52 protein-coding genes (2 of these 52 cut by a window edge) are annotated in these 57,671 nt (G+C 43.8%); 14 read left to right on the top strand and 38 right to left on the bottom strand.

Going from position 1 to position 57,671, the window contains the following annotated elements:
• Positions 1–2,818 carry the 5' portion of an ATP-dependent DNA helicase gene (locus V4467_04200; protein MES2088162.1) on the bottom strand. The gene continues 101 nt to the left of window position 1, outside the view, so only the first 2,818 of its 2,919 coding nucleotides appear in the window; its start codon is at positions 2,816–2,818; its stop codon lies off the left edge, out of view.
• A gap of 76 nt (positions 2,819–2,894) precedes the next feature.
• On the opposite strand from V4467_04200, the gene V4467_04195 reads away from it, so the two are divergent.
• Complete coding sequence (locus tag V4467_04195; protein MES2088161.1) at positions 2,895–3,164, top strand: hypothetical protein; 270 nt, start codon at positions 2,895–2,897, stop codon at positions 3,162–3,164.
• 193 nt (positions 3,165–3,357) lie between these two features.
• On the top strand, positions 3,358–4,770 hold the full coding sequence (locus V4467_04190) for a hypothetical protein (protein MES2088160.1): 1,413 nt from the start codon (positions 3,358–3,360) through the stop codon (positions 4,768–4,770).
• Between the two features lie 107 nt (positions 4,771–4,877).
• On the opposite strand, the gene V4467_04185 is transcribed toward V4467_04190, so the two are convergent.
• The 6 genes from V4467_04185 to V4467_04160 all read right to left on the bottom strand — a co-directional run bounded on the left by V4467_04185 (position 4,878) and on the right by V4467_04160 (position 15,560).
• The gene (locus tag V4467_04185) at positions 4,878–6,101 is read right to left on the bottom strand and encodes a sigma-70 family RNA polymerase sigma factor (protein ID MES2088159.1); all 1,224 of its coding nucleotides are present in this window, start codon (positions 6,099–6,101) and stop codon (positions 4,878–4,880) included.
• 77 nt (positions 6,102–6,178) lie between these two features.
• The gene (gene dnaG / locus V4467_04180; GenBank protein ID MES2088158.1) at positions 6,179–7,945 is read right to left on the bottom strand and encodes a DNA primase; all 1,767 of its coding nucleotides are present in this window, start codon (positions 7,943–7,945) and stop codon (positions 6,179–6,181) included.
• Positions 7,946–7,947: 2 nt separating this feature from the next.
• The gene (gene mazF / locus V4467_04175) at positions 7,948–8,289 is read right to left on the bottom strand and encodes an endoribonuclease MazF (GenBank protein ID MES2088157.1); all 342 of its coding nucleotides are present in this window, start codon (positions 8,287–8,289) and stop codon (positions 7,948–7,950) included.
• Positions 8,283–8,525: an AbrB/MazE/SpoVT family DNA-binding domain-containing protein gene (locus V4467_04170; GenBank protein ID MES2088156.1), complete on the bottom strand. Its 243-nt coding sequence runs from the start codon at positions 8,523–8,525 to the stop codon at positions 8,283–8,285. The genes mazF and V4467_04170 overlap by 7 nt, the downstream gene beginning before the upstream one ends.
• A gap of 69 nt (positions 8,526–8,594) precedes the next feature.
• Positions 8,595–12,254, bottom strand: coding sequence for a DNA-directed RNA polymerase subunit beta' (gene rpoC, locus V4467_04165; GenBank protein ID MES2088155.1), 3,660 nt, complete (start codon positions 12,252–12,254; stop codon positions 8,595–8,597).
• A 36-nt stretch (positions 12,255–12,290) separates the two neighbouring features.
• Complete coding sequence (locus V4467_04160) at positions 12,291–15,560, bottom strand: DNA-directed RNA polymerase subunit beta (protein ID MES2088154.1); 3,270 nt, start codon at positions 15,558–15,560, stop codon at positions 12,291–12,293.
• A 377-nt stretch (positions 15,561–15,937) separates the two neighbouring features.
• Between V4467_04160 and V4467_04155 the strand changes: the two genes are divergently transcribed.
• Positions 15,938–16,255 (top strand): hypothetical protein, encoded by a 318-nt coding sequence (locus tag V4467_04155; GenBank protein ID MES2088153.1) that lies wholly within the window; start codon positions 15,938–15,940, stop codon positions 16,253–16,255.
• A gap of 42 nt (positions 16,256–16,297) precedes the next feature.
• On the opposite strand, the gene V4467_04150 is transcribed toward V4467_04155, so the two are convergent.
• Positions 16,298–17,026: a peptidylprolyl isomerase gene (locus V4467_04150; GenBank protein MES2088152.1), complete on the bottom strand. Its 729-nt coding sequence runs from the start codon at positions 17,024–17,026 to the stop codon at positions 16,298–16,300.
• Between the two features lie 115 nt (positions 17,027–17,141).
• Between V4467_04150 and V4467_04145 the strand changes: the two genes are divergently transcribed.
• Entirely contained in the window at positions 17,142–18,146 is a 1,005-nt protein-coding gene (locus tag V4467_04145) for a phosphoribosylaminoimidazolesuccinocarboxamide synthase (protein ID MES2088151.1), read from the top strand.
• A 149-nt stretch (positions 18,147–18,295) separates the two neighbouring features.
• Positions 18,296–18,805 (top strand): hypothetical protein, encoded by a 510-nt coding sequence (locus V4467_04140; protein MES2088150.1) that lies wholly within the window; start codon positions 18,296–18,298, stop codon positions 18,803–18,805.
• A gap of 119 nt (positions 18,806–18,924) precedes the next feature.
• On the opposite strand, the gene metK is transcribed toward V4467_04140, so the two are convergent.
• Positions 18,925–19,983, bottom strand: coding sequence for a methionine adenosyltransferase (gene metK, locus V4467_04135; protein ID MES2088149.1), 1,059 nt, complete (start codon positions 19,981–19,983; stop codon positions 18,925–18,927).
• Between the two features lie 638 nt (positions 19,984–20,621).
• On the opposite strand from metK, the gene V4467_04130 reads away from it, so the two are divergent.
• Positions 20,622–21,308: an HAD-IB family hydrolase gene (locus tag V4467_04130; protein MES2088148.1), complete on the top strand. Its 687-nt coding sequence runs from the start codon at positions 20,622–20,624 to the stop codon at positions 21,306–21,308.
• Between the two features lie 82 nt (positions 21,309–21,390).
• Here V4467_04130 and V4467_04125 read toward each other — a convergent pair whose 3' ends face one another.
• The 6 genes from V4467_04125 to rpsP all read right to left on the bottom strand — a co-directional run bounded on the left by V4467_04125 (position 21,391) and on the right by rpsP (position 24,697).
• Positions 21,391–21,660 (bottom strand): helix-turn-helix transcriptional regulator, encoded by a 270-nt coding sequence (locus V4467_04125; protein MES2088147.1) that lies wholly within the window; start codon positions 21,658–21,660, stop codon positions 21,391–21,393.
• A gap of 84 nt (positions 21,661–21,744) precedes the next feature.
• On the bottom strand, positions 21,745–22,473 hold the full coding sequence (gene trmD, locus V4467_04120) for a tRNA (guanosine(37)-N1)-methyltransferase TrmD (protein MES2088146.1): 729 nt from the start codon (positions 22,471–22,473) through the stop codon (positions 21,745–21,747).
• A gap of 56 nt (positions 22,474–22,529) precedes the next feature.
• Complete coding sequence (locus tag V4467_04115; GenBank protein ID MES2088145.1) at positions 22,530–22,841, bottom strand: hypothetical protein; 312 nt, start codon at positions 22,839–22,841, stop codon at positions 22,530–22,532.
• Between the two features lie 94 nt (positions 22,842–22,935).
• Positions 22,936–23,685 (bottom strand): 4-hydroxy-tetrahydrodipicolinate reductase, encoded by a 750-nt coding sequence (gene dapB / locus V4467_04110; protein ID MES2088144.1) that lies wholly within the window; start codon positions 23,683–23,685, stop codon positions 22,936–22,938.
• A 129-nt stretch (positions 23,686–23,814) separates the two neighbouring features.
• Entirely contained in the window at positions 23,815–24,132 is a 318-nt protein-coding gene (locus V4467_04105) for a KH domain-containing protein (protein ID MES2088143.1), read from the bottom strand.
• A 184-nt stretch (positions 24,133–24,316) separates the two neighbouring features.
• Positions 24,317–24,697, bottom strand: coding sequence for a 30S ribosomal protein S16 (gene rpsP / locus V4467_04100; GenBank protein MES2088142.1), 381 nt, complete (start codon positions 24,695–24,697; stop codon positions 24,317–24,319).
• Positions 24,698–24,884: 187 nt separating this feature from the next.
• On the opposite strand from rpsP, the gene rnr reads away from it, so the two are divergent.
• The gene (gene rnr / locus V4467_04095) at positions 24,885–26,858 is read left to right on the top strand and encodes a ribonuclease R (protein ID MES2088141.1); all 1,974 of its coding nucleotides are present in this window, start codon (positions 24,885–24,887) and stop codon (positions 26,856–26,858) included.
• A gap of 84 nt (positions 26,859–26,942) precedes the next feature.
• Here the strand turns inward: rnr and V4467_04090 are convergent, their stop codons facing one another.
• Both V4467_04090 and V4467_04085 read right to left on the bottom strand, forming a co-directional pair.
• Entirely contained in the window at positions 26,943–27,122 is a 180-nt protein-coding gene (locus V4467_04090; GenBank protein MES2088140.1) for a hypothetical protein, read from the bottom strand.
• A gap of 69 nt (positions 27,123–27,191) precedes the next feature.
• Entirely contained in the window at positions 27,192–29,483 is a 2,292-nt protein-coding gene (locus tag V4467_04085; GenBank protein MES2088139.1) for an AAA family ATPase, read from the bottom strand.
• Between the two features lie 100 nt (positions 29,484–29,583).
• Between V4467_04085 and V4467_04080 the strand changes: the two genes are divergently transcribed.
• Positions 29,584–30,096, top strand: coding sequence for a hypothetical protein (locus tag V4467_04080; protein MES2088138.1), 513 nt, complete (start codon positions 29,584–29,586; stop codon positions 30,094–30,096).
• A gap of 59 nt (positions 30,097–30,155) precedes the next feature.
• On the opposite strand, the gene rnc is transcribed toward V4467_04080, so the two are convergent.
• The 5 genes from rnc to V4467_04055 form a co-directional block, all read right to left on the bottom strand.
• On the bottom strand, positions 30,156–30,845 hold the full coding sequence (gene rnc, locus V4467_04075; protein ID MES2088137.1) for a ribonuclease III: 690 nt from the start codon (positions 30,843–30,845) through the stop codon (positions 30,156–30,158).
• Between the two features lie 81 nt (positions 30,846–30,926).
• Positions 30,927–31,829, bottom strand: coding sequence for a transcription antitermination factor NusB (nusB, locus tag V4467_04070; protein ID MES2088136.1), 903 nt, complete (start codon positions 31,827–31,829; stop codon positions 30,927–30,929).
• A 112-nt stretch (positions 31,830–31,941) separates the two neighbouring features.
• Positions 31,942–32,166 (bottom strand): 50S ribosomal protein L32, encoded by a 225-nt coding sequence (rpmF, locus tag V4467_04065; GenBank protein ID MES2088135.1) that lies wholly within the window; start codon positions 32,164–32,166, stop codon positions 31,942–31,944.
• A 130-nt stretch (positions 32,167–32,296) separates the two neighbouring features.
• Complete coding sequence (locus V4467_04060; protein ID MES2088134.1) at positions 32,297–32,974, bottom strand: hypothetical protein; 678 nt, start codon at positions 32,972–32,974, stop codon at positions 32,297–32,299.
• A gap of 154 nt (positions 32,975–33,128) precedes the next feature.
• Positions 33,129–33,755 (bottom strand): ribonuclease HII, encoded by a 627-nt coding sequence (locus tag V4467_04055; GenBank protein ID MES2088133.1) that lies wholly within the window; start codon positions 33,753–33,755, stop codon positions 33,129–33,131.
• Between the two features lie 18 nt (positions 33,756–33,773).
• Between V4467_04055 and dnaE the strand changes: the two genes are divergently transcribed.
• On the top strand, positions 33,774–36,989 hold the full coding sequence (gene dnaE / locus V4467_04050; protein ID MES2088132.1) for a DNA polymerase III subunit alpha: 3,216 nt from the start codon (positions 33,774–33,776) through the stop codon (positions 36,987–36,989).
• 264 nt (positions 36,990–37,253) lie between these two features.
• Here the strand turns inward: dnaE and purD are convergent, their stop codons facing one another.
• From purD to V4467_04035, 3 genes are all read right to left on the bottom strand, one after another.
• Positions 37,254–38,615, bottom strand: a complete 1,362-nt coding sequence (purD, locus tag V4467_04045; GenBank protein ID MES2088131.1) for a phosphoribosylamine--glycine ligase — start codon at positions 38,613–38,615, stop codon at positions 37,254–37,256.
• 234 nt (positions 38,616–38,849) lie between these two features.
• Complete coding sequence (locus tag V4467_04040; GenBank protein ID MES2088130.1) at positions 38,850–39,695, bottom strand: PD-(D/E)XK nuclease family protein; 846 nt, start codon at positions 39,693–39,695, stop codon at positions 38,850–38,852.
• Positions 39,685–40,077: a hypothetical protein gene (locus V4467_04035; protein ID MES2088129.1), complete on the bottom strand. Its 393-nt coding sequence runs from the start codon at positions 40,075–40,077 to the stop codon at positions 39,685–39,687. The genes V4467_04040 and V4467_04035 overlap by 11 nt, the downstream gene beginning before the upstream one ends.
• A gap of 147 nt (positions 40,078–40,224) precedes the next feature.
• On the opposite strand from V4467_04035, the gene V4467_04030 reads away from it, so the two are divergent.
• A complete protein-coding gene (locus V4467_04030) occupies positions 40,225–41,724 on the top strand; it encodes a lyase family protein (protein ID MES2088128.1) in 1,500 nt (499 codons plus the stop codon).
• A 187-nt stretch (positions 41,725–41,911) separates the two neighbouring features.
• Positions 41,912–43,270: a TIM barrel protein gene (locus V4467_04025; GenBank protein ID MES2088127.1), complete on the top strand. Its 1,359-nt coding sequence runs from the start codon at positions 41,912–41,914 to the stop codon at positions 43,268–43,270.
• A gap of 40 nt (positions 43,271–43,310) precedes the next feature.
• Here the strand turns inward: V4467_04025 and rlmB are convergent, their stop codons facing one another.
• Positions 43,311–44,078, bottom strand: coding sequence for a 23S rRNA (guanosine(2251)-2'-O)-methyltransferase RlmB (rlmB, locus tag V4467_04020; protein MES2088126.1), 768 nt, complete (start codon positions 44,076–44,078; stop codon positions 43,311–43,313).
• Positions 44,079–44,145: 67 nt separating this feature from the next.
• On the opposite strand from rlmB, the gene V4467_04015 reads away from it, so the two are divergent.
• Entirely contained in the window at positions 44,146–44,859 is a 714-nt protein-coding gene (locus tag V4467_04015) for a class I SAM-dependent methyltransferase (protein ID MES2088125.1), read from the top strand.
• A gap of 69 nt (positions 44,860–44,928) precedes the next feature.
• On the top strand, positions 44,929–45,378 hold the full coding sequence (locus V4467_04010; protein MES2088124.1) for a hypothetical protein: 450 nt from the start codon (positions 44,929–44,931) through the stop codon (positions 45,376–45,378).
• A gap of 95 nt (positions 45,379–45,473) precedes the next feature.
• Here V4467_04010 and V4467_04005 read toward each other — a convergent pair whose 3' ends face one another.
• The 5 genes from V4467_04005 to V4467_03985 form a co-directional block, all read right to left on the bottom strand.
• Complete coding sequence (locus V4467_04005; protein MES2088123.1) at positions 45,474–46,466, bottom strand: matrixin family metalloprotease; 993 nt, start codon at positions 46,464–46,466, stop codon at positions 45,474–45,476.
• Positions 46,467–46,492: 26 nt separating this feature from the next.
• Positions 46,493–47,344 carry a carboxypeptidase-like regulatory domain-containing protein gene (locus V4467_04000; GenBank protein ID MES2088122.1) on the bottom strand — a complete coding sequence of 284 codons (852 nt, stop codon included), beginning with the start codon at positions 47,342–47,344 and terminating at the stop codon, positions 46,493–46,495.
• 110 nt (positions 47,345–47,454) lie between these two features.
• Positions 47,455–47,778: an RNA-binding protein gene (locus V4467_03995; GenBank protein ID MES2088121.1), complete on the bottom strand. Its 324-nt coding sequence runs from the start codon at positions 47,776–47,778 to the stop codon at positions 47,455–47,457.
• A gap of 165 nt (positions 47,779–47,943) precedes the next feature.
• Entirely contained in the window at positions 47,944–49,263 is a 1,320-nt protein-coding gene (locus V4467_03990) for a hypothetical protein (GenBank protein ID MES2088120.1), read from the bottom strand.
• Between the two features lie 73 nt (positions 49,264–49,336).
• Positions 49,337–50,539, bottom strand: a complete 1,203-nt coding sequence (locus tag V4467_03985) for a hypothetical protein (protein MES2088119.1) — start codon at positions 50,537–50,539, stop codon at positions 49,337–49,339.
• Positions 50,540–50,685: 146 nt separating this feature from the next.
• On the opposite strand from V4467_03985, the gene V4467_03980 reads away from it, so the two are divergent.
• On the top strand, positions 50,686–50,937 hold the full coding sequence (locus V4467_03980; protein MES2088118.1) for a hypothetical protein: 252 nt from the start codon (positions 50,686–50,688) through the stop codon (positions 50,935–50,937).
• Positions 50,938–51,099: 162 nt separating this feature from the next.
• On the opposite strand, the gene V4467_03975 is transcribed toward V4467_03980, so the two are convergent.
• The 7 genes from V4467_03975 to V4467_03945 form a co-directional block, all read right to left on the bottom strand.
• A complete protein-coding gene (locus V4467_03975) occupies positions 51,100–52,914 on the bottom strand; it encodes an alanine--tRNA ligase (GenBank protein MES2088117.1) in 1,815 nt (604 codons plus the stop codon).
• Positions 52,915–52,963: 49 nt separating this feature from the next.
• The gene (locus V4467_03970; protein MES2088116.1) at positions 52,964–53,893 is read right to left on the bottom strand and encodes a hypothetical protein; all 930 of its coding nucleotides are present in this window, start codon (positions 53,891–53,893) and stop codon (positions 52,964–52,966) included.
• A gap of 292 nt (positions 53,894–54,185) precedes the next feature.
• Positions 54,186–55,481 (bottom strand): hypothetical protein, encoded by a 1,296-nt coding sequence (locus tag V4467_03965; GenBank protein MES2088115.1) that lies wholly within the window; start codon positions 55,479–55,481, stop codon positions 54,186–54,188.
• A gap of 145 nt (positions 55,482–55,626) precedes the next feature.
• The gene (locus tag V4467_03960; GenBank protein MES2088114.1) at positions 55,627–56,058 is read right to left on the bottom strand and encodes a hypothetical protein; all 432 of its coding nucleotides are present in this window, start codon (positions 56,056–56,058) and stop codon (positions 55,627–55,629) included.
• A gap of 4 nt (positions 56,059–56,062) precedes the next feature.
• The gene (locus V4467_03955; GenBank protein ID MES2088113.1) at positions 56,063–56,452 is read right to left on the bottom strand and encodes a nucleotide pyrophosphohydrolase; all 390 of its coding nucleotides are present in this window, start codon (positions 56,450–56,452) and stop codon (positions 56,063–56,065) included.
• Positions 56,449–56,718 carry an MGMT family protein gene (locus V4467_03950; GenBank protein MES2088112.1) on the bottom strand — a complete coding sequence of 90 codons (270 nt, stop codon included), beginning with the start codon at positions 56,716–56,718 and terminating at the stop codon, positions 56,449–56,451. The genes V4467_03955 and V4467_03950 overlap by 4 nt, the downstream gene beginning before the upstream one ends.
• A protein-coding gene (locus V4467_03945; protein MES2088111.1) for a hypothetical protein crosses the window boundary here: on the bottom strand, positions 56,715–57,671 show its 3' portion. 561 nt of this gene lie beyond the right edge of the window; only the last 957 of its 1,518 coding nucleotides appear in the window; its start codon lies off the right edge, out of view — the gene reads right to left on this strand; its stop codon occupies positions 56,715–56,717. Before V4467_03945 ends, V4467_03950 begins: the two co-directional genes overlap by 4 nt.

Genomic DNA, 57,671 nt, shown 5'->3' with positions numbered 1-57,671 from the left:
GAATTTCAGCTTTTATTTTTTCGAGATCAGTTTTTTCAACAGCTAAGGTAATTGTTGGACATCTGCCCTTGTCATCTGGAACGGCAAAGACAAGCGATGGTGTGATTAAGCGGCCTGTAAAACGAGAATCATGCTCAAGGAGCAGTCTGTAAAATACTAATTGGCGGAAATAATCCCCGTTGCTATTTTTGGTATTACCGCGAATCTCGTTTTCAGACATGGCTTTCTTAGTCTTGTAGTCAAACACTTTTGCTTCCTTCCCTGAATCGACAATGGCGTCGATTTTGCCGTGAACGGGAATCACGACTTCTTGTTTTTGGTGTTTACCTTTGAACTCTGACTCACTCCATGTTTCGGAAAATATTTTTCCTTCTTGAGCAAAATGAAATTCAAGTTCGCGAGCAACAATAGGAATATCTCGCAGTAATTCTTTTTTCACTGCTTCTTTTTCAAATAATGGCAAAAGCGATTCCGAAAAATAATATTCGGTAGTATCGGTGAGAATTTTTTCAATATTTTTCTTGCTCTTATCCACTGATCCCCAAACTTTTGAGAAAGCGAGATGCATGGCGTTACCCTTTTCGGCTGTTGCCGCAGGTGCTTGAGGAAGTTTTAGAATACTTTGATAGAGAAAAGCACTCGGGCACTCAAGAAAGTGATTAAGCGCGGTGACCGATAATCCTGAGGTTTGCAAAAGATGTTTAGCATACTCGAGAGTTTTTTTGCTGTGATCGCTGAGCGAGCGTACTTTAGTTTCTGACACTTTTTTCACAGAGCCAGCCGGCAAGGATATGCGCGAGGTGTGCGCTGGGTCAAGCTCGTCGATAAATCGCAACGGCAAAAGTCCATCGCCGTGCTCCTCCTCTCCAAAAAGAATCGTGACATGTTTGCGAGCACGTGTAAGTGCGACGTAAAACAGTCGTCTGACATCAGGTACCTCATTGGCAGTTCTGGTTTTTGGCAGAACAAAATAATAGCCCCAATTTCTTCCGATCCACGACTCTTCAGTGGCGTATGGAATGTACACGTAATCAAATTCAAGACCCTTACTTCCGTGGGCAGTCATTGCTCGGATCGAGGTATCTGGTGTTCCAACACTAATTTTAATACTACGGTTTTCAGCCGAGGTTTTGTAAGCTATAAGTCGTTTCAGTAGTTCTCGTGGATCAGTGAGATCGGCTTCGCGGATTAAATTTTCCGCCAATGTGGTAATGCCACGCCAAACTTCGACATACTCCGGCTCGCGAGCAGTTATGGCTGCGTAGCCACTTTTCTCTGCTAGAAGAATTATAAAATTAAAGGCACCGTTACTTGTAATTTCTTTTTGTAATATTTTAAGTTCAGGAAATTTTGAAAAATCGATTTTTTTACCTGCTTTAATTAGTTTCAATAATTCAACTGAATTTTCAAAGGTGACTCCCCACAGGCCAGCGATAAGGGTTTTAGCAAATAATTCTAGTTGAGACGGGTCATATAAAAACTCAGCAAGATCGAAAAATAAAGAACCGATAGGATGGCTAAAAATATCGACACTTCGTTCAGATGAAACAGGCACGTTGTTTGTCTCACACAATCGAAGTACTCGCTCAAGGTCACGGTTGGTTTTGGTGATAAGAGCTACTGAGGCTTTGGGCTCTTTTTTTAGAATAGTTCTTAGTTCTGATATCAAATATTCTTCAATTGTTTCGGTGTTTTTTCCGCTGACAATATCCACAGGACGGGACTCTTCTTCGCCACTAGCTTGAAGTTTAATTCGTAAATTTTCATGTTCACCGTTTGCATAGTTGTTCTCTATCATGGAAAAACTGGCATCCAAGATTTTTTGGTGAGAACGGTAGTTGGCTTCAAGGTTAATGATTTTTAGATCTTTCCACAAGCTTTGAAACTTCAAAAAATTTTCAACTGACGCTCCTTGAAATCGATAGATTGATTGCTTCTCGTCTCCTACTATGAAAATGTTTGGCACATCAAAAAAGTTTGCCAAAAGTTTAATAATCTCGTTTTGGGAGTTGTTGGTATCCTGATGTTCGTCTACCAATAAATAAAGAAATTTTTCCTGTAGCATTCTCAACAATAGTTCGTCTTTTCTGAGCGCTAAAAGGAGTTCAATAATCAAGTCATCAAAATCCATCTTCCTGTCCTCTCGTTTTTTATTTTCGTACGCTTCGTATAGATCAGCGAAAACCAGTGTACGCTCGCCTTTCTCGATCTCTTTTTTGGCCTCGGCTTTCAACTCCCCCTTTGAACTCCCGCGCGTTGAAACAGATTCCTCATCATTCTCAATTCTCTTTTTTTCATCCGCCACAAAAGCCCGTATCATCTCAGGTGTGTAGGCCTCGCGCTTGGAATCGCTAATAGCACTAATAATTTTTTGAATATAAAAATCAGGATTACCAAACGGTCGTAGGTCACGAAATTTTCCTGTTTCTAAAAGTTCACGGATTAGACTTTCAGCTTCGATATCACTAAGTTGGGTCGTTCGATCTAAATGCACAAAATGATCTCTAAATTCTCCGATAACGGACGAGGCAAAATTATGAAAGGTGTGAATTCGCACTTCATCCGCTCTCGAGCCAATAATTTGTCGCAACTTTTGTCGCATGGCCTTGACTCCCGCTTCAGTGTAGGTAATTGCCAAAATTCCAGAAGCAGGGGTGTCAGTTTTACGGAGAATTTGAGCAATACGCAAGGTAAGAATGGTTGTTTTACCAGTTCCAGGCCCAGCAATGACCATGATCGGCCCTTCAATGGCGTCTACTGCTTCCTTTTGCTTTAAATTTAGGTTTTTATAAGCCCTGGTAAATTCCTGTGAATCCATGCCAAAAAGTATAGCATGACTAATTGCACAAAATTAATACGTGGGGTAAGCTTTGAAAAGCTATTGTTCTAATGTTATGGGAAGAAAAAATTCAAGGCTGGCGAAATTGGGAGCCATGTCAATCGGCCAGTTTTCCGTTCACGCTGGGTTCAAAATCAGGCGTCCGACATTCCGGTTTATGCTGAAGCACCGAATTGATAGCGTCAACCAGCTTCTTTCAATCAGCCTTCCCAGTGGTAGCAAAAAGAAGGACCAAGTTTGGGCTGGACTTGCCGACCTTCGCGATGCGCTCAAGGAAAGCGGTTTCAATCCAGACAAATACCCCTTCTTGGTCTCTCCAATTTGATTAAATCACCCTCATCTTTAGACGCTTTTCAGGCGTCTTTTTAATTGTTGACAAAGTAGGTATAAATGTATTATAATGCGTCGAGGTTTCCTTCAGTCTACTGAACGCCGCTGTGGTGTTTAGTATCTCTGAAGGAAACGGATAGGTCCTTTGAAAGATTCTGACTGACTGTCCAACTGACTGAAAGGTAACAATGCAAACTGCTGGAAAATACACTGGCCGGGTAGTGAGTGTCCCGGGTAATGACGGATACGCGTTCATCGGTATCAGGACCGTGGCAATGAGCCATGGTGGGCCACACAACATCGAAACCATCGCGGACATCTTCCTGCATAAGGATGACTGCTCCTCTCCACCTCGCGTGGGTATGGTGGTTTCGTTTAATGTGGCCAATGATCCGAAACGTGGAACGGGGTACTACCGTGCCATCGGGGCTGTTGAAACCATTGAGATTGAGCTCATCCCCGCCGGCACGCAAGCGATCCCGGGCTTTGTTGCTCTGGCGCCATTCGCTGGAGGAGCACTCGCTACAAATGAGGTACAACCGACGGCTCGGCAGAAAGCCATGGGCGTGAAAACTATTCCGCCGGAGGTGATCGCACAGGTGGTTGCCAATCAACCCGCATCGGAAGTCCCTCGGGACTCGTCGGTGCCGGAAAATGTTGGCGAACTGATGCGGCTCTTCCTGGAGCACCTGTTCCCAGCGCTGGCCCAGTTCGGCTCAACATTTAGCCTGGCTGAGGACGATACCGCCCTTGATGCCGGAGTTGATGAAGCCATTAAAAACCAGAGTGAGCTCGGCATGGATGTGCAGAACAATTCGCTCCGAGCCGAAGTGGCCCGGTTCAAATCGTTTCGCGAGACTCTTCGATTCATGATCACTGAGAATCTCGTTCGGCGAGATACGATCTTGCCGATCCAGTACCTACCTGACCTGTTCACCGCTGTGCCAGTTTGGTATTTTTGGGCAGATGAGGCTGGGACACGCGAAGCGGATCAAATCTGGGAAGTTCCGGACCCGAAGGTCCATTCATCGACTAAGTATTTCTGCAACTTGTTTCCCAATCAAAACTGGGCGGACTTTTTTCAGATGTACAACCGTCGCACGCGGACCCTTCGCCACTACGGAGGAGATCAGATTCCCCCAGCCATCTCGCGGCGAATTCGGGAGGCACGTGGCCTTTTTGATTATCTCGTGATAATGACCCCTTATCATGACGTCGCTGGCGGCGACTGGAAGAACACCAACTGGTTGCGATCAATTGATCCGTACGTTGTAGGATTCAAAAAAGGAATCCCGTACATGTTTGTGATCGGAAGGTTCTCGGATTCCGGGACATTCCCATTGTTCAATGAAATGGTCGCGGACACGATTGCATTTCTCCGCGCTAATCAAGGAGGGCTAGTGGGTTTTAATGCCATCGATCGGCCCTACTGGCACATTTTCCATAAACCCATTGCCTACGATTACAACACCAACTGGGCAGGCAGGGATTTGGGAAATCATCTGAAGAAGGTTGCGGTCAACCTTATTGCCGCTTTTGATGAGGGCAACCTTTTCGACTGGCTTCGGGGAACTCCGGTTCCGCCTGCCACCACTGAGTAGCAGTATCACTGTCAGTCTCGACTTAACGAGGCACCCAATATCTCCGGATATTGGGTTTTTTCTTTATACAAAACCGCCCGCGATGTTCATCGGGGGCGGTTTTAAAATTAGTAATTTTCGAGTCTTTTAGCCTTATCGTGTTGTCTTATTTTTTCGTGAGCTTTAGCTTCAATTTGGCGGATACGCTCGCGTGTGACGCCGAATTTTTGACCGACTTCTTCGAGGGTGTGAGTGACGCCGTCATTTAGTCCATGACGCATTTCCAAAATTCGTCGTTCTTTTTCTGAAAGATCGTTGAGAATTTCTTTGACTTGATCGGAAAGAATGCGGCGAGATGATTCGTGGTCAGGTGAAAGAATTTTGTCATCAGCGATAAAATCCCCGAGAGTTGATTTACCATCATCACCTTCGTCCCCTACTGGGCTTTCGAGTGATACAGTATCCTGATCAATTTTTTCAATATTATAAACTTTCTCAACATCAAGTCCCATTTCAACGGCAATTTCTTCAGGTAACGGATCGCGGCCTAGGTCTTGAGAAAGTCGGCGGACGACTTGTTTGTATTTAGCAATAGTTTCTACCATGTGTACTGGGACGCGAATGGTGCGAGATTGGTCTGCCAAGGCGCGAGTAATAGCCTGGCGGATCCACCAGGTGGCGTAGGTTGAAAATTTGAAACCTTTGGTCCAATCGAATTTATCGACTGCTTTGAAAAGACCGAGGTTACCTTCTTGAATGAGGTCGAGAAGGGTGAGGTCGGGCGAGCGACCGACGTATTTTTTGGCAATTGAAACCACGAGTCTGAGGTTGGCACGAGCCAAAAGATTTTTTGCTTCTTCATCGCCAGTCTGAATTCTCTTGGCTAAATCTTTTTCCTCTTGTGCGTAAATCAAAGGGTACTGACCAATTTCTTTCAGATACATCTGGATCGAGTCGTAGGAAGACTCTGATGCGCGTCCTTCGTAAACATTTTTCTTTGTCGCAACCTCATCACCGAGGTCGAGCATTCCACCACTTTCTAGGATGTCAATTCCACCATCGTGAAGTTTGGCATAGAGTTGATCCAGGAAAAAAATATCGTCCTCGATGTGAGGAAATTCTTTGAGGATTTCATCGTGAGTGACGAAACCGCGATCCTTACCCTTGAGGAAAAGTTTCTGCGCTTTGTCATTCATTTCCTTGTCTTTCTTGGAAACGAAGGCTTTTGGAGCCTTGGCTTTTGATTTTAGCTTCTTTTTAGGAGCCTTTTGAGCTTTGGACTTCTTAGAGGTTTTTGCCTTGGAAACTGGCTTTTTTACGATTTTAGACTTTTTGCTTTTGGTTTTTTTCATATCAAAATTTAGGTTTATTTGAAGGCACTTTAACACTATTTAGCAGGGTTATCAAGGGTTTTCTTTATAAAACTACCTCATAATTTATTGCTACTTTCTGTGGTCAATTTACTTCTAAGTAGACGTAATTCCTGCTTTCTTCGTGACAGAGTGTCAACGGAGGTCATATGCACGCTATGGGTTTTATTTTCCTTCGAATACAACAGGCTCATAGCTTCTGCCAACTTTTGATCAATGACTTCTTCTTCAAGATTAAGTAAAAGTTCTGCGATTGTGTGCTTGAGATTTAAGGAGTTATCGTAGGACAGCTCGGCTTCAAAAATTAAATCATTAAGGTTGTTTTTGTTTGCGGTTTCTAAAAGGTTAAACTGTTCGTTGCCTAAGATTGCTACCAAGTTTTTTCGAAGTTCGGAAACATTAATTTTCTGATCGCTCTTTTTGGCTTCTTGCCAGACTAGAATCCCTAAAACTTTTTTCTCGATATTATTTTTTCGGTTGGCTTTTTTGGGTTCAGCGGTTTCGGAGGTTTTAAACTGCAAAGTTTCAATCGCTGGTTCCACTTCAATTTTCTTAAACTCAGCCCATAGCGCGTCCTCTTTTATTCCAGCCAATGCGGAAATTTTTGTTATAAAGTGTGACTGATCGATAGCACTTTGAAGCGATTTTACGTATGGCAGTATGAGTTTTTGAATCTCAACACCCAATTTTCGCGGTTCAAGTTTTTTCTCAAGCAGAGTTTCGAGAGAAAAATCAATGACGTGTTTGGAATTTTTAATAATTTCCGCCCACTCGGCAGGATTTCTCAAGATAATATCAGCAGGATCCTCGCCCTGTGGCAGCTTTGCAACTTTTACATCCATCCCAAGCATTAACGCGGTTTTAGCGTTTCGTGCGGACGCCTTAAAACCCGCCTCGTCAGAATCGAACGAAAGAATAATGTTTTTTGAAAGTCGTGTTAGCAGTCCGAGATTAGTCACTCCATTATCACTTAAAATGTCTTGCGAAAGTGCGGTACCTGAGACGGCAACAGTGTTGCTGAAGCCGGCCTGGTGTGAGAGTACCAGATCCATTTGGCCTTCCACCATGATTGAATAATCACGTTTTCGAATGTCGTATTTCGCTTTGTGCAAGCCGTACAGAACTCGCGACTTGTTGAACAGGATTGTTTCAGGGCTATTGACGTATTTGCCAGTTTTTCCGTCATCAAGTCGCGATAGAATTCTGCCGGAAAATCCGATAACTCTTTCTGAGCTGTCAAAAATCGGAAACATAATTCGGCCACGGAAAAAATCGAAGAAACCTTTCTCCGATTTCTTAACAAGTCCTGCAGAAATCATCTCTCCGGTAGTAAAGCCTTTGGCAGTAAGATCATCGTACAGCGCCCTCCAAGAGTCGGGCGCAAAACCTAATCGCCAATCTTTAATAGTTTCAGGTTTTACTCCCCTCTTGGCCAAATATTCTTTTGCCTCAGAATCCAAACTCAATGATTTTTCGAAAAAGCTAGTTGCAGCATCGAGTACTGAGTACAGTCTGTCTTTTTCGCTCTTAGCTTTAGGATTTTCTCGTTCCAGTGTCACTCCAGCTTTTTGAGCTAGAACCTTTAGTGCTCCGACAAAATCCAACCCTTCAAATTGTTCGACAAAGGAAAAAATATCACCTTTCACTTGGCAGCCGAAGCAGTAAAAGGAATTTCTATCTGGCGACACGAAAAAGGACGGCGTCTTTTCATTATGAAATGGACACCGAGCTTTGTAGTTGCTACCTGCTTTTTCGAGCTTAACATAGGAACCGACAACATCAACTATGCTAAGCCTTTCTTTTATTTGATCTACGTTTCCTGACATAGTTATCCTTGTATCAATTCACTAATTTTGCTTTGTAACTCAGATAATTGCGCTTCAGAGACCTTGCCTATGAACTGGCACTTTCTTTTTGACCAATCGAGTGCGCGGATTTGATCTGCTAGTGCAACACTCTGTACACCATCAACCAAAATTTCAACTTCAAACGAGTAACCTTTGATTGACCTCGTAATTGGGCAACAAATCGCCATGCTGGTTTTTTTATTATACACCCTTGGCGATACAACTAACGCCGGCCTTCTCCCTGCTTGTTCATGTCCAAACGAAGGATCGAAGCTCATCCATACGATGTCGCCCCTATTGGGAATATAGGCTTGTCTTACCATACTTCTTTGCCTTTCATTTTACCCCAGTCAATTTCCTCGTGTCTGTTTTTGGCGCTAATTTTCCGTACAAGTTGCGAAAGGGTCTCTTTCGGTTTCGAAAGCGGTTTAATAGAAATCAAATCATCATTCGATACGATAGATACAACTGAGCCTTGTTTTAGACCAGCGTTTTCCGCCGCCTCTTTTGGTAGGCGAACAGCGAGACTATTTCCCCACTTTTGAATTTTCGTTGTCATGTTAATTACTAGAAACACTTGTATATACAGAAGTATATACAAGTGTTTCTGTGACGTCAATCGGAAAAACTAGCTTCGAGCGGCTTCAGCTTCTTTTTCTGCTCTCTTTTCTTTAATGAGATTAGCTTTTGCTCCACCAACAACTCCAGTTCCAGCTGGGATCAAGCGTCCGATAATAACGTTTTCCATGAGACCGAGTAGTTTGTCTTCGTTACCGCGAATAGCGGCATTGATAAGTACGCGAGTGGTGTGTTGGAAGGAAGCGGCTGAAAGGAAGCTTTTGCGTGAAAGTGATACCTCTGAAATTCCCATGATCACTGGTTCAACCTTGGCTTCCTCAAGTCCGGCTTCCTTAGCTTTTTCGTTTTCTAGATGAAGTTGGTAGAGATCAATCATTTCTCCAGTTGAAAGCGCAGTGCCTCCACCATCAAGAACTTTTCGTCGGCTGAACATCTGTCGGACGATCACTTCAATGTGTTTTCGAGAAACAGTTTCTCCTTGGAGCTCGTAAGGCTTGGTAACTTCGGCGATGATGTAGTCTTCAGTTTTTTCATGACCAGCGTATTTGAAGAGTTCATCAATATCAACTGAACCGTCGGTAATAACGTCACCCTTTTTAATCGTATCTCCTACCTTTACAAATGAAATTCGAGCATAACCCATCGTGTATTCAATCTCAGCCTTTTTCTTGGTCTTTGATTTATCTGCAATGTCGGGAACAACGATGATGATTTTTTCCTTACCCATGTCACGAATTTCTGTAACAACTCCATCTACACGAGAAACAACGGCTGGATTTTTTGGAGCTCGTTTTTCGAAGAGTTCTTCAACGCGAGGCAAACCTTGCGTAATGTCTCCTCCGACAGACGCGGTTCCTCCGGCGTGGAAAGTACGCATGGTGAGCTGAGTTCCTGGTTCACCGATAGCTTGAGCGGCAACGGTTCCTACTGCTTCGCCAATTCCCACCGATTCAAATTTACCGAGATCAACACCGTAACATTTGATGCAAACGCCGTGGATTGATTTACAGGTCAGTGGTGATCGAACTTTAGCTTCGAGTGCCCCTTCATCCTGGATTTTCAAAGCGTCAATTTTTGACAACAAGGTTCCTTTCTTGAGAATAACTTCGCCATTTTTGCCAATGGCGTCAGCGCCGAGAACTCGTCCTTTGATGTGTTTCGCCAATGTAGGATCTCCACCAAGAGCGCCAACTCGTTTGATGGTTAGGGTGTCTTTGGTTCCACAATCTTCTTCCGTAACAATCGTATCTTGCGCGGCGACGAACAATTTTCGAGTGAGGTATCCGGCTTTGGCAGTGTTGAGCGCCGTGTCAGTCAAACCTTTTCGAGAACCGTGAGTGGTAATGAAGTATTCAATTGGAGTCAAACCTTCTTTCATTGAAGAAAGAATTGGAAATTCGATAGTTTCTCCGGCAGTGTTTTGAATCAAACCTTTCATACCGGCCATCTGAGTAATCTGTGAAAATGAACCTCGAGCACCAGAGAACACCATGTCGTGAACTGAACCGTTTACTGGAAGTGTTGCTGGGATTAATTTTTCAATTTCATTTTTAGCACCGTGCCAAATTTCAATATTTTTTCGAAGTTTTTCTTCTTTTGAAAGCAAACCTTCGTTGTATTGATTGAGTACGAGGTCGGATTTTTTCTTAGCGGCGTCAATCACTTCAGGTTTCTTTTCTGGAATTTTGACATCGTCAATTCCCCAGGTAACGCCAGAGTAGGTTGCGTATTTGAAACCGAAGGACTTTATCTTATCCATGATCGGTGGAATATTTTTGATGCCGTAGCGGTTGATGAGATCATCAACGAGCCATGCCATTTTCTTTCGTTCGATATCTTGGTTGATGTATGGGTAGTCAGATGGAAGCACACTATTGAAGAGCAATCGTCCAACAGATGTTTCAAATAACCCTCCTTCAAATTCCTTGTACTTGAGGTTGCTGGTTCCCATGACTTTCACCTTTGCGCGGAATTCCACTGCGTCGAAGTTGAACGCGGTGATAGCGGCATTTGGACTTGAGAAGTATTTCCCTTCTCCTGTAGCTCCTGGAATAATCTTGGTCATCCAGTAACAACCGAGAACAATATCGAGCATTTTTGCAGAAACAATCGGATCGCCGTTTCCAGGTTTCAAAATGTTTTTGTCAGATGCCATGATTTCCTTGGCCTCGAGCTGAGCCTCAACTCCAAGCGGAAGGTGGACAGCCATCTGGTCTCCGTCGAAGTCAGCGTTGAAGGCGGTACAAACGAGTGGGTGGACATGAATAGCGTTACCTTCGATAAGTACAGGTCGGAAAGCTTGAATACCCAATCGGTGCAACGTAGGCGCGCGGTTTAGAAGAACGTATTTATCTTTGGTGATTTCTTCAAGAATAGCCCAAACTTCCGGAACATCTTCGTCGATAAGGCGTCCGGCTCCGCGGATGTTGAATGCTAATTCGCGTCGTAGAAGTTCGCCGATAACGAATGGTCGGAAAAGTTCAAGAGCCATGTGTTTTGGCAAACCACACTGGTCGAGTTTGAGTTCAGGACCGACAACGATAACCGATCGAGCTGAGTAGTCAACGCGTTTACCCAAAAGGTTTTGTCGGAAAAGACCTCGTTTACCTTTAAGGTTGTCAGAAAGGGATTTTAACGGTCGGCGCTGTGATTGATTCAAGGCACCTGAAGGAGTGTTGCCGTGTCGAATTGAGTTATCAATAAGTGAGTCAACGGCTTCCTGAAGAATTCTTTTTTCGTTACGCAAAATAACATCCGGCGCATTGATTTCTTTCAATTTCTTCAAACGATTGTTGCGGTTGATGACGCGGCGGTACAAATCGTTCACATCTGACGTAGCATATCGGCCTCCGTCTAATGGAACCATTGGTCGAAGTGCTGGTGGAATAACAGGAATTCGCGTCAAAAACATCCATTCTGGGCGAATGTTTGAGTTGATCATTGAGCGAACGAGGCTCAATCGTTTGTTGATCTTATCTTTTTCGAGCGAGCTGGCTTCTTGAAAATCCTGTTCAAGTTTATTCTCAAGTTTTTTGAGGTCAATATTTTTGCACAAACTGTACACGGCTTCGGCTCCAATTGAAGCTTCGAAAAGGGTGCCGTATTTCATGGAGAAGTTGTGGTAGGCCACTTCATCAAGCACAGTTCCCTCTTGAACACTCTCAATTTCTTTTTTAGCAGCGACACATTTCTCTTTAATGGCGTCTTTAGATTTCTCGTCTTGAAGAGATTTAACTTTTGATTTGTATTCGGCGTCGAGATCTTTGAGAATTTGCGCGCGGTCGTCTTCAAAAATCTTGGTGACGATGTAACCGGCGAAGTAAATAACTTTTTCCAAATCTCCCGTTGCCATTCCAAGAATTAATCCCAAGCGAGATGGCATACTTCGGAGAAACCAGATGTGAGAAACTGGGGTTGCGAGATCAATGTGACCCATTCGTTCACGTCGAACAATTGAGCGAGTGATTTCCACTCCACATTTTTCACAGACAATTCCTTTATAGCGAATACCGCGGTATTTTCCACAGTAACATTCGTAATCTCGATCTGGGCCGAAAATTTTCTCGTCGAATAGCCCAGATTTTTCACTTCTCTGTGTTCGATAGTTAATGGTTTCCGGCTTGGTGATTTCGCCGTAGGACCACTCCTTGATTCTCTCGGGAGAGGCAATTTTGAGGCCGATGCTCTCGAAAGTGTTTAAATTTCCAATGGTTTTTGATTTTATCATGGTATTTTTTGAGTTTAACTATCGATCACTTCCACTTCTTGTGCGCGACCTTTTCTGATCAGGAACTTCTGGAAGTTGACCTTTGAGATCAACGTCGAGTGCTAATCCTCGTAAGTTGTTGAGCAAAACGTTAAACGATGCCGGAGCATTTGATTCGGAAATTTCTTCACCCTTAACAATTGAATCGAATGCCGCGCTTCGTCCCATAATATCGTCAGATTTGATTGTCAGAATTTCACGCAATGTATGTGCCGCGCCGTGTCCAAGAAGTGCCCAGACTTCCATTTCTCCGAATCGCTGTCCTCCACCTTGAGCTTTTCCTCCAAGTGGTTGCTGAGTAATAAGTGAGTACGGACCAATTGAACGCATGTGAATCTTATCTTCAACCATGTGGTGCAGTTTAAGAATGTACATGTACCCAATGGCAATGTCTTGATCAAACGCCTGACCGGTTCGGCCGTCGTAAAGTTTCACTTTTCCAGATTCTGGAATACCTGATTTTACCAATTCTTCTTTGATTTCAGTTTCAGTTGCTCCGGCAAAAGGAGGAACGATTGCTTGGTAGCCTTGAATTTGTGCGGCCAATCCCAAGTGCAATTCCAAAATCTGTCCGAGGTTCATACGTGAAGGCACGCCGAGTGGAGTCAAAATAACATCCACTGGTCGGCCGTCTGGCATGTATGGCATATCTTCTTCTGGAAGAATTTTTGAAATAACACCTTTGTTACCGTGTCGGCCGGCGAGCTTGTCTCCCACAGACACCGTTCGAAGTTCTGCCACTTCAATATGAATTCGTTTGATGATTCCTGAATCGAGCTTGTCTCCTTTTTCACGAGAGAATACTTTCACACCGATAATGCGGCCGCGCTTTCCTCCTTCCATTCTCTTTGATGTATCTTTGACGTCACGAGCTTTTTCACCGAAGAGTGATCGCAAGAGTCTTTCTTCTGGAGTAAGTTGTGTCTCTCCTTTTGGCGTAATTTTACCAACCAAGATGTCTCCTGAACGAACCTCGGCTCCAACGCGAACTACTCCATCTTCGTCAAGATTTTTAAGTTTAGCTTCGCCAACGTTTGGAATATCGTGAGTGGTAATTTCGGGCCCAAGTTTGGTATCGCGTACGTTGACCACAAATTCCTCAATGTGAATTGAACTGAATTTACTATTTTTAACCAATCGTTCGGAAATAATAATAGCGTCTTCGTAGTTTGATCCAGACCATGACATGAAGGCTACGAGCATGTTTTGTCCGAGAGCTACTTGGCCGTTTGAACTTGATGATGTATCAGCCAACACGTCTCCCTTCTTTACTGAATCACCGAGGTTAACCGATGGTCGTTGATGGAAGGCGGTAAAGCCGTTGGTTCGAGAAAAATTAACAAGTGGATATTCGTGTTCCTTACCTTTTGAATTTTTGACAGAAATTTTTGAAGCGTCAACATGCGTAACTGTTCCTTCTTCCTCAGAAATAATAATTCGTCCGCTATCAAATGCTGCTTTTTCTTCAATGCCGGTAGCGACAAGTGGAGCTTCAGGAACCAAACATGGAGTTGCTTGTTTTTGCATGTTCGAACCCATGAGCGCTCGGTTGGCATCGTCGTGGTTAAGGAACGGGATCATCGAAGTGGCGATCGAGAAGGCTTGGTTGGTGGCCACGTCGATATAATCAACCTGGTCTCGAGTGACGAGTCCTGGTTTACCGCTGATTCTCACTTCAACTTCATCGTTGGTGATTCGTCCATCTTTGTCATATTCAGTTGCGGCGTGAGCAATTTTAAAAGTCTCTTCGGCGAGTGCGTCTAAGTAGTGAATTTCTTTGGTAACAACACCCTTGGTAACTTTGGCGTATGGAGTTTCAATCATGCCGAAATCATTCAGCGTTGCGTAGGTAGACAAACGCAAAATCAAACCGATGTTTGGACCTTCGGGTGTATGAATTGGACAGAGTCTGCCGTAGTGAGATGGATGCACGTCGCGCACTTCGAATCCTGCGCGTTCGCGCGTAAGACCTCCGGGACCAAGAGCAGAAAGCGTTCGCAAGTGTTCGAGTTCAGAAAGAATATTTTCCTGAAGCATGAATTGCGATAGTTGGTTGGTGGTGAAGAATTCTTTCAATCGTGCCTGCAAAGGTTTGGGTGAAATAAATTGTACCGGCATGGTGACGTCAGGATCAACAGTCGACATTCGATCTTGAATGTTTCGTTTGATTTGAGACATACCAACGCGAATTTTCTGTTGCATGAGTTCACCGACAAAACGAACGCGGCGTGATCCTAAGTGATCAATATCGTCTTCGATAGAGCCGGGGGTGTTATTAAGATTAATAACGTGAGAGACAATAGTCACCACGTCATCAAGCGTAATAGTTCGAACGGCAATTGCCTTTGGATCCATACTTTTATTGAAACGCTTGTTGAATCGAAAACGTCCTACTTTTGAAATATCATAGCGTTCTTCACTCCAAATTGAGCGAATAAATTCTTTGGCGTTTTCAACTGTTCCCAAATCGCCATCTCGCAATCGCTTGTGAACTTCGAGGAATGAATCGTCAGCGGTTTTGGCGTGATCTTTAAGGAGGGTGGTTTCAAGTACTGCTCTAGCAAATTCATTATCCTTAAAATGAGAGAAAATATCTTTTTCAGTTGCGGCGCCTAAAATTCGAAGGAGTGAGGTAACAGCAAATTTTCTCTTTCGATCGATGCGAACGTAAATAGCGCCGTCGGGATCACTTTCAATTTCAATCCAAGCTCCACGGGAAGGAATAATTTTAGCTCCGAAGTAACGGCCGCCTTTAATATCTTGCGCAGTAAAGGAAATACCGAATGATCGCGCGAGCTGTGGCACGATAACTCGTTCAATGCCGGAAACAATAAAGGTTCCGTGATTGGTCATGAGTGGAAAATCGGCAAGGAAAATTTCCTGCTCTTTAACAGTTCCTAAAACTTTATTTTTTAACTTAACGGTTCCCTTGAGCGGCGCTTCGTAGGAGAGTTTGTTGGCCTTGGCATAGTATTCGTCAAATTTTGGTTCGGAGAGTTTAAAACCGGTGAAGTCCAATTCAAATTTCTTTCCAGCATAATCTTTAATAGAAGAAAATTCCTTAAAGACTTCTTCAAGGCCATGTTTTACAAGCCATTCAAATGACTTGATTTGAGGAGCGACAAAGTTTGGGGTGTCGGTGAGAGCCTTTTTCCACTTTCCGAAATATTTTTTTGAACGTTTTCCGCCGGTGTCGTACGGAACCATTTCTTCCAATTTTCCGTTGTGAAATATTTGTCGTGTGTTCATAATTTTTATAAAAAAGCTTTTAATAATCTCCCCACCCCTTATCTATTAAACTTTACTTTTAAAAATACAGACAAAAAACTCCCTCGGATGAGAGGCAGCCAAAAATTTTTGGTTATTTAGTTAGATTAAGCAAGAAAAATGCGGTTATAAAATTTCATGATTTGGATACAATTCGAGGCGCTCGCGAGTATTGCGACCAAGCTGTAGTAAACTACTGCGCGGGAGCAAACGGAGCGAGCAACGAAGAAGTGTGCCAAATCTGGAATTTTATTAAGGACCAATAAACCTTGCAATCCCTTCAATTTCCCCCGTAACACAATCTTGCGAAGATAGGCGGAAGTATAGACTATAGGGACTTCCTTGTCAACAAGCTGAGGATGTGTATAACAAAAGCTAAGGTTTCAGGTAAGAAAGAGAAAGAAAAGGGCGCCTTATTCAGGTACCCATATAAATCTTTCGAGAAATCAAGCGAGCAAGGTAGTCTCGTGCGGGCTTCCGACCGGCCTATTGGAAGAATTTTTCTCCCTTTGTCGATCGTGAGTGCATTTGAGACAGATCATTGGCGCCAATTCATTTTGGTGGCACAATTTCCACCCAACGGTTACCAGGAAACTGACAGAGTGGTGACAATCGTCACAACAGCCAACTACTGCGGTTTGCATAGCAATCCTTTCTTGTGTGAACTATCAAAATAATATCAAGACCAGAAAGAATGTCAAAGAAAATTTGAAGATAATTTAGTTACTAACGGTGACACTCTTCATAACCACCTCCGAAAGGGGTCGATCACTCTCATCGGTAGGAGTTTTTCCGATTGCATCAACGACATCTTGACCCACAACAACATGACCGAAGATGGTGTAATTGTTTGGCAAAGGATAATCAGCAAGCATAATGAAAAATTGACTGCCGTTGGTGTTTGGGCCAGCGTTTGCCATGGCGAGCACGCCTTTTTTGTAACCAGCTTTGTATGATGGAGTGCTTGGATTCAACTCATCATCAAATTTGTATCCTGGGCCGCCTGTACCGGTTCCCATTGGATCCCCTCCTTGAATCATAAATCCAGGAATTACTCGGTGAAAAATTACTCCGTTATAAAAACCCTTCTGTGCGAGTGTTAAAAAGTTTTGTACAGTTTTTGGCGCATCGGCTGGATACATTTCCAAAACAATTTTTCCGAAGTTGGTATCAAGAGTAACTTTGTTCATGGTTTTAGTTTGTGTTGATGAATTAGTAGAGGTGTTTGTGGCTGGTTTTTCTTCTGGCTTCGGCGTTACTGTTGGATTTTCAGTTGAATATTGATTAACTGGTAATTCGGTAACTTTTAGTGTACCGCCAGTTGAGTCGACTGAAACGTTTGACTGATCGGCAGGAGCAGATTTTTTTTGAGAAATAAAAATTCCAATTCCGAACACTCCAACAATGACTAGTGACCAAATTATGTAAACAATTGTATTTTTGTGCATAGGTTTATCTGACAATAATACACAAGTTGGTGAAATTTGAAAAGTGTTTGCAAAAAATTTGAGCCTAGCCTAGTATTGCAACAGAACAACTGAACACACAACAAACACAAAACTCATGAAAAGCAGAGAGCTTATCCACCAAGGTAGCGTTAAAGACATCTACGAGGTCGACGCGCAAACCCTCGCTTTCGTGCACACCAACAATTGGTCTGCGTTCGACATCGGCCGCTGCTCACAGCCAATTCCGGAAATGGGAAAGGCTGTGGTTCGAGCCACCATGGCATCAAATCGAATCGCCACGGCAGTCGGCGTCCAGACCTGCATTCTCGAGCAAGAGGATGAGTGGACGATATTGGTGCGCCGGTTCAATACATTAAAGGGGCTGGCATTAAATCCTGGTGAGACCGACGTTATGGTATCACTGGAGTGGATTGACCGTGAAGCGGTTTCGGGCAACCTCAACCGTGACTTCATATCGGGAAAAAGGAAACCGACTGATTTCGGTTTTGAAAGTGACGGCTCGGACAAACTTCCCACTGAAGGAACTCTGTTGCCTTTTCCTTCCCACGAAGTGACTACGAAATGGGAAGATGTCGACCGCCCAATTGCGACCACAGAAGAAGCCTTGGCGTATGCTGGAATTACTCTGACCGAATGGCGAAGTGTCTGGCGAGTTATTAATCGCCTCAATGGCGCACTTGCACTTGCGGCGCGGTCGGCGGGCTTTACGAGGCTCGATGGCAAAAAAGAAATTGCCTTGTCTGGGCGGAAGAGACACCCAGTGGTGATTGACTCGTTTGGAACTCCTAACGAGGATCGCTATGCTCTGACCAAAACGCTCAAGCCGGGACAGGTTGAGCACTACTCGAAGGAATACCTAAGGCAACTTCTGATCGAAAAAGGTTTCAAGAAGGCGCTCGACATTACGCGTTCGCACGGATTACCCAATCCTAAATACCCGATTCTCACCGAAGATGAAATTGGAGAGGTCGGTCGACGGTACCGTAATTTTGCAGCTATGTACGAGGCCGGAGTGAATCGAATCCTCGGAAGCACCTGCCGAGCACGAGAAATTTTCGATGCCGGCATCAGTCAGTCCGCGGGTGAGTGCATTTATTGATCGGTGTACCTCAGAATTTTTCTGAGGTATTTTTATGTAAATTTTTGCTGTCCCACCATAACAATTATCCACAACCCACCACAAAACTGTAAGTTTTGTGGTATAATTTTGCCACGTCGTATTAATACTCTTATTATTGCTAATCTAAAATGCAAAAAGATTATACAAAGTGGGTTTGGGGTGGAGTTGCCGTAGTTGTCGTTGTCGGAATTATCCTTATTGCTAACAAAACGAATGAATCGGAAGTTCCGCCAGTCGTTGACACTACAAACTCACAGGCTGAGATGCCGGTAGTTAAAACAGCTGCGCCAGTTACAAAAAAACCAATGACTCAGACACCAACTCAGGTTATTACCCCAACGCCAAAACCAACTGGAAATGTAGTTGAGCTCACCGATAAAGGCTTTGTACCATCGACTCTTGAAATTAAGCGTGGTGAAAGTGTTGAATTTAGAAATTCCAGTAGTATGGCTATGGTAATTCACGGCTCAACAGATAAACCAGAAACGACCTACCCAGGATTTTCCCAGGAGTCTGGACCTCTTGGTAGAGGTGGTAAATTTTATTTTGCTTTCACAACAGCCGGTGCGTGGCCATTTTATAACTTGAACACCGGTATGCCAACGTCAAAGTATCTCGGAGTGATTATTGTGAAATAGAAAGTAGTAATTAGTGGGTAGTGGGTAGACTTGTTGAAACCCCCGGCGCGCAAAGCGCGCCGGGGGTTTCTTTAATCTGGTCTACCTACTACCATCTACCGACTATCTACTCTCTCCCCTTATTTCATCTTCACAATCTTCTCCCACGGCAATCCCAATTTTCCAAAATGCCCATAGGCGGCAGTTTGCTGATATTGCGGTTTGAGCAAATCCAATTTTTCAATAATTGCTCGCGGTCGAAAATCAAAATGTTTTTTTACAATAGCTGACAAATCTTTTCCATTTTCATCTACAGCATAGACCATGAGCGGATCAATATGCCCGATGGCGTAGGCCACAGAAACCATAGCTTCGTTGGCATAGCCGTTTGCAACCAAATTTTTGGCAACAAATCGGCACATGTAGGCTCCTGAACGATCAACTTTCGTCAAATCTTTTCCGGAAAAACAACCTCCACCGTGTGGCACTAGGCCTCCGTAGGTATCAACGATAATTTTTCGCCCTGTAAGTCCCGCGTCAGCCTCAAATCCACCCTGAACGAATGAACCGGTTGGATTTACAAGAATTTCCACCCCATCGGCAAGCTTTCCCAAAATTGGTTTGATAAGTTTCTCAGTTATAGTTTTTTTAATTTCGGCGTGGGTAATTTTTTTATCATGCTGAGTACTGACAAGAACTGTGCAAATTTTCCCATTGAGAAACGTCACTTGAGTTTTACCGTCGGGTTTGAGCCATTTAATTGCGCCGCTGGTTCGTAATTTTTCCAATCCCTTAGCAAGTTTGTGCACCAAAACTACGCCAAGTGGCAAATACTCTGGAGTTTCATTCGTGGCAAAACCGTACATAATTCCCTGATCTCCCGCTCCGCCAGTATCAACCCCCTGAGCAATGTCAGGTGACTGCTGAACAATGAACACCTGAATATCGAGTTTTTTGGTGTATCCAATTTTTTTGTAAACGTCCGCAGCGATTTTTTTGTAATTGACCTTGGCCTTGGTTGTGACCTCTCCACCGAGCACTAAGTGCCCGTGACTACCGAAGGTTTCCACAGCAACGCGGCTTTTTGGATCTTGCGCCAAACATGCATCTAAAATTGCATCAGAAATCTGATCGCAGACCTTGTCAGGGTGGCCGCAGGTTACACTCTCTACAGTATATGTATTATTTTTCTTACTCATTGAGTGAATTAACGTAATAAATTTATAAAAAAAACTTTCGCCGTTTGGGAAAGAGTTTGACCGGTTATCTTTCCCTTACGGGATTGGGTTGAGCACTTTATCCCTCGACTACGCTCGGGACAAGTTGCTGGATGGGTCTTAAAGCCAATGACTCTCACCATCCTCTGGATACTATTGATTTGTGGCATAAGTCTAACAGAAAGGGCCTATCTAAAGCAAGTACTGGATTTATAGCTTGGTTGTGATATAAATTATTTAGAAAAACGAACTGGATATTTATGAGATTTTTGAGACTTTTCGCTCTCTCAGCCCCGTTTATGGGTTTGATAACTTTTTTACTAGTCATGATGGGCGCGGGCATACCTACGAAAACGCCTGGGGGAGCAACCCTTACGACAGCATTATTTTTTTCTTGCATTTACGCTGCATCAGCGTGGATATTGCAAATTGTAATGAAGATCGGAAACCTGCAGAGGGGTTTTAAAATTATATTGGCAGCTTTTAACTTCGTATTTATAATCCTGCTATTATTCCCCTCTTTGCTCCCTCCGTCACGTATATAACTTATGTACGAACGGAGTTTTTTATTCGTAATTTTAATTGTGGCTTTTTACTTCACAACTTTGTACAATTGAAACATGAAAAAAGTCGCAGTTTTCGATATTGATGGAACAATTTTTCGTTCAAGTTTACTAATCGAATTGGTTGAAGCCCTGATTGACGAAGGCGTTTTCCCCAAAAAAAGCCGGGCGTTGTATCAATTACAATTTGAGCGCTGGACTAACCGAGAAGGAAGTTATGAGGACTACATCCAGGCCATTATCGACACATTTATGAAATATCTCAAGGGTGTGGACTACCATGAGTTTGAAAAAATCGGTCTTGCGGTGGTTGAGGCCAATAAAAATAAAATGTATCGCTATACGCGCGACCTCGTTAAGAAATTAAAACGAAAAGGTTATTTTTTGCTTGCAGTGTCTCAGTCACCAAAAGGATTGCTCGACGCTTTTTGTAAACGACTGGGATTTAATAAAGTGTACGGGAGATTTTATGAACTTGGCCCGTCAGATAAATTTACCGGTGAAGTCGTTGACCTTCATCTTATTGCAAACAAAGCCAACATTGTCCGTCGTGCAGTTGCCAAGGAAAATTTAACATTGAAGGGTTCTTACGGAATTGGTGACACCGAGGGTGATATTCCAATGCTCGAACTGGTGGAAAATCCAATTTGTTTTAATCCAAACCAAGCGCTGTACCGTTTTGCTAAAATGAATGGCTGGAAAATTGTGGTTGAGCGAAAAGATGTGATTTACGAAATCAGATAGAAATTAAGTACGGATTTAGTTAAAAAGTTGTTTTATTCTCATTTAACCTTTCGAGCGAATGGTTAAATAAGTGAGGTTGGGTCTAAAGTAGCTCCAGTAAATTACTAACGAGTCTATGCTGATTTTTTGAAAGTGTATAGTGAGCCTCAAATTTTTTCTGTTCGCGATCGAGCAACTCAGCGTTCAGCAACAAGCGCAAATGCTTCGAGGCGGCGTGATATGACATATTAAGATTTTCAGAAATTTTTCCAACAGATGACACTCTTACTTTTTTGAGGTACGCAAGTATTGCGAGTCGTCTTTGGTTGCCAGCAACCTTTAGCAACTTTTCCAATTTTTTAAAATCACTCATCAAAGCATTATACCATTCGCTCGAAAGGTTACAAGGTACTGTTTATTTTTAAAGTAGTGTGGCGAAAAAGACGGGGGGGGGGGGTTACTTATTTGGTTTTGTTTTAATTTTTGATTCTTTCCACTCCTTAATTTTGGCAGCGTGACCTGAAAGAAGAATTTTCGGAACACGAAAATTCTTTCCTTTAAATTTAAAAATTACTGGCCGCGTATACACATCTGGGCTGGCAACGCGAGATTCCTCGAGAGAATTAAAATCACCGAGTATCCCTGGAATTTGTCGTGAGATCACATCGATCATAAGCATCGCCGGCAATTCCCCACCAGTGAGCACAAATGGTCCGACTGAAAGTTCTTCAACTTTGAAAACTTTTTTAACTCGGGCATCGATTCCTTCATATCGGCCACAGATAATAATAATGTCCACAAACTTTCCCGCTACTTTTTTAGCGTACTCATTGGTAAATTGTTTGCCGGAAGGACTGAGCCAGACTATCACAGGGTTAAGGGTGTAAGTTTTAGGGTTTAGTTTTTTACTACTTTTAATTCGTCTATACCCTTTACCCTCTACCCTATACCCTGCTGTCATCAACGCTTTTTCAATCGCGCGAATTACCGGTTCAGCTTGAATTACCATACCTGGGCCTCCACCGTATGGTTTTCGGTCTATTCGATCGTGTTTGTTTTCTGCAAAATCTCGAGGATTATAAAACTTTACTTTTATTTTTTTGTCTTCAATTGCACGTTTCAAAATCGACTCCCCGAGATAGGAGTCGAAAGCGTGTGGGAATAGGGTTATGAAGTGGAAAGTCATGATGTGACGTTTAGGGTATAGGGTTTAGGCAAAAAAGGCAAGAAAAAACAGCAAAATTAATTGCTGCGCCAACGATCGGTTAAATCTTTCGGTTGGGCAACGAGCATAACCGTTTCTCCATTACCACTATTGTAAATGACACGAAGATCCTCTGCGGTTGCAATCGCCGCTTCCTTTGATGGAAAAACAATAGCTGATTTTCTCTCTTCACCGCAACACCTGAAAGGCTCGTGCGGAGCGAGAAAATACATTACGCCATTGAGGGAAACTTCGATAACGGCCTTTCCCTGAACGAAAATGCGCTTGCATTTTTTACACCCTTGGCGCACACCAGCCGGCGGTGCCAAAACGTTGATACTTACATTCATTGAGAAAATCTTTCAAAAATTTGAACTAAGGGCATAATAACTGAAACCAAACTTTGGTCAAGAAAAAACCCAGCGAAAGGCTGGGGTAGAGAAATCAACGGAGACCGAGAACGTCCTGCATGTCGTACAAACCAGGTTTTTGCTTTACAACCCACTCTGCAGCACGTAGTGCGCCTTCGGCGAACGTGTTGCGGCTGGAAGCCTTGTGCGTCAATTCGATTCGTTCGCCGATGGCGGCAAACAGTACCGTGTGATCCCCGACCACATCGCCGCCGCGAATCGAGTGAATCCCGATCTCATCTTGGCTTCGCGGTCCAGTCGTTCCGTGTCGGCCAAATTGGACAACATCATGAAGTTGTTTGCTTCGAGCCGCGGCAATAATTTCTGCCAACGTCAGCGCCGTGCCACTCGGTGCATCCTTTTTGAGGCAGTGATGCATCTCAACAATTTCTATGTCGACGCCAATTCCAACTTTTTCCGTGACGACGCCACTGAGCCAAAAAAGCAAGTTGGCTCCGATCGAGAAATTTGAGGTCATGACAATGGGAGTGATTCTTGCCATGTCCTCAATGATCTGACGCTGTTCGTCGGTGTGACCGGTAGTGCCAATAACGATTGATTTTTTAATTGCAGCGCAGGTCACTGCCATGGAGGTGCTTACCCCGGGATCATTGACGAAATCCACGACAACATCGACATCGAGAAGTTTGCCGTCCACCTGATCCGAGTGACAGATTTTTCCGACGACCTCAAGCCCTGGATGTTTTTCTACGCAGGCGAGTAAGGCGGTGCCCATCTTGCCGGTCCAGCCGTTAATCAGAATATTGATCTTTGGAGTGTTCATGCATTAAATTTTTGAATTTGTACCGAACTAGCGCGAATACTAAACATATCAGTTGTTTTTGTCAAAAAAAATACCGCCGCGACGGAGTCGCGGCGGTATTTTTTTTGGTTTTATTCTTGAATCTACCGGTTATATCTTGAGGTCCTCCATCGCCTCATCCACCGTCTTGTTTGTCTTTATTTCTCGTGGAGCGGCACCTTCTGGTTCGTTGATTTTAAGATTAACACGGGCATTATTTTTCATTCCAACAACTCGAAGAAGGGTTCGAATAGCCTTTGCGGTATTGCCCATGCGGCCGATAATTTTTCCCATATCAGCAGGATTCAAAGAAAGGGTTAACAAAACACCCATCTCATCGACTGTGCGGACAACTTTAACATCGTTTGGATTATCAACTAAAGCCTTCACTACGTACTCTAAAAAGATTACATCGCTTTCTTGTTTCATTTCAGTATTTTATTATTATGTGTTTTTTAAACTCGATAGACAGTCGTTTCGACCGAGTATGCGGTTAGTTAATTCATTCCGCCTCGCTACGTACTGCTAGAGACAGTATAAAGTGTAAAGTTAAAAGTGTAAAGTTGACAAAACCCCCGCCGCTCAAGGCGCGGCGGGGGTTTTAAACCGTAATTTATGATTTGACTGCTTCAGAGGCGGCTTCGACTGATGGAGCAACTTCGGTAGGAGCTGCGGCTTCAGCTGGCTTTTCTACCTTCGCAACTTCTTCTTTCTTAATTGGGGTTTTCTTTGGCAAAACGTTAATTTTTTTACCAGTTATTACTTTGGTGTGTATTAAAAAGTTGTGAAGAGTTCCTGAAACCTGTGCGCCTTTTGAAATCCAGTATTTAACACGCTCTGCGTTAACTTTTTTCTCACTATCCTTGCGAGTATCGTATGAACCAAGGATCTCCAAAAAACGTCCACTTTTAGTGCTGTTCTTTGAGTCAGTCAAAACTACGCGAAAAGTCGGAACATTCGTTCTGCCCACTCGTTGTAATCGGATTTTTAACATCCGCATAGCTTACCAGTACAGACAAAAAAAGTCAAAAGAAAACCGGTCGCAATGAACAGAGCGCCGGTTTGGAAAATAATGCAATCAAAGCAAGCTCAACTTTCAATTTTGTTCTGAAGTGGGACAATGTCAATCGTAAAATGCTTAAATGGCTTAGTACCGTCTTTTCTGCTACAATGCCCCAGTAATGAACAAACGTCAAAAAAACGACCAACCTCACCCATCGAACGTTGAATCAAAAAAACATGTCGGAAAAATCAGAATTGCTGGAAAAGGCATGGGTTTTGTTGAACTCGAAAATGAAGATGTCGATATTCTAATTGAACCGGAAAATCTAAACACCGCACTTCATTTCGACGAGGTGGAAATTGCCGTACTTCCAAAATCTGTACGCGGTAGAAAAGTGGGAAAGGTTTTGAAAATTCTGAAACGGGCTAAATTGCAATTTGTCGGAACCCTTCAAATGGACAAGGGGCGTTTTTTTCTCTTGCCTGATGACAAAAAAGTCTACAAGGAGATTAACGTCGGCTCAAACGAGATGGCCAAGAAAGCAGTTGGCATGAAAGTACTTGTAAAATTCCTCGAATGGTCTGATCCAAATAAAAATCCAACAGGTGAACTTCTCCAAATTATTGGTAAAAAGGGAGAGAATAACGCCGAAATGCTTGGTATCGCGCTTGAAAAAGGTTTTGATTCCTCATTTCCCCACAGTGTCGAACATGAGGCGGAAAAAATTTCTAAACTTGGAGTCCACGTATCTGCCGATGAACTCAGTAAGCGTCGTGATTTCAGAAACACATTAACTTTCACCATTGACCCAATTGATGCCAAAGATTTTGACGATGCTATTTCCTATAAAAAGATTTCAGAGGATAGTTACGAAATTGGAGTGCACATTGCTGATGTTTCTCATTACGTAAAGGAAAAAACTGAGCTCGATCGTGAGGCCTTGCGCCGAGGATTTTCTGTTTATCTTGTTGATCGCACAATTCCCATGCTTCCTGAGGCACTTTCAAACGAGGTTTGTAGTTTGAAACCTGACGAGGATCGTTTAACATTTTCTGCCGTTTTTATTTTAAACAAAGAAGGAATCGTAAAAGAAAAATGGTTTGGAAAAACAATCATTCATTCTGCAAAACGATTCACGTACGAATCTGCACAGGATGTACTCGATGGAAAATCAGTAGAACATACGGAAGCACTGCTAGCGCTCAATGAGATGGCTAAAAAAATGCAGAAACGAAAGTTTTCTGCTGGTGCTATCGACTTTGAGCAGGACGAGGTACGCTTCGAACTCGATGTGCTGGGCAGACCGGTTAAAATTTACAAAAAAGAGAGACTTGATACTCATAAGCTCGTCGAGGAGTACATGCTTTTGGCCAACAAGGAAGTTGCCGAATTTATTTTTAAAGCTCGGGAGAAACACAAAAGTAAAGAGCCTTTTATTTATCGTATTCACGATACGCCAAATCAGGAGAAAATTGCCGAGCTTGGAATTTTTCTTAAGGCTCTTGGACACGAGTTGCCAAACACGAATGGCAAAGTTTCCGCAAAGGATTTGCAAATGCTGTTCAAGCAGATTGAGGGACGCGCCGAAGAATCGATGATTAAAACTGCGGCAGTACGATCGATGGCCAAGGCTATTTATTCGACGGGTAACATTGGACACTTTGGTTTGGCCTTCGAATACTACACTCACTTTACATCCCCTATTCGCCGATACGCTGACCTTCTGGTACATCGAGTTTTATTCCATCATTTAAATGGCACTAAAATTCCTGAACATGAATGGCATTCCTATGAAAAAATGGCCAGCGCCAACTCTGAACAAGAAATTGCCGCCGCTGAAGCTGAGCGCGCTTCGAAAAAATATAAACAAGTTGAGTACATGCAAACTAAAGTTGGTCAAAGTTTCAACGGCATCATTTCCGGTGTGACTGAGTGGGGTATGTACATCGAAGAAAAAGAAACTCGCTGTGAAGGCATGGTTAAACTTCGCGATCTCGCGGGAGATTTTTACAAACTCGATCAAAAAAATTATTGTCTCATCGGTGAAAAAACTAAAAAGAAATATACTTTGGGTGACTCTGTCCGATTTAAAGTTGTTTTGGCTGATATGGAGAGAAAAACGTTGGATTACGTGCTGATAGATAGTAAATAGTACGTAATGAATTTACATAAAGTCTTAAAGAAAAACCGCGCATAGAAATGCACGGTTGTGTGTTGTGAAAACGAGGCAAGCAAATTATGAATTGCCGAGACCGGATGCTTCCCAGTCAATTCCGCCGTCGCGATATGTCGGTTTTTTGACTCCCCCTGGAATTGGCACCGCAGCACCGTCGGCTATCCTGCGATCCTGCCAAAAGCCAGCATCACGCAAAACATGGGTCCTCTTGTATCTCGGCAGCTTTCTCAAGGTCTTCATAATGGACTCCTAAAAATCAACTTACTGAAGTGTAGTACAAAGAGAGAGAAATATCAAAAAAGCGCATAGCTATTTTGCCACCGCAACAGCTTCTTCAAATGCAATCGAGAGCAATTTAGAAACTCCACCAGAACCCATGGTGACGCCGTAGAGTACTCCTGCGCGGGACATGGTTTCGCGATTGTGCGTAATTAAAATCAGTTGTGAAAGTTTGGAGAGATTTTCGATCATATCGCCGTATTTTTTTGAGTTGGCTTCGTCGAGTGCCGCGTCAGTCTCATCGAGAATGACAAATGGCGGCGGATTGACCTGAGAAATGGCAAACAAAAGCGCAATCGAAGTAAGCGCACGTTCACCACCGGAGAGCATCATCAAGCCTTTGATTTTTTTACGAGGCAAACTGACATCAATTTCAATTCCCTCTTTTTCCTCCATGTCTTCTTCGCCGTCTTCAGTTGGTACTGCATCCATGTCAATTTCCAAATCAGTATCACTCTTTTTCTTTTTTGTTTCGCGTACCACTTGAAGTGATGCGGATCCACCTCCGAACATTAAATTAAAGAAATTTTGAAATTGAGTATTAATTTTCAACACCCCCTCACGGAATTCGGTGTCGAGCTTTTCCTCCAGTTCAACAATAATATTTTTAAGAGATAGTGCCGACTGAGCTAAGTCTGCCAATTCTCGTTCCAAAAATTGATCGCGTTCGAGTGTTTCGTTGTATTCCTTGAGAACATCTTCGCCACCACCAGTTCCTGCGTCCTCGATACGGATTTTCATTTTTTCCATTGAGCGACGACGCTCTTCTTGGTGGACACGTTCTTCAGCCGCGATTTCTGCCGCAGAAATCGCGGCTCCGTTCTCCGCGAGAATTACTTCACTTGTGTAATTGTAAACCTCACGCCCAACCAACATCATTACCTCCTGAACATCTCTCTTGAAGCTTTCATCGAGAAGATTCAACCTTTCCTCGCGGGCTTTTAATGACGCCAAAATATTGCGAACAAGATTTTCCTCGTTCATAATCCTAAACATCTCTCGCTCAGCATCTCGAGTTGAATCCTTATCTTTTTCAATCAATTTCTGCATATGCAAAAGCGTGGCGCGCAAATCTTCCTCTTTTTTATTAGAATCAGCGAGTGCAGCCTCACAAGTTTGGCGTTCAGATTTTAATCGTTCAATTTCTGAAAGTGATTGATTGAGCAGTTGTGTTGTATCTCCACGCTTGTGGCGTTTTATAAATTCATCAAACGTAGCTCGAATGAAATCAAAAAAATTCTGCAAAGAATTTTCGTCTTTAAATTTTTCCACCTCTACTATTTTCTGTTCAATCGTAGTCCTTACAGCTTCTACGTCTTTTAATAAAACCTGTTGATTCCCCTCTTGAGCCATCATTTCCTTCTCACGTCGAACAATTCTTTCTTCACTACCAATTGCACCTTCGATTCGGCCGAGCTCTCGCGCTAACCGATCTTTTTCATTTCTCACCGCGCTCAAATCACTTTCTAATTTAATTGTTTCGTTATTTTTGGCATTCACCCCAGCTGAAATTTCCAAAACCGCCTTTGCTTTAGCAAGATCACTTTGCAGTTGCGCAAGGTCATCCGTCGGTTTTTTTCTATCACTTTCAATCGCTTGTCTTTGAAATGTAATATATACCTCTTCACGTTTAAAATAATTCTTAGAAACTGTTCGTAATTCCTCCTTCAACTCGAGAGTTTTTTCCACTTTCTCAACCTGCTTTTTTAGAAATTTCAAATGCGGCGCAATCTCCTTTCGCAAAGATTCAACCGACTTCATGTTTTCATCAGTTTTTTCCAACTTCCGCTCGCTTTCCAAACGCTTATATTGATAAATTTTTAAACCAAGCGCGTCTTCAAGCATGTCACGACGTTCCTTACTGTTGGCATTTAGAATTTTATCAGCTTCACCTTGAGAAATAATATGATGTCCCGATGAGCCAATGTGAGCGCCGGCCAAAAGTTCGATAATGTCTTTGAGCCTCACCTGAGTACCATTGATAAAATATTCACTGGAAGAGTCACGATAAATCACACGCTCAAGGGATACTTCATCAAAATCAACATTAAGCATTCTCTGATGATTGTCGAAAACTACTTTTACCGAAGCGCGGTTGGCGCGGGCAGTATCGCCACCCCCATTCCAAATTAAATCTTCCGTGCGCTTTCCGCGCATCGATTTGATCGATTGTTCGCCAAGCACAAAACGAAAAGCCTCGGCAGTATTTGATTTACCGGAACCATTCGGTCCAACCACAGCAGTAATCGGCGTGCTAAATTGCAATACCGTTTTTTTGGCAAAAGATTTAAAGCCAGAGATTTCTAAGCCCTTCAGATACATGAGGAGAATTATAGCTTTTATTAAAAATAAAGGGAATTCTAATTTGTGTTGACATAGAAGCTTTAACAGATAGTATGAAAGCAGAAAAACGTACCATGCAATGAAAAATCTTTCATCGATATTGATTCTCGTCGAAACCACCGTAATTCTACTTTTACTCTGGAGATTAGGGTTGCACAAAAGCCGATCGGCTCTTCACAAAGGTGACATTGTAATTTTCAATGACACCGAACCGACGGGCTTTAAGAATTTGCTCACAACCGTTTTGGAGGCTTTTCCTGGCCACAGTACTGTCCAGATCAGATTTCCGGGAACAACCGCAACGGTAGACAAAAGGTGTTTGCGGCGACTTGAGCTTGCGCCAAATTATCCGCTTCTTCACATTCCTACGGCATGCCCAAAAACCGAAATTTTTGAAGTTCCAGATCGACCTTTCGGCACACCTCAAAAAAGAGAGCTGTTAATTGGCGAGACTCTGCCCAAAGGCTGGCTAATTACTAATTGGGACAATACCGCGGGTTTTGAAAAAATTCCACTTTGTAATTTCGCCTATGGACTGATGCTTGACGGAAAACGTCGATTAACGACGTCAATTCCTCGCGCTACAGTATAAAATTGCAAAACCGATCATTGATCGGTTTTTTCTTTCCCATAATTCCTAATTCTTGATTCCTAATTCCAACTCTTGGCTTTCAGTCCCTCCTGTGCCGCACTCTGTTCAGCTTCTTGTTTTGATTTTCCCTCGCCTGTGGCAACACGTTCGCGACCAATTTCTACTGCAACCGTAAATTGTTTATCGTGATCGGGACCAGTTTCTTTAAGTACTACATAAGACGGAGTAATTCCCTCTTCTTCCTGAGCTTTTTCCTGAAAAAAACTTTTTGCGTCAAGCCAACTTTTTTTGGCAACAATGTTGTCGATGAGCGAGAGAATGTATTGTTTTATAAATACTTGTGCCGCGTCATATCCTTGATCGAGAAACAGGGCGCCAATAAAAGATTCCATAGTGTTTGCCAAAATATATTGTCGAGCGCGGCCAGTATCCTTGGTTTCCCCTTTTGATAAAAGAAGAAATTCATTCATGCCGAGTTTCGTGGCAATTTCAGAAAGTGTCACGGCGTTAACAAGCGCAGAACGGTAGGACGTCAAATCCCCTTCTGCTTTGTCAGGATATTTGTTATACAAAAAATGCGTCGCGATCAACTCTAAGACAGCGTCGCCCAAAAACTCCAGGCGTTCGTTGTGTTCAAGCGCACCTTTTCGGTTTTCGTTGATATATGATCTATGCGTAAAAGCCGTCTGTAAAAGACTTTTGTTTTTGAAATAAATACCGAGTTGGTCTTCGAATTTTGAAAAATCCATTGGAGTAGTAGGTTAGTATTGTAGTGGGTAGTTGGTAGTAAGGAAAAACGGATTTTCTACAAACTACTGACTACCGACTATCTACTTTTTAAGTAATATATTGACCGCTTTGGTGACGATTGGCAAAATGTCATTGTACAAATTAAGAGAAACAATATCCGCCATTTTGTACCATCGTGCGTCGTCGAGTCCACCTGAAGTACCAAGAGTTAAATTTTCATACTTGGCTTCTGCCAAAAAGTAATTTACTTGTTTGCGAATTTTACCAAGAGTTGGATCGGATGCGATGTATTCATTTTTTCCAAGATCTGTTTGAATCGAAACATCGAGGCCAAGTTCTTCCTTCATTTCTCTCGTCGTACCTTGCTTAACGTCCTCATCAACTTCAATTTTTCCTTTTGAGAGCGTCCAATGACCGAAAATATCGTGGACAAGCGCGAGATAAATTTCACCACCATCCTTAGCATAGACCACTGCGCCTCCCAATTTTTGGATAGGCATTTTTTCGTACGGAACTTCAGCTTTGCGTTTACTCTTCTGGGAAACAGCATCTTTGCCGGGCTCTCCAAGTTCTTTGTAGACTGAACCAAGAACGCCGTTTACAAATTTGCCGCTATTTTCGCCGCCGAATGTTTTCGCCAACTCAATCGCTTCATTGATCGCCACTTTTTCCGGCACTTCAGTTTTGTCCGCAAAAAGCAATTCGTAAAGACCGATGCGCAAGATGTTGCGATCGATAATAGAAATTTTATTGATTGGCCAATCTGGAGCAGCCTTTTCAATAATCGTATCAATGTCCGACATCTTGTCGCAAATAGAACGGAGGAGCTCAGTCATGAACGACGAATCACTAACGCCAGGAGCAAATTCGGCGATATCTCTCTTGAGAATCGTTTCTACATCGTCAGTCTTTCGCTGACCATTAAAATCCCACTCGAAGAGGGTTTGTAGAACTGTCGATCTTGCAAGGTGCCTGTTAGCCATAAATGAAGACAAATCCGAAATCTCAAATTCGAAACTCGAAACAAATCCCAAATTAAAATTTTTAAATTCTAATTTAGATATTCTTTCGGATTTCGTGCTTAAAATTTCGTGCTTATTTTACTGCCGCTTTCTCTTTCAACTTCTTCGCTTTCTTCTCTACTTTGGCATGTACGTTGAGCACTTGCATGCCTTTGTACTTACCACAGGTGGTACACACTCGATGTCGCAAATGCGATGCTCCGCAATCTTTACACGTTGAAAATCGAGGTTCACCTAACGCGAAGTGACTTCGTCGATTATCCCTATGAGACCGATTGGCGCGCATTCGTACTACCATGGTTTGAAAGCTTAACACTTATTAGAAAATTTGCAATCTCCCAGAATGTTGCCCCGCCCGCTGCGGGCGGGGCAACATTACAAGAAAAAACCGCCCAGGATACCGGAGCGGTGTGAAAAAAACGAAACTCTCAAGTGGCCTGGAGCGAGCCGACGTAGGCTTTGACCTCGTCCCTGTAATTTGCTGAAATGGCGACTCGCTGCTGCACGTCAGGCCGATTAACGATGCCACCGTAACGAGCTTCAACCTTCGGGTACTTTCCCGCAAGAGCAACGAGTGTAGCAAGAACAGCAGTAGTGTGAACATACAGGCCGTTTCCCTGTCTTGCCATTTCGTTGAGAACCTCGCGAATCTCGTACCACTTCAAAGGCCCAAGAATTTCAACCTCGTCAGGGATAGGTTTACCGGTGTCAGGATCGTACTCCTGTTCGTTGGCCTGGTAATCCCGCAACTCACCCTTTTTCAGCCGCGCAACCATAAAGGCTTTCAGATGCAGTTCGCTGTCGCCGTTGTCATCGTCAGGCACCACGGCATAATACACGAGACCGCGGAACTCGAACTCATAATCAAAGTCAGCAGGTATTTTTGCGCATTCCTGAACCGCCTCACGGACCTGAGTCTCGGTTAGAGATTCCCTCTCTACCTTCTTCCCTTTACCCATCGGGAGCCTCAAGGTCGTACGGAGTTGCTTGGTTCTCTTCTCACGTTTTGTGTAATGCATCGCGGCAGCCTCAACCTCACCGTCAGCACGAACCTTAACGAAAATCGTTCCGATTGCGTGCGATGTAACTTTTTTTTCAGTTTCCACGAATTCCTTTCGGGATCAATTGATTCCCTCTGATGAATTGGTGCGACAATAAGCCAGGCTACGCGCCTAAGTTACTCAAAGATCGCTGAGGAGGAAGTTATCACAGATTTAAATAAGTGTCAATAGCGGGTGTTATCCACAGAAAATGAGCGAGTTAACCCGCGAAATTTTTCAAAAACGAGCGCCGGTGAATTGGAGACATCCCGCGCTTTTTAAGGTTCTTGTAATGCATCGCTGTACCGTAGCCCTTGTGAATTTCAAATCCATAGTGCGGGTACTTCTTTGCTAAAACCTTCATAGCCCGATCGCGGGTGACCTTGGCGACAATTGAAGCGAGCGCAATCACTGCCTCCTTTTCGTCACCTTTAATAATCGTCTTTTGATTTACGAACTCAATCGGCGCTTTAAGACTACCGTCGAGGAAAATTTGGCACTCATGAGCTTTTTTACCAATTATGGAAAGCGTCTGAGCAAGAGCGTTTTTAATAGCAAAAGAAAGACCACGCGTATCGATAATTTTTGAACTGGAAAAAATAACGGTAAATTCTATTTGTCCACTCTTTTTGGCAAGGCTCAGTCTTTCGTAGATTTCCTCGCGGACAAGCGGTTTCAATTTTTTGGAATCGCGAATTTGATTTTTAGGGAAAAATTTCAATAATTCGTCTTGAAATTTTACCGGGACACAAAAAGCTCCGACCGCAACCGGCCCAGCAATTGGTCCCCTTCCCACTTCATCAATTCCAATTAGAAATTTAATTTTAGATTGTCGCGGCTTACTCATATAGTATAATCACTCTGCATGACAAAGTTTACACATTTACACGTCCATAGTCACTACAGCTTACTGTCTGCACTTCCAAAGATTGACGAGCTCGTTGCGGCTGCAAAAAAGTCTGAAATGACGTCTCTGGCTCTTACTGACAACGGTAACATGTACGGTGCCATTGAATTTTACAAAGAATGTAAAGCTCAGGGCATCAAACCAATCATCGGCATTGACGCCTATGTCGCGGCTCGAAAGCGACAAGACAAACAAGCCGGTGTCGACAATAGACGCACACGATTGGTTTTGCTTGCCAAAAATCTTATTGGTTACAAAAATTTAATTAAACTGGTAACCGAATCGCATTTTGACGGCTTCTATTACAAGCCGAGAATCGACGCAGAACTTATCGAAAAATATTCTGAAGGTTTAGTGGCAATCGCGCCATCATTTAATAGTCAAATTTTGGAGGCGCTTAAGTCTGGCGATATTGAAAACGCCACAAAAATTGCTGACTGGTATAAAAAAATGTATGGCAACGATAATTTCTTTTTGGAAATCACTCATTTCCCCGAGGTTGAAGGACACGACAAGAGAATGGAAATGTTGATCGATTTTGCCAAACAAACTCAAACGAATATTGTAGCCTGCCACGATGTCTACTACCTTTCTGAAAAAGACAAGACAGCGCGGAATACATTAACCCTTGTAAACAGCAACGCTGAATTGAGCGAGCGGGCCGGTCAAGCTGAAAACACCGGCGATTTTTCTTTCATATCTGACAAGGACGCGCAAAAATTTTTTAAAAAGTTGCCCGAAGCCCTTGAAAACAACGCCAAGATTGCTGATATGTGCAACCTGGAAATCGAGCTCGGCAAATGGGTTTTCCCCGACTACAAAGTTGCCTCCGGAAGAACTCTTGATGAGGAGTTGAAGGCGTTAGTGTACGACGGTATCAAAACTCGAAGCATTGAAGCGACAAAAGAAGTAACTGATCGTGTTGAGTATGAATTGAAAATCATTCGCGATAAAGGCTACTCTCCATATTTTTTAGTGGTGTCTGACCTTCTTCGTCACGCCAGAAGTGAGAAAATTTTTAGTACCACGAGAGGTTCGGCCGCTGGATCGATGGTTTCCTACCTCGCCTACATTAGTACCGTAAATCCCATTGAATATAAATTGCCCTTCGAGAGATTTCTCAATCCCGAACGACCTTCTGCTCCCGATATTGACATGGACATTGCCGATTCGCGACGCGATGAACTGATTACATATGCGCGAAAAAAGTACGGCGAGGATAAAGTGGCGCAGGTGGGAACTTTTGGAACTATGATGGCGCGTGGGTCCGTGAGAGATGTGGCGCGAGCGCTCGGGCATCCGTATAGTTTGGGTGATGGTATTTCAAAAATGATCCCAATGGGTTCGCAAGGTTTTCCCATGTCAATCGATCGAGCTATGGAGTTAGTTCCTGAGCTGAAAAAAAGATACAAAAATGAACCCGAGGTCACGGAAATTATTGATTTAGCTAAAAAAATTGAGGGTTGCGCCCGACACATTTCGGTACATGCGGCTGGTGTGGTTATTTCCCCTAGACCTTTAACAGATTTTACCCCACTGCAGTTTGATCCTAAAGGCGAAGGAAAAATTATTACTCAATACGATATGTATGTTATGGAGGATGTCGGGCTTTTGAAATTCGACTTTCTTGGAATTAAAAATCTTTCCATTCTTGCTGATGCAGTTTTGCTGGCTAAAAAATTAGAAAATGTAGATATTGATATTGACACCATTCCGATTGATGACAAAAAAACTTTTGCGATGCTCGCGCTTGGAATTACCGGTGGACTTTTTCAACTCAGTGGTTCAGGTATGACTCACTATCTTAAAGATCTGCGACCTACAAGCATTCATGATATCAACGCCATGGTGGCTCTCTATCGTCCGGGTCCTATGGAATCGATCCCTCAGTATATTGAGCGAAAACATAATCCATCGCTGGTTAAATATCTCGACCCACGCATGAAAAATATTCTTTCGGCGTCGTATGGAGTTATTACCTACCAGGAAGATGTTATGTTAATCGCTATTGAACTCGCAGGATACTCGTGGCTCGAAGCAGACAAACTCCGCAAAGCCATGGGAAAGAAAATTGTCGCTGAGATGGACGCGCAAAAAGAAAAACTGTTGAAAGGTCTGGTAAAAAATGGCATGAGCGAGAAAAAGGCCGATGAACTTTGGAAACTGATCGAGCCTTTTGCTGCATACGGCTTCGGTAAGGCCCACGCTGCAAGTTACGGACGTGTGGCATATCAAACTGCCTACATGAAAGCCAACTTCCCCGCGATCTATATGTCTGCCGTACTCACCGCCGACTCGGGCGACGTTGAAAAAATTTCTGAAATTATTTCGGAATGTAAACGAATGAAAATTCCGGTATTGCCTCCATCGATTAATGAAAGCTACTCAGGTTTTACGGTGGTGAAGCTAAAAGCTGACAGCTTACAGCTTACAGCTCCTGATGCGGTAGACCGCATCAGGTTTGGGTTAACAACCATTAAAAACTTTGGAGAAGGCATTGCCGATGTCATTATTGCTGAGCGCGTGAAAAACGGTGCGTTTAAATCCCTTGGAGATTTTTTGACCCGTGTGCATGACCGAAGTCTTAACAAAAAATCAATTGAAGCCTTGATTAAATCCGGCGCACTCGACGACTTTGGCGAACGTGGGATGATGATGGCGAACATGGACAATCTTTTGCAATTCAATAAAGAAAAATCTCAAAAAATAGAAAATCAGGATTCTTTATTCGGCAACACACTAACTGTTTCGGAAAATGAAGGCTTGGTACTCACGCAAGGATCTCCTGCCACAGCATCTGAAAAATTAATTTGGGAAAAAGAGCTCCTTGGCTTATACATTTCGGGACATCCGCTTGATAAATTTAAAAATGTTTTAGAAAAAAGGGACATGAACATTGTGAAATGCAAAGCGGAAATGAAGGAAGGAATGGTCGTAGTTCTCGGCGGCATCATCGAGGAAGCCAAACCAATTTTCACTAAGAAAAACGATCAGATGATGTTCCTCCGCCTTGCTGATTTAAGCGGAACTATTGAAGCGGTGGTTTTTCCAAAAGTCTATGAAGAATTTAAAGCGCTTCTTGTTGCGGAAAAATGTGTCGCCATCAAAGGCAAAATCTCGAATCGAAATGACGAAATTAGTTTGATTGCGGAAAAAATTAAAGAGCTTAAATAACCCCAGCACCAGAGGACATACGGGCTCGCGCTTCGTACCACAAGGGTACTGCTTGTTTCCTAACTCGTTCAGAAACTCGCAAGGAAACAATGGAGCCCTACAAGGTAAGGGGACGCGCACTTCACGCTTCGTGATACCCGGAGGGGTACGCCCTGGGGTTGGTGCGGGGTTGTTATTTGCAAACCACAAAATCCTCAAAATTCGGATTTTGTGGGCAAATAACAAAAGCCGGTTCCAAAATGGAACCGGCTGATAAAATAATAACTACTCGTGCTGCAACCGATAGGGTGCCAACTGCGGAGTATAACCATCGTAGGTCGCCTTACGAACCTGCCTGCCAATATCTCGGCGATAGTACGCGCCGGAAAACTTAATAAGTTCGACGGCATGGTATGCGCGTTCATGCGCAGTTTTGAGATCGCGCGCGCATGAGCACACGCTCAGCACTCGCCCACCGTTTGTCACCAGAACTCCTCGCTCGATCGCCGTACCGGCATGGTAAACTTTGATTCCAAGAATTTTTTCTGCGCTTTCAATTCCCGTAATTTGAAAACCTTTGTTGTAGTTTCCCGGGTATCCCGCCGATACCATGACAACGTTGACCGTTGCGAGGTCCTCGTACACCTCAAGCGGCACTTCGGCAAGCCGCCCTGTCGCCGTGGCCAGCAAAAGCTCTACCATGTCAGTTTTAATTCTCGGAAGAATCGCTTGGGCTTCTGGATCTCCGAAACGGACGTTGATCTCTAAAATCTTAACGCCATCCGCGGTAACCATGAGCCCAAAAAACAACACGCCCTGAAAGACAATGCTGTCCCTCCTGCAACCCTCGAGAAATTTCGGCATGATTTCAGCCGCAATTTTTTCCAGATCAGAAGTGGTGATTGTCGGATGCGGAGAATACGTTCCCATGCCACCGGTCATGTCGCCGAGATTGTCACCGAGGAGGCGCTTATGATCTTGCGCGATGGGAAGTAACCTCCAGTTCACTCCGTCGCTCAGAATGTGCAACGAAAGTTCCTGTCCTTCCAGTAGTTCCTGGATGACAATGTTTTGACCGGCCGTGCCAAACTTACGATCCACGATCATCAACCGCAAGGCCTCCTCGACTTCTGACACGTTGTGACAAACCTTCACGCCCTTTCCGAGGCAAGGTCCCGAGGCCTTAACGACACACCGATAATCGAGTGACTCTGCGTACTCAAATGCATCGTGCATATTGCTGACAAAACATTCACCGACCGCGAAGGGTAAACCATGTCGCTCAGCAAACCGCTGAGCGTACATTTTCGACCCTTCAAGGTTGGCGCCTCGATAGCCTGGACCAAAAACGTTGAGTCCGTGAATTCGAAATGCGTCACCCAATCCGGCCATTAAATGCTCCTCGCCACCGAAGATCGTTAAATCCATCCGTTCTCTGACTGCAGTCGCAAGAAGCTCTCCGTGCTCCTCGATCGTCGGACAATAAACTAACCTACCTGTCGTCAACTTGGTTGCGGCTATTCCGGGATTTCCGTTCGCGCACCAAAGCTTACCAACGAGTGGCGACTGCGCAAGAGCATGCACCAGGGCATGCTCACGTCCACCTTTGCCAACAACAAATACGCTGAGGCTTTCATTTTTATTCATACAGTGATCCTTACTGAGTTTTGTTTACTTCGTTTCAAACCAAGTACACTTGGTATCTTTCTAAAATGAAGCTTAGCGTTTCTGTAAAAAATGTCAAAATCTAACTTTTATTGGTTCCTTACCATAAATAGTAGAATAAATTCCTATTTAACCTTTCGAGCGAATGGTTAAATGGACTCTTGAAATCTTAAACCTGTTTGGCCGCCCGATTGCCGGCAGGTAAAGCGGGCAGGTCTACACAACGTAGATATCCTGATTGTATTCTCCAGTCCCAATAAATTCCGCCTCACCTCGCACAATTTTTTCGAATGGCTGACAGGCAAAACAACCCTTCTCACCACGTGGACAATTAAATTCTTTTTTATCACGCGCCGCCTTGACCTCGCGCGCAACCTTGAGCACCGCTTCTCTGCCTTTCTCTAAATCAGGCAGGTCAACCGGCGTCGGAACATCATCGCGATCTAAATACCAATACGCTGCTCCGGCGAGCGGGCGCTTTTGGCAATGTTTCAATAGTAAATGATAAATGGGAAGTTGTAGCGAGTCACCACTTTCATCATGTTTGCCTGTTTTAAAATCAATTAAGCGAACCGAGTCAGTTTCGGGAATGTACTCAAGCCAGTCGATTTTTCCGCACAGAATAATATTGTCATCTTCTGATAAATAAAAATTTGGAGGCATGCCATTTGCGCCTGGTTTAATATGAACAGTTTTATTTGCTAGTGGCCCAGGATTTTTAATAACCCTCTCTACCATCGCTCTGCCACGAGCTTTGGCTTCTTTCTCCTCTTCTACACTTTTAAATCCACCGCGTTTTCCAGAAATTTTTTCCCATGCCTTGTCATACATTTCAAGAAGCGGCCGATTAAAACGCTCTTCAACTTTAAATTCTCCCAAACCTTCAACAATCTCGTGGACAATCTGGCCGAGCGCCAGCGCGGGATTAATAATATTTATTTTCTTGCCAGTTTTCGGATGCTTAAAAACATTATGCAAATAATAGGCTCGCGGGCATTTCAAAAAATCCCCCATTGAGGAATGCGAAACCCAAACGGCGCTGTACTTATCTTTAGTTGGCATAATAGTACCCGTACCAAATCAAAAACGAAGTTATGACAATTGCTCCAAAAACAAATCCGGCCAACACATGATGATTGTGACGGTTTTCTTTTCTTTGTGCTACTAATTTATGGTGCGGTGCGCCAAGTGGAAATGGGTTTTGTTTAATGACAATGGGTTTCGGTTCATCGGGAACTTCCTCATCAGACTCAGCAAGTTCCACGGGAGTCGGAACTGCCGCAGCTACAGATGGCGCTGGCCTTTTCAAAAATTCCAATCCCCTTGCAATTTCATCTTCGTCCCATCGTAACGCACGCAAAATAACTTTCACGGTCTCAGGTCTCAATCCCGGTTTCGAATCCCGAATTTGGAGTAGGTAATCAATTTTATCTTCGGAGAGCATTTGATAATTATAGCAGAACAACAGAAAATTTTATGCACAGAGAAAAAATTGACACGGCTTTTCCATAATGCTTGAATTGACGCAGAGTTAGACAGCCGAATGCATTGACGCACCGGCCTTGAAACGAAACTGCAACCAGTAGAACTTATGCACCCACGATACGCCCGAAACCCTGTTATAAAAGAAATCTGGACGGATGAAAACAAATTACGGCTTTGGCAAGCAACCGAACTGGCAGTGATCGACGCTCGAGGAACCTGCGGAGAAATTCTGCGCGAAGAAGCAGAGACGATCCGTCAAATGCTTGAGAGTATTCCTATCGATCTTGAGTGGTGGAAAAAGAAAGATACCGAAGTCGGGCACGATCTGATCGCCTTCGTTGAGGAAAGACAACGGCACTTACACTCGACACTAAAGCGGTATTTTCACGGAAAAATGACTTCCTATGATACTGAGGAACCGGCCTTTGCCAAAATGCTTTTGGCTTCTCTCGGAGAAGTTGAAAAGTTGGCCGGCATTCTAATTGATGTGTTGATCAAGCAGGCTGAGCACCATCGCTTCACAGTCATGCTTGGCGAAACTCATGGTCAGTGGGCGGAACTCCAGACTTTTGGAAAACGTGTCGCCACGTGGCTCAAGGCCATCTTGATTAGCGTTGAGAATTTGAAACGCGCCAAAAGCGGTCTCGACCGCTCAAAGCTCTCCGGAGCTATAGGCAACTCACCCGACCTTTCGGATGAGATTCAAAGAGTGGCACTCGCGAGTTTGGGTTTCCTGCCATTTTACGGCGCTACTCAAATCATTCCTCGCGAAGTCTACGCGCCGGTTGCTTCCGCACTTGGACAACTGGTTGCGACGATCGTAAAAATCGCCACCGACATCCGTCTCAACGCTCGAAGTGGGAGGACTCTGATGCGTGAGCCATTTGGCAAAAGTCAGCGCGGTTCTTCTCGTATGCCGCACAAACGCAACACGATCACTCTCGAGCAAATGGGGGGCATGCTTCGCATGGCCGAAGGTTACGTTCAGATGATTGTACAAAACATCCAGACCTGGCATGAACGAGGTATCGAGCAGTCTTGCGTCGAACGCGTGGCCTGGCCGGATTTGTTTTTTGTCACCACACACACGCTGACGCAAATGACCAAAGTGCTGGAAAATCTTCAGGTCTATCCGGATCAGATGCTGTGCGAAGTTCTCGACTGCGCGGGGGTGTACGCCGCCAGCAAAGTTGCAGACTTTTTGGAAGAGGTCGGCCTTGAATGCGGCCTCAGTCCAGGCGCTGGCTATTCCATTGTCCAGTTGGCGGCTTTTGGTGTGTTGGAGCCAAACGCCGTGACTAAACTCATTCGCACAAATGAGTGTACATCCTACGCAGAGGCTCAGGAGGCGGCAGCTCATGTCGCCAAGTGGCGAACCCCGACAACATCGATTCAGGATCATATTCCAAGATGTATTCTGCGACCTTCCGAAGAGTTGGCGTTTACTACCGTCCAAACTGATACTTGGAACTCGGCCCTTGGAAAAATTTTCTGTCTGGCTAACACAAAGGCACGATGGGAAGAAATTTTCAGTTTCTCGTATAACCTCAGGGGTGAAGCGATCCAAATCGATAACGTCCTTGCAAAAGCGCGTTCGTTCCGCTGACGCAGCGTATCACCTAATCCCGCCAACGCTTTGCGTCGGCGGTTTTTTTAATTAAATTTTAAGATTGACAACTCCTCCTATCTTTGTAGTATTGAACCCGATTGGGATATTCTCTCAACAACCTAAACGGCCAAGCCGACGAGTGTCGGTATGGAAGCGTTTGGATTCACCAGTACACATAAAATCTATGACAACATTAGATATGTTGGACATCGGCTATTTTACAGCCAGTGTTCAAACACCACCGGGTACCAACTCGGATATGTTTATCCGCGACCCACGAAAGGCGTCGATGATAGCGGCAACCAAACACCTCGTGCATGCGCGAAAAACCGGAGTTACCGTCTTGGAACTCGGTTGTGCACTTGCGCCAGCAGATGCCAATGTCCCGCCTGAAAGCATGGCGGATCCGGTTGCAAAACACACTCCCATTCGAACGTTCCGTGATGGAAGCGGCGAGGAGATTCTCAAGGATGACATTAAGCGACTTGAGGACGCTGCGCAAGGTAAGGTTAAAATCGGCAGCCTCGGAGCATTCGACAACCTGCTCGACCTTAATCTTGAAAACCGCCTTCAAAATATCGAACATCTTCGGCGAGCGATTCGCACTGCCGGCGCACTCAAAAAAGCTGGCCTTGGTACGAAGGGCGTTACGATTTTCATCGGACGCGATCTTAACCTGACCATCGAGCAAAATATGCGTCTGGCAGGGAGGGTTTTGATTCCGCTCGTTCGATACGCCAAGGCACACCGGGTAAAACTCTTCATTGAAAATTGCCCAATGTGCGGCTGGTCGAGTCGGGAAGTTTTCACCCAAAACATCGCGAACAATCCGCTTCACTGGATCATCATCGCGCGTATGGTCGAGGCGGCCGGACTAAAAGGATGGTGCTTCCTCAACTACGACGCTAGCCACGACATCCTGCAGGGAATGCGGCCCGAGTGGTCATTTCTCGTCCTCAAGATGGCCGGTTACGAATGGTTTATTGGTCGCTTTCACGGAAAAGATCTCAGTCGGCAGGATGGCTTGATTGCCATGAGTGGCTTCCTTGGCCAGAGAATCGCTGGTGATAGCGGGTGGTCAAAAATGAACGGCGACCAGCCCGCGCCCGGAGCCACTCAACATAACTCGCTGGCAATTGCTGACGGTAAACAAGTTGATTGGCTTGGTGGGCATATTGCGATACGGGAGTACCTTTCGCTCGTGCCATCGGAAACCACCTTCAGCGTGGAGTTTGAACAATCGGAGTTTCGGAAGGTTAGCAATTTCCGAAGCCAACAGGAGCATTGGGATGTATCGATGATAATGCTTGGTGGCGCCATCCAGTTCATGCGAGGCATTGAGCTTGCAGCGGCGGCCAATTGGGCACTTCGAAAGACCTTGCTTGATCACAACAGCATTGAACATCCCAAAACCTGGTCCTGGCAACCGGTCAACCGCGTCAGCGAACGTGCCTTGGTTGGCGCGGAAAGAGTTATCCAGCAGGCCTTGAGTTGGAAGTTGCCGGAATTACCTGAAACCAGTGACCTCGTGCTATGCGAGTGAGCAGGAAAAAGAATTCGCACCACACTGCAAAGTGTGGTTTTTATTTGCTTGATCTTACAGCCTTCGGATGTTTCGCGCTCCATGCGTAAAATGCAACGGCGGCGGAGACACCAGCGTTCAATGATTCGCAATTTGGACTAATGGGAATGGAAATTAATTTATCACAGAGCTCGCGAGTTTTTTCGCGAATGCCTTCTGACTCGTTGCCAAGTACAAAAATTGTCGGTAATTCAAATTCCTCCTTCGGCATAGTGTATTTTGCTCCACCTTCAAGACCGTACACGGCAAATCCCCTATCCTTCAATTCACGTAAACTGGTATTAACATTGCTCACTGAGACCAACGGAATTCTGAAAACCATTCCTGCCGAAACTTTTACCACCGAACCGGTGATCTGAGCTTGATTGTGTTCAGGAATTAAAACGGCAGAAATTCCAAAGGCGGCAGCACTGCGAATCACCGCGCCGACATTTTGTGGGTCGGAAAGTTCACCTAAAAGAATCAGCGAGGTGTCGGGAGTAATTTTTAAATTTTCAGCAAATTGTGTGAACGGTTGGATCAGTCTGTCAAAAGAAAGCACGCCAATAATTCCCTGGTGAGCCGCTTGTGAATCAACTTCTTTTGGTAATTTATTTGGTAACAAAACTGAGGTGGCGAGACCAAGCTTTTTGACCTGCGCTCGAATAGCAGAATCATCAAATGTAGAAGTCATGAAAATTTCTTCAATAACCTTTGGAGTGTTCGTCAAGGCTTCGGCTAAGGCGTGTTTGCCGTAAATGTAAATTTTGTTGTGATGCGCTGGTGCCATAATTTTGACAGTATAGCCGAAATTGAGAAATGATGCGAGAAGTGCATCTTTGTTGTAGTATACGGCTATGAAAAGAAAGAGATTTGCGGGCAAAGGACAAGACTTTTGGAATAAGGAATATAAAACCGGAACACACCTGGCGATTTCAACTAATCCAAGTGAAGACCTACAAAAATTCGCCCGCTGGCTAGAGCGCGAGCACGGTAGAGAATTTTTGAATCAAACCTCCACGGTTCTTGACCTAGGATGTGGCAACGGGCGCAATTTAATTTTTCTTGCTCAAAATTATGGTTTGAAAGGTTTGGGTTTGGACATTTCTCGTGAAGCCGTTGAGCAGGCAAAAAAATTGAGCACTGATTTAAATTTGGAATATAAAGTTGGTTCAATTAGTGATGTCCTTCCTGTCCCCGACCGATCTCAATCCTTCGTTCTCGACATGATGACTTCACATTTTTTGAATCAGGAACAACGAAAAAAATTAATTTCTGAAATTGATCGAGTGCTCCGACCTGGTGGTTGGTTATTTTTAAAAACTTTTCTTCGAGATGACGATGTAAATGCCGAGCGACTACTTAAGGAAAATCCCGCTGAGGAAAAAGGCTCCTACATTCATCCAAAAATTGGCCAAGCCGAACACGTCTTCACCGAAGCTGAAATTGAGGCCTCACTTTCGGAATTTTTCACTATTGAAAAAGTAACTAAATCCCACGGCCATCTTCGCCAAGGCCATGCGTTTAAGAGACGGAGTATTTCGGTTTACGCTCAGAAAAAAATTAATTAGTATTTCCATTTGCGAATTTCATATATTTTGTGATAAGGTTTTGCGAGCAAACACAGCACACACGAAATTATGAAAACCGCAGTTTGGGAAGACCTCCTTCTTGCACTAAGCACACTCGAGGGTGCCGGCAAAAGCACCACCATTCAACACGAACACAGCGCTTTTTGGGTACATGATTCTCTCAAGGCGGATCTCGCCTGTTATGAAAAACTGGGCTACACCGTGCTTAAGACAACCGACGAGATCGCCTGGATCCAAAGGGATAATTCTCGAATTGAACTTATTCCAAGGAACACTCAGGAGCATGAAGCATGGGCGACGTCTACCGCAACAGGCTTCGGAAATCTTTACGCCCACCTCACCGAGGATCTTTCGGAGGATTGCAGCGCCTTCGAGCAAGTTACCGAGCTCAAAGACACGAGGGACCTAAAACACTGCATGTTCCGGCACAGGGCAACGGGGCAGGTTGTCCAAATCATTTGGAGACTTTTCCCCATCTATAAGTTCGTGTTCAATTGACCTTTTCGAGTGAGCCCGCAAAATTTTTCGGAAAAATTTTGCGGGCTTTTTACTTTTGTTTACTAAACCCTAACCCCTAAAACCTTCCCCTCCTTTCACTTCACCCTACACCTTGTATTGAGCGCCGCTAAATCCGCTTTAGTTAAAGCCAAACTCGAACCATTATTTAATTTATACATAATGGCTTCGGGATCATTCACATGATCAAGACCAAGCGCGTGTCCAAGCTCGTGCGCCAAAACTCTCACTAGTTTATTTCGGCTACTAAATTCGTAAATATCAATTTCCGATCCGGCCGCACTGCTTTGATACAAACCTTCCTCAAATGTTTCGCCTCTCGTTGCTCCAACTGTATTGTATTGATCAACGGTTAAATTGAGACTAGCGCCGAGCCTGTTGATTGTGAGCACCAAAGAGTTAATTTGGTTGACCAATTCATTAACCGCGTTTTGCATCACCTGAAGTTGCGCTGATTGATTTTGTAAGGATACGCGAGTTGCCTGAAGCTTATCGTATTCAGATTTCGGCGCACCGCCTTTTGCATTCCACATTGAAACTTCCTGGTGATATTCATCGGCATTAGTTTCATAGGCACTAACTGCCGCGTCAAATGCATCTTTCTTAGTCTGATACTGAGATTTTAAAGTTGCTAACTTGGCAACCAAATCGTCATAGGAAGCCTTGTTGTTTTTTACAACAACATCGAGTGTGCTTAAATTGGCCGTGGTTTGTTGGCGGTAATCGTAAATTAAATTTACTTTGAGTACTCCTCCTTCTGGCGCATAGGTAAATAATTGTCGGCCGAAAGGTTTTTCCCAAATGGCCTCAGCATCTGCCATGGCGCTTAAAAAATAGGTTTTAGAAATTCCAAACTTGGTACTGAAGCTATCGAGCTTGTAGGCAATTGGAGAGGAACAAGGCGTGAAGTAATTTCTAATTTGGGAAAAAAGGAAATTAAAATTTTCCACTGATCGCTCGTATATTGGGGTTACAATCGGGCCAATGGTTTTTTCAATCGGTGCGCGAAAAACATACCCCATGCCAGCAATGACAACTCCGACCATCAAAATTTTCAAATAACGATTCATAAAAGAATTATTAGTTGAAGGCAAAATTAACGTATTCCCGTATCGCATGAAATTGAAACTGAAACTTCTTTGCCTGCATTCACGGTGACACCTTGCGAAGCGCATCGTGGATAGACTTCACCACCTTTGGTTTCAAGATTGTAATCACCCCCCGGTAGACTCATCGTAAACGTACCATCGGCATTTGATTTGGCAGACGCTACTAACTCAGAGCCGTCAGGAAGAAAAGCCTGGATTGTTGTTTGGTAAGGCTTGGGCGCACACGCGGGATCTGGTGGAAATTTTTCAACAGGGCATGTGGGTGAAAGAGTTACTTTTCCAGAAATTTTTCCAGTTTGAGATGTGGGATTTTGTTTTTGTTTTTCAACTAAAAAAGTCACTGCGTAATCCTTGTTGGTAATGGTTTTGGTGCTAATTTTCCCGGGCAACACTGCGATCAAGGAAATTAAATAACTACCATACAACTGCTGCTTAGCATTCAATGAAAAAACAGCGGATTCGGTGCTATCCGGCAAGGTGAGAAGGGTCTCGAGTCTAACCGTCCCCGCCTGAATACATTGCACGTCACTGGGACAGCGACTATCTTCCAAAACTTTATTAATTTTAATAGTGAGATCGTCAATTTTTTTACTCTCTCCAACACCTAGGGTTAATTCACCCTTTGTAAAATTGCCAGATGTTGTTACAGGACATTTTGCAAACTCACATTTTGGTCCGGAACGGCCAACGTAGCTACCATCGGGACATAGTTTGGCTTCCATCGTACACATGACTGGTTCGGGATTAGTTGCCTGCCATAAGGAACCTCTCTGCCAGAGAAAAATTCCAGCTCCAGCTACTACAAGAATAAAAAGTATTATTATGATGATTTTCTTCATGGTTTTATTATAGCAAATTCTAAAAAGAATGCCCCGCGCCAGAGGCGCGGGGCATTCTTTTTGTTAAACATTCATCTTCATGTCTAACCTACTACTATCTAATTTACTATTTAGTAGTTTGATCGGCGATCATCACCACCACTTCGCTCTCCTCTATCAAATCCGCCACTTCGTCGTGGAGGTTTATCTGACATAGGGCGAGCTTCGTTGACAGTCAATGTGCGACCATCGAGCTCAGTTCCGTGCATAGTTGCAACTGCTTTTTCAGCATCTGCATCTTCCATTTCAACGAAACCAAAACCTCGTGAGCGTCCTGTCATTTTGTCGATGATAACGTTTGCTGAAACCACAGTTCCAACCTTTGAAAAGGCGGCCTTCAAACTATCTGCTGTTGCACCATACGACAAATTTCCTACGTATAACTTTTTTGCCATGTTGAGAAATTTTCCTTTTAATAATCTAGAACACTAGGTTCTATCTATCGTCCGACCCCCGTTCTCAACATGTGCCTTAAAGTTAAAACTTCAGAATCAACTTGAGAAACTTAACGACACAAATACTATATATTATTTTTTTAAAAATGCAACGCTCGTAAATTCTTACTTCGCGGGCTTCACAATATCCACCTTAATTTTATTGGGTCCAGGAGGAAACGTACTTTTCCAAAAAGGGCGGATCACGGCGTTCGCCTTGGCAATAGCTGAGTTGGTGCTTATGACTTGAGCGAGTTCAGACTTATCTTTATCTATCAATTGTGAAGAAATTTTACTTGCGTCAATCTGCCAAACAATTTGGGTATCACCTTTAAGCTTAAATACTAGGGAGTCCGCGCTGGAAGCATCGTTATCAAGTTGGAAACTCAAGCTCTCCACTCCAATTGCATCTACCACAGAGCCATCAAAGTTATCAACGGTCTTTTTTGCTACAGCCTTCGAAATATCGGGCTTACTAAAAATGTACGCGGTAAATTTTGCTCTTTCTTTAATCGTCACGTTGTTTTGATTTGCATCATTGGCAGAAGCCACAGGTTCAAATTCTATTCGATAGGCTTGCGGATAAAAAATTAAATCTCCCACTGCATAATCCTTTGCTTCTGCAAGTACTCCATCGAGCAATTGTTTATCGAGTGTAGTTCTTGTTTCAAGATCCTTGGCCTCTGAGATTGTCTTTTCATTTCCTGCCTGGCCACCGGTCATCGGAGTTTTTGATTTGGCGTAAAAATTTAAATAGCGTTCATAATTGGTTTTAAATCCGGGCACTGTAAAATCGCTCAAACCAATATTGTATTCTTCGCCAGCAGATTCAGCTGTAACCACAGCTTCAATACTGCCGGGAACGGTTTTGCCATCAATCACGGTTTTGCCGGGTATGGTGATCGAATCTTGAATTTTATATATCAAACCTTTTGGTGTTTCAAAACGAGTATTTTTAACCAGCCTCTGAGAAGCGGTGCTAAAGGAGTTGTAAATAATTATTTTTCCGGTGGCGCGGGTTTCAACAAATTGTTCTGCGTCTGCTGGCACCGAAAGTTCTTTTTCGCGAACCAAAGAAAATACCGTGTAGCCCAAATCGCCCACGATTGGCTTGCTACTTGCGGTCAAATTTAAATTAATAGACTCTGCTTTCGATTTGGGAGTAAGCGTAACGGTTGCACTATAAAAAGTGTTACTGATAACCACAATCAAAATGGCCACTGAAATAATACCGATGGCCCACAAAATCCATTTTGAAATTGAACCTTTTTTAGGAGCTTCCTCTTCTTCATATGAATCATCTTCCTCCGGCGGTGTCTCACGATGCGAGTGTCTCGGCACTTCCTCAAGGTTGGAATAGTGATTGGGACGTTCGTCGATTGGAATATCGCGAATGCTTCGTCGCCTTCCTGCTGGAACTACATCTTGTACAATATTTTTTGGCATGAGTACGTTTAAATAAACTTAAAACTTTTCCTAATTCTACCACAACTGCGCAGCTTAAAAGAGTTTTCCCCAGTTATTTTGACCTCATTAAAAAATCAGCTTCCATGGATAAAGAAATATCACCAGAAATAGGCTGCAAGGCACCTTTAAATGCATTTCCAAACTCGCCCATGGTTTTAACATCAAATGGCAGAGAAGTAAGCGTCAATTTGCTCGAATCGGCAGATTTCAAAAAATTCTCAAAGACAGAAATAAAAGGGCTGTCTTCAAATAAGAAAACAATGTTGGGCAAAAAAGCTTCAGAAGAAAAACTAGAGATTGATGTGATGAAGGATTCCAACCAAGAACTTTTCATCTCTTCGATTGCTTTTTCAACTTTTTTTCCATCGGGAGTACTAATTTTTCTGTCTCGATGTAACGTATACAACCCCTCCAAACTACATTTTGGATGTCCCTCGCAAATTCTACCAAGGGTTTTAAGCAAGCCGTTGTGTCCAAGCGGAAAGCTCAATTGCTCTGCAATCACACCGGCTTTAATAACCGTAATATCGGTAATTTCTCCACCAACTGATACCAACAGAAAATTCTCAATGGCTGGAAAAAAATCTCTAATTGCTGCGTAGGCGATCAGCGAAAAGGAATGCCACTCAAATTTTTGGTGCGAAAAATGCTTCAGAACTGTTTGCTCAATTTTTTTAATAACATGTTTTGATGAAAAACTTAGACAAATAAGAAGCTCAAGCGAGCTGGCGTTCTTACCATAGGGATTCGAAGTGGCGTACCCATTTAACTGAATTTTAATAATTTTCTTTTCCAAAATTTCAATACCCGCTTCGTGATGCTTGGTCACCTGATGTGCGTCCTCAAAATCTTTTTCCTCTTTCAAAATTAAACTTTCAATAAGGCCTTGAGTGACAACACTGGGCTTAGCGCTTGAAAATGTAATGGTTTTGCATTCGGAAATGTGCCACGGCGAGGAAATGACTATCGAGATTTTCTGTATCGAATATTTTGTCGACGTGCCTGAAGAAAAATGTCGCAGACCATACTTTTCGAGGTGCACGAGCACAAGGTCGAGCGAACGAGTAGTAGCGTTAAGTAAACTTTCTCCCGTTAACACGCCTTGCTGAGTGATAGATTCGCGAGCAGAATACAAGAGAGTCGCGTGACCATTTTGGCCGCGCTCAAAAATACCGCCACCGACAGTGTTGTTGCCAATGTCCAAGATAATTTCAACCGGTTTGGTTGTTTTTTTTGAAAAGTTCAAAAAACCCATGGGGAAATTATAGCACGGGGAGCATGAAGCATGGAACACACAGCATGGAGCATTAGAGATAGAGAATATTGCTTGACTTCACTCAGTGATTACAGATATTCTTGAAATAGTAGTGCAGTACAAACACCCATCGAAAGACATATGCTATGAGCGACAATTTATTAGTTGATGCGCTACATACAGCAAATTTACTTAGAGGCCTGCGCACAGCGGAGCAGCGTGGCCATAAAGTGGTTTTGTACCCGCGTAATCCGCGAGGGGATGTCTTGTCAGGAAGTATTGGCAAGGTAGACCGAGACACAGTGGTGATCGGGGACAAATCGGTCGACCCAGATGATGTAAAATTTTTGGAAATACCCGATTTGCCAATGGGCTATTTTTCATCGAGCCGCAGATAATATTTCTGCGGTTTTTTCTTTAGTGATACTTATCAACTGAGCCACATACATTAATAACACCCGGCCGTGTGTTATTAATGTATGTGAGGAATTTATAAATTTGTGAAGAAATGTGCAACACCCGGTGTTGCACATAAATGAGCCGGTAAAGGCTGAGTTTGGCTAACTAATCACCGCCTTAATTCTCCGAACTCCAGCTGAAACTGCCTCTTCTTTAACAATTTTAAAATGTCCGATTTCTGAGGTGTTTTTGACGTGTGGGCCACCGCAAAATTCTTTGGAATATGCTGATTGTAAATCGTTACCGATAAAATAAATCGAAATTTCCTCTCCGTATTTTTCGCCAAAGAAATGTCGCGCACCAACTTTCTCAGCCTCGGTACGAGGCAAAATAACATTACCTACTGGCATTGCTTCTGTAATTTTTTTGTTTACAATATCTTCCACTCGTTTTTTTTCTTCATCAGTCATTTTCGTATCATGTGAAAAATCAAATCGTAGTCGCTCTGGCGTAATGTTACTTCCCTTTTGATTGGCATTTTCTCCGAGCACGTCGTGCAAAGCCTGATGAAGTAAGTGCGTCGCTGTATGATATTTTACAACTGTTGGATTCCCCGCGTCGGCCAAGCCGCCTTTAAATTTTTGCTCAGCACCAGAGCGTGAAAGTTCCTGATGTTTTTTAAATTCTTCATTAAATTTTTCTATGTCAATCACAACACCTTTTTCCTGTGCCAACTCCATCGTCAGTTCAATTGGAAATCCATAACTTGAAAAAAGTGTAAAAGGATCCGTTCCTTTTTCAAATTCTTTCAAACCTCGATCAAGCGTGGTTCTAAATTTCTGCTCTTCCTTATCAATTTCAGTTTTTATTATCTCTTTTCGTTCAAGCAGTTCTGGATACACCTCCTTGTATTTTTCAATAACCGTTTCCGCAATCCAGAAAAGTGAACCGTGCTTCATTGAAAGTTTGTCTGCATGTCTAACTGCTCGGCGTAACAACCTTCTTAGGATATACCCCTGCTCGGTATTTGACGGAACAACTCCGTCTCCAATCATAAACACCGAGGTTCGGATGTGATCTGCTACAATTCTTTTTGATTTGATTAAGGTTTGATCCTTCGTAGAGGTAAATTCATCGATCTTGTCCATGAGCGGCTGAAATAGATCCGTGGCAAAAACGTTATCCCTCTTTTGAATGGCCATGACCAGCCGTTCGAGACCCGAACCTGTATCAACATTTTTGGCAGAAAGTTTTCCAGTTACTTTTCCATCCTTTTTAACAAATTCCATGAACACATCGTTCCAGATTTCCACCACTTTTTGCTCACTATCAGCGCGCAAATATTCCTCCTTGGTCATATCGCCAATTCCCTCTTCAGTAATATCATAAAACATTTCTGTATCTGGGCCACAGGGACCATCCGCTCCTGCGTCCCACCAATTTGGCTCTTTCTTTCCGTTCCACGTTAAAAAATATATTCGATTCTCAGGAATATACTTTTTCCAAATTTCAAAACTCTCCATGTCTTTCGGCGCGTCATCATTTCCTCCAAAAACCGTTACATACAACCTCTTTGGATCCAACCCAAATCCTTCCTCTTTAGAGGTTAAAAGTTCATAACTCCATTTAATAGCATCTTCTTTAAAATAGTCCCCGAGTGACCAATTACCAAGCATTTCAAAAAAAGTATCGTGCGTGTTGTCTCCAACTTCATCGATATCTTGAGTGCGAACACATTTTTGAACATTAACCAAACGAGTACCTTTAGAATGCTTTTTTCCTAAAAGATAGGGCACCAAGGGTTGCATCCCTGCAGTATTAAAAAGCACAGAAGGATCATTTTCAGGCACAAGCGATGCCGACGGAATCACAGCGTGACCACGTTTCTCAAAAAATTTTAGAAATTTCTGGCGGATTTCGCTGGAAGTCATCATGGTGGCAATTATACAGAATTCAGCAAATTTCTCAAAACTCATAAAAAGAAAAGCCCCGCGACGCAGTCGCGGGGCACGAAAAAAAATTAACTCAAAGTTTCCGAGAAATAACCGTATTGCCTGACCAACCATTCCATGGGTAGTGCATAACTGCGAGATAATACTCTTTCGGCTTTCGATTGCTTGCTGGAAAGGTTTCCCCTCCTCCGTCTGAGGTGAAAAAGCAGCCAACAAAATTTGCGGCCGCCACCGTAGTAACCGACCTAGAAACAGGGACACGGTGACTGAACTGACTGATCACGTTGGTGTCCTCGTCAACTTTTTCGCTGTAGCCGACGATGTATAGATGCGAGATCATGGCCTCCAGAACAAGTGCGGGTGAAGCATACTGGAAGGCCGGTTCGATCGAGTCTATTACCTCCAGGGTTTCTTCCCGGGTAATATTTCGCCCATGCGACTCTTCATTCCAGCGAATCTTGTCCTGGTATTGAAGTGGACGAATGAGGTGGTAGCCAGCTTGTGCTGGCTCATATTCCTTTTCCCATTTTTTAATTTGTGGCAGCACTTTCTCCGTCATCAGTCGATGGGAAATAAGAGGATGCTGGCAGATTTTTTCGTACATTTCCATCAGAGGAAGTCCCAGGATAAACACGAGCCGTTCCGGCGCAGCCATAATCATGTCGCACGGAAGAGCAAAACTCTTCATTTGCAGAGTAGCCTTCCGCCTCTCCCACAAACCTGTGACTTGATCTGCAATATGCATCCTCGATTCACCGAGGACATCGAATGCTCTAGCCTCCATTTCTGTAAGAGACCATCCACCACAACGAATCATCCGCGCGACACGTTCAAGTCGATCCCTATCTTTCAGAAGTAAACCTAAATGACCGGCTTCGACTTTGTTCCTTCCAAGTGCATCTAGGACCGGCGATGTCAGGTTGTGTCCCACATGATAGGGATTCCATCTGTGCATGCCGTGACCATCTTCCACACTGCTAAGACTACCCTTTGCATGTAGCATAGGTTGATCCTTTCAATTCTGCGTTTCGCTTTGGCTACGTCTGACACAAGGCCAGCTTCGCCGTGAGTTGGTTGTCTCGACAATTGCTTGCAAAGAACAGACCGAGTTTCAACATACAGCATTTTAAAAAAGCGTCAAATAATGATTGTTATTCGCCCATTCGTACGAATGTGCGAATGGCATTTCGACACCCGTCAACCTGCCACGTCGACGTGGCAGGTTGACGGGTAGCGGGCAAAAGAAAAAACCGAGATGCGCTGGGCAACTCGGCTGGAAAAAATAAAAGAACTCCTTACGACTTCGGCGGAAACACTGGCACCTCTGCCATCGTCTTCGCCACGCGGGCGAGGCGGCAGAAAAGTTCGAACTTTTCTGCGTCACCCAATTCCTGCTCGGCGAAGGCGTAGGCCTCACGCCAAACTTTCGGAGCATCCACTTTATTCACGACCGAATTTTCGATGGCCAGTAGGAGTAGACTAGCTTTTCGCCGACGCCCAACTATCCCCTCATCTCCATATACCTTTACCTGCCTGAGCAAGTAATCCGCTTTTAGATCGGTATAACCGAAACCAAAAAGACGGATGTAGCTCTCGATCACATTTGGAACTCCGGTAGTTGTCGAAGCCATCAAATTACTGCATCGGACAGCATACTTCGGATCGCGGGTCGCACCAAAAAGCCTCACCAAAACTTCAATCCTGTCAGCAAGGCAGAGTTGTTCCGGCGCGGCATCAACCCAGCCCAGGACCTCCTGGTTGATGGCTTTAATTTCCGGTTGCAAATCTTTCTGACCACTGTAATCCGCAATCTCTGCAAGGGCAATGAGCGCGTGCAATCCCGCGTTTATAAGCGGGCGGTTTGCTTCCTTCTCGTGGTCCAAGTCCAGAAATAATTCCGCGGCAGATCGCGCGGCGGAAAAATCTGCTGGTAATTGAGTCACTCGAAAAAGCGAATTGAATGCCCATGGCCGTAAGGGACAGTATTTAGGCATTGAATCAGCACCAAGACCGGCAAAATCCCACTCATCTTTGCCACGTCGAAGCCTCGCCTCAATATTCAAAAGCCAGGCTTCCATCGTCAGGAGACTTCCAGGAAGTTCCCGGTAAGCCCGTGCAAGAGCTCCTTGTGCCTCCATCATATGAACGTAATCGTTTTTCGCGTGTGGCGCTCGTGCAACAAGAGCCGATGCGAGAGCAAGGGCGTCAGGGAACTCGATCCGCGGATGCACCGAGAATTCAATACCAAGTTCAGCCTTCAATCCACAAACGCGGGCCAACTGTTCCTGACCCAAAACATTTCGGGCTTTCACTGCATCCTCCAATTTAGTGATTAAACTGCCACATTTTGCCTCATTGTTCCAGACCTCTTTGGACACGGAAGCCTCCAACTGTCCCAGCTTGGGACCACGGTCATCAACGGCCGCGAGGGCAATGGTAAACGCTATGGAAACGGTCCGGCCAACTTCATCGTCTGGGTAAAAGGCGGCTTCGGCTTTCTCGGCAAACTTCGCCAAGTCCTGAGTACGCAACTGACCCGACTCTAACAGCCGGGCTATTCTGACACCGTGTGTGATTGCAGATGTTCTCATGTCAACGATCCCTTCGTGTGTCTCTTGGAGGTTATGGGCGGAATTCACCGAGGTGAATCCCTAGCAACCCGGCCTTGCCCGCAAGACAACAATTTGAGACTAGCACCTTTTCTAGCGGGATTCAACGCAAATCAACCTTAGACTTTTAGAGTAAGATTTTTTCGATTCCAAGCTTTTCAGCCTGCTCGTATTCCCACTTGGCTCCAGTAGAAGTTTCCCAACCAGGCACAAAGAAAATTTTGGTAATTTTTCCAGTTTGAAAAAGCGGAAGGTAAAAATGATCAAGTATCGGTGTGTAGTATTCCTTCGAATTTTTAGAAAATTCCTTAAATTTATTTTCAAACGGCAATTGATTAAAAATGTGCACACCCTTTTTCTCTAAAGCGGCAATATTTCGTGCCATCACCTCTAAATTTTTTTCAATTGATCCAAGTCCCCCCGTTGAAATCGGTCCTGAGACTAAAGCCACTGGTTCGGGAATTGAGTTCAGGATTTCACTAGCCACAACAAAAAGCTCTGAAAAAACTTCCGCTTTTTCGACGTCCTCGTAATTTTTTGCTGTCCAGTATTTTGCCATGTGATTATTTTTTTCGGTTTTTACGATACGCGTTTCTAATTTTTAAATATTTTTCCGTGGCAGACGTATCATTTTCACCGTACTTGCGCACCAATCGCACAGGATATTTTTTACCAGCGATAACCAATTTGTCTCTCACGATTTTCTCAGGATCCAATCCTAAAATTGTGGCCATATGCATGCAGTAAATTAAAACGTCGGCCAGTTCACATTTCAAATCAAAAAATTTCTGCTTGTCGTTTTTAACATCAGCCGCTCTAGGACTTGACCACTGAAAAAGTTCAAGAAGTTCCGCCGCTTCAATTGAGATCGACTTCGCCACATCTGCTGGTAGTTGGTTTTCCCAACCCCGAGCTTCTACAAATTTTTTCACTAATTTCTGAGCAACAATCATAGACTGAAAGTATATCCTTCCTTCCTGAGAATTTCGATTTTTCTTTTTGTACCACCGCGATTGTATCCTGCGAAACTACCGTCACTTCGGATGACACGGTGACATGGAATGGCTAAGTCTAAATTTGTTCGCAACACGGCGCCCACGGCACGGGATGCATTTGTATTACCCGCGCGACGAGCAACCTCCTTGTAGGTCAAAACTTTTCCTTTGGGAATTTTTCGAACTATTAAAAAAACTTTTTCTTTGAAAGATATATTTTTCATTGCGTTGTAATTTGATTTTCCCCATGAGTTAAAACTGGTTCTCCATGCTTGAAAACGCTTTTTGTTTTTGTACTATACTGTGCATTAAATCTAAAACTACCCCCGCTACTCTGACTAGCGTGAAGGCTCCGCAAACCCGTAGGTGTTTTCGGAGCCACCACCTTCGCTCCAAATTTTCTTGATAATTCTTGCCCAATTCCCTTATCCGCACCTGTCGAACATGAATCTAGAATTATTGTGGGATTCTCATCAAGATACCCGCCAGCTTTCGTTGATACTTTTCTCGACAAATCTTCTGTATACAAAGTATGCTTCTTTCCTCCTCCGCCAAACTGAATAGAATTTTCTGTACCATGACCTCCAAGAATCAGCAAAGAAATTTTATGGCCACTTCCGTCTGTTGGATTATACAGCCCATCGAATTTTTGCAACGCTCGCACGACATCAATCTTTCCTTCACATTCAGCAACGCGGAGACTAAACTCACCCTTTAGATCCGCGTAAAACGCCTTAATCGTAAGAGCGTCCTGATAAAAAGCGCCATTATGATCATTGCGAGGATAAATAATAACACCATACGGATTTTTTTGACTATCAAATTCTCTGCGTTGATCCAAAAGTAATTCCGCAGGATAACGCCCAAAATCAGCAATGTTAAACTCGTCATATAAAAACCTACAGGTTCCTGGATTCTTGGCTTCAACTTCACGAATCACATCCAGATTGCGATAAATAACTGTGCTAAAAAGCATTCCACCATCTTCCTCCGTGGCATGTTTTCTTTTCTTGTAATTACCACTTTCACCCCACGCAGAATACACCTCAGTAAATGGTAATTTATGACGCACCAAAAATTTTTGAATAATTTCCATTCCGATTTCCTCGTTATTAAAACCAGCGTAGAATCTAGAAACCAAACCAGAAAATTTTTGATTATCTATATTTGCCTCTGC

The organism is Patescibacteria group bacterium (assembly GCA_040390045.1).
GTDB lineage: Bacteria > Patescibacteriota > Minisyncoccia > Phycocordibacterales > SIBU01 > SIBU01.
Note: the sequence above shows the minus strand (reverse complement) of the source record. Positions and strands in the feature narration are given on the sequence as shown.

Coding starts and splice junctions, on each gene's coding strand:
- V4467_04195 (MES2088161.1), top strand. CDS start 2,895: ATGGGAAGAAAAAATTCAAGGCTGGCGAAATTGGGAGCCATGTCAATC.
- V4467_04190 (MES2088160.1), top strand. CDS start 3,358: ATGCAAACTGCTGGAAAATACACTGGCCGGGTAGTGAGTGTCCCGGGT.
- V4467_04185 (MES2088159.1), bottom strand. CDS start 6,101: ATGAAAAAAACCAAAAGCAAAAAGTCTAAAATCGTAAAAAAGCCAGTT.
- dnaG (MES2088158.1), bottom strand. CDS start 7,945: ATGTCAGGAAACGTAGATCAAATAAAAGAAAGGCTTAGCATAGTTGAT.
- mazF (MES2088157.1), bottom strand. CDS start 8,289: ATGGTAAGACAAGCCTATATTCCCAATAGGGGCGACATCGTATGGATG.
- V4467_04170 (MES2088156.1), bottom strand. CDS start 8,525: ATGACAACGAAAATTCAAAAGTGGGGAAATAGTCTCGCTGTTCGCCTA.
- V4467_04160 (MES2088154.1), bottom strand. CDS start 15,560: ATGAACACACGACAAATATTTCACAACGGAAAATTGGAAGAAATGGTT.
- V4467_04155 (MES2088153.1), top strand. CDS start 15,938: ATGTGTATAACAAAAGCTAAGGTTTCAGGTAAGAAAGAGAAAGAAAAG.
- V4467_04150 (MES2088152.1), bottom strand. CDS start 17,026: ATGCACAAAAATACAATTGTTTACATAATTTGGTCACTAGTCATTGTT.
- V4467_04145 (MES2088151.1), top strand. CDS start 17,142: ATGAAAAGCAGAGAGCTTATCCACCAAGGTAGCGTTAAAGACATCTAC.
- V4467_04140 (MES2088150.1), top strand. CDS start 18,296: ATGCAAAAAGATTATACAAAGTGGGTTTGGGGTGGAGTTGCCGTAGTT.
- metK (MES2088149.1), bottom strand. CDS start 19,983: ATGAGTAAGAAAAATAATACATATACTGTAGAGAGTGTAACCTGCGGC.
- V4467_04130 (MES2088148.1), top strand. CDS start 20,622: ATGAAAAAAGTCGCAGTTTTCGATATTGATGGAACAATTTTTCGTTCA.
- V4467_04125 (MES2088147.1), bottom strand. CDS start 21,660: ATGAGTGATTTTAAAAAATTGGAAAAGTTGCTAAAGGTTGCTGGCAAC.
- trmD (MES2088146.1), bottom strand. CDS start 22,473: ATGACTTTCCACTTCATAACCCTATTCCCACACGCTTTCGACTCCTAT.
- V4467_04115 (MES2088145.1), bottom strand. CDS start 22,841: ATGAATGTAAGTATCAACGTTTTGGCACCGCCGGCTGGTGTGCGCCAA.
- dapB (MES2088144.1), bottom strand. CDS start 23,685: ATGAACACTCCAAAGATCAATATTCTGATTAACGGCTGGACCGGCAAG.
- V4467_04105 (MES2088143.1), bottom strand. CDS start 24,132: ATGAAACAAGAAAGCGATGTAATCTTTTTAGAGTACGTAGTGAAGGCT.
- rpsP (MES2088142.1), bottom strand. CDS start 24,697: ATGTTAAAAATCCGATTACAACGAGTGGGCAGAACGAATGTTCCGACT.
- rnr (MES2088141.1), top strand. CDS start 24,885: ATGAACAAACGTCAAAAAAACGACCAACCTCACCCATCGAACGTTGAA.
- V4467_04090 (MES2088140.1), bottom strand. CDS start 27,122: ATGAAGACCTTGAGAAAGCTGCCGAGATACAAGAGGACCCATGTTTTG.
- V4467_04085 (MES2088139.1), bottom strand. CDS start 29,483: ATGTATCTGAAGGGCTTAGAAATCTCTGGCTTTAAATCTTTTGCCAAA.
- V4467_04080 (MES2088138.1), top strand. CDS start 29,584: ATGAAAAATCTTTCATCGATATTGATTCTCGTCGAAACCACCGTAATT.
- rnc (MES2088137.1), bottom strand. CDS start 30,845: ATGGATTTTTCAAAATTCGAAGACCAACTCGGTATTTATTTCAAAAAC.
- nusB (MES2088136.1), bottom strand. CDS start 31,829: ATGGCTAACAGGCACCTTGCAAGATCGACAGTTCTACAAACCCTCTTC.
- rpmF (MES2088135.1), bottom strand. CDS start 32,166: ATGGTAGTACGAATGCGCGCCAATCGGTCTCATAGGGATAATCGACGA.
- V4467_04055 (MES2088133.1), bottom strand. CDS start 33,755: ATGAGTAAGCCGCGACAATCTAAAATTAAATTTCTAATTGGAATTGAT.
- dnaE (MES2088132.1), top strand. CDS start 33,774: ATGACAAAGTTTACACATTTACACGTCCATAGTCACTACAGCTTACTG.
- purD (MES2088131.1), bottom strand. CDS start 38,615: ATGAATAAAAATGAAAGCCTCAGCGTATTTGTTGTTGGCAAAGGTGGA.
- V4467_04040 (MES2088130.1), bottom strand. CDS start 39,695: ATGCCAACTAAAGATAAGTACAGCGCCGTTTGGGTTTCGCATTCCTCA.
- V4467_04035 (MES2088129.1), bottom strand. CDS start 40,077: ATGCTCTCCGAAGATAAAATTGATTACCTACTCCAAATTCGGGATTCG.
- V4467_04030 (MES2088128.1), top strand. CDS start 40,225: ATGCACCCACGATACGCCCGAAACCCTGTTATAAAAGAAATCTGGACG.
- V4467_04025 (MES2088127.1), top strand. CDS start 41,912: ATGACAACATTAGATATGTTGGACATCGGCTATTTTACAGCCAGTGTT.
- rlmB (MES2088126.1), bottom strand. CDS start 44,078: ATGGCACCAGCGCATCACAACAAAATTTACATTTACGGCAAACACGCC.
- V4467_04015 (MES2088125.1), top strand. CDS start 44,146: ATGAAAAGAAAGAGATTTGCGGGCAAAGGACAAGACTTTTGGAATAAG.
- V4467_04010 (MES2088124.1), top strand. CDS start 44,929: ATGAAAACCGCAGTTTGGGAAGACCTCCTTCTTGCACTAAGCACACTC.
- V4467_04005 (MES2088123.1), bottom strand. CDS start 46,466: ATGAATCGTTATTTGAAAATTTTGATGGTCGGAGTTGTCATTGCTGGC.
- V4467_04000 (MES2088122.1), bottom strand. CDS start 47,344: ATGAAGAAAATCATCATAATAATACTTTTTATTCTTGTAGTAGCTGGA.
- V4467_03995 (MES2088121.1), bottom strand. CDS start 47,778: ATGGCAAAAAAGTTATACGTAGGAAATTTGTCGTATGGTGCAACAGCA.
- V4467_03990 (MES2088120.1), bottom strand. CDS start 49,263: ATGCCAAAAAATATTGTACAAGATGTAGTTCCAGCAGGAAGGCGACGA.
- V4467_03985 (MES2088119.1), bottom strand. CDS start 50,539: ATGGGTTTTTTGAACTTTTCAAAAAAAACAACCAAACCGGTTGAAATT.
- V4467_03980 (MES2088118.1), top strand. CDS start 50,686: ATGAGCGACAATTTATTAGTTGATGCGCTACATACAGCAAATTTACTT.
- V4467_03975 (MES2088117.1), bottom strand. CDS start 52,914: ATGAGTTTTGAGAAATTTGCTGAATTCTGTATAATTGCCACCATGATG.
- V4467_03970 (MES2088116.1), bottom strand. CDS start 53,893: ATGCTACATGCAAAGGGTAGTCTTAGCAGTGTGGAAGATGGTCACGGC.
- V4467_03965 (MES2088115.1), bottom strand. CDS start 55,481: ATGAGAACATCTGCAATCACACACGGTGTCAGAATAGCCCGGCTGTTA.
- V4467_03960 (MES2088114.1), bottom strand. CDS start 56,058: ATGGCAAAATACTGGACAGCAAAAAATTACGAGGACGTCGAAAAAGCG.
- V4467_03955 (MES2088113.1), bottom strand. CDS start 56,452: ATGATTGTTGCTCAGAAATTAGTGAAAAAATTTGTAGAAGCTCGGGGT.
- V4467_03950 (MES2088112.1), bottom strand. CDS start 56,718: ATGAAAAATATATCTTTCAAAGAAAAAGTTTTTTTAATAGTTCGAAAA.